The organism is Roseibium sp., assembly GCF_050301095.1.
Lineage (GTDB): Bacteria > Pseudomonadota > Alphaproteobacteria > Rhizobiales > Stappiaceae > Roseibium.
In genome coordinates this window covers 1-53453 of sequence record NZ_JBNKYW010000130.1, presented here as the reverse complement: position 1 = coordinate 53453, position 53453 = coordinate 1, and the positions used below count along the sequence as shown (strand labels likewise).

Annotated in this window: 38 protein-coding genes; 13 read left to right on the top strand and 25 right to left on the bottom strand. The window is 62.1% G+C overall.

The window, feature by feature from the left end; genetic code table 11:
• The 3 genes from ACQY7U_RS12095 to ACQY7U_RS12085 form a co-directional block, all read right to left on the bottom strand.
• Nucleotides 1-9741, bottom strand: a 9741-nt coding sequence (locus tag ACQY7U_RS12095) for an amino acid adenylation domain-containing protein (protein WP_428644760.1), incomplete at its 3' end; no start/stop codon positions are given.
• Between the two features lie 218 nt (nt 9742-9959).
• Complete coding sequence (locus ACQY7U_RS12090) at nt 9960-11300, bottom strand: NtaA/DmoA family FMN-dependent monooxygenase (RefSeq protein ID WP_428644762.1); 1341 nt, start codon at nt 11298-11300, stop codon at nt 9960-9962.
• 198 nt (nt 11301-11498) lie between these two features.
• Nucleotides 11499-12170, bottom strand: a complete 672-nt coding sequence (locus ACQY7U_RS12085) for a class I SAM-dependent methyltransferase (RefSeq protein WP_428644758.1) — start codon at nt 12168-12170, stop codon at nt 11499-11501.
• A 282-nt stretch (nt 12171-12452) separates the two neighbouring features.
• On the opposite strand from ACQY7U_RS12085, the gene ACQY7U_RS12080 reads away from it, so the two are divergent.
• From ACQY7U_RS12080 to ACQY7U_RS12070, 3 genes are all read left to right on the top strand, one after another.
• Nucleotides 12453-13574, top strand: coding sequence for a prohibitin family protein (locus tag ACQY7U_RS12080; protein ID WP_428644756.1), 1122 nt, complete (start codon nt 12453-12455; stop codon nt 13572-13574).
• A gap of 99 nt (nt 13575-13673) precedes the next feature.
• The gene (locus tag ACQY7U_RS12075) at nt 13674-14249 is read left to right on the top strand and encodes a YcjF family protein (RefSeq protein WP_428644754.1); all 576 of its coding nucleotides are present in this window, start codon (nt 13674-13676) and stop codon (nt 14247-14249) included.
• Complete coding sequence (locus ACQY7U_RS12070) at nt 14249-14425, top strand: hypothetical protein (RefSeq protein ID WP_428644752.1); 177 nt, start codon at nt 14249-14251, stop codon at nt 14423-14425. Before ACQY7U_RS12075 ends, ACQY7U_RS12070 begins: the two co-directional genes overlap by 1 nt.
• Nucleotides 14426-14618: 193 nt before the next feature.
• Here ACQY7U_RS12070 and ACQY7U_RS12065 read toward each other — a convergent pair whose 3' ends face one another.
• Nucleotides 14619-17000 (bottom strand): cytochrome P450/oxidoreductase, encoded by a 2382-nt coding sequence (locus ACQY7U_RS12065; RefSeq protein WP_428644751.1) that lies wholly within the window; start codon nt 16998-17000, stop codon nt 14619-14621.
• Between the two features lie 217 nt (nt 17001-17217).
• Between ACQY7U_RS12065 and ACQY7U_RS12060 the strand changes: the two genes are divergently transcribed.
• On the top strand, nt 17218-17919 hold the full coding sequence (locus ACQY7U_RS12060) for an IclR family transcriptional regulator (RefSeq protein ID WP_428644749.1): 702 nt from the start codon (nt 17218-17220) through the stop codon (nt 17917-17919).
• Between the two features lie 5 nt (nt 17920-17924).
• Here ACQY7U_RS12060 and ACQY7U_RS12055 read toward each other — a convergent pair whose 3' ends face one another.
• From ACQY7U_RS12055 to ACQY7U_RS12045, 3 genes are read right to left on the bottom strand one after another with little or no spacing between them, the layout of a single operon-like run.
• Nucleotides 17925-19238 (bottom strand): TRAP transporter large permease, encoded by a 1314-nt coding sequence (locus ACQY7U_RS12055; RefSeq protein ID WP_428644748.1) that lies wholly within the window; start codon nt 19236-19238, stop codon nt 17925-17927.
• Complete coding sequence (locus tag ACQY7U_RS12050; protein ID WP_428644746.1) at nt 19231-19728, bottom strand: TRAP transporter small permease; 498 nt, start codon at nt 19726-19728, stop codon at nt 19231-19233. Before ACQY7U_RS12050 ends, ACQY7U_RS12055 begins: the two co-directional genes overlap by 8 nt.
• Nucleotides 19729-19782: 54 nt before the next feature.
• Nucleotides 19783-20799: a TRAP transporter substrate-binding protein gene (locus tag ACQY7U_RS12045; protein ID WP_428644744.1), complete on the bottom strand. Its 1017-nt coding sequence runs from the start codon at nt 20797-20799 to the stop codon at nt 19783-19785.
• 395 nt (nt 20800-21194) lie between these two features.
• On the opposite strand from ACQY7U_RS12045, the gene ACQY7U_RS12040 reads away from it, so the two are divergent.
• Nucleotides 21195-21623: an acyl-CoA thioesterase gene (locus tag ACQY7U_RS12040; RefSeq protein WP_428644742.1), complete on the top strand. Its 429-nt coding sequence runs from the start codon at nt 21195-21197 to the stop codon at nt 21621-21623.
• Between the two features lie 12 nt (nt 21624-21635).
• Here the strand turns inward: ACQY7U_RS12040 and ACQY7U_RS12035 are convergent, their stop codons facing one another.
• The 8 genes from ACQY7U_RS12035 to ACQY7U_RS12000 are packed head-to-tail and all read right to left on the bottom strand — an operon-like array spanning nt 21636 to nt 29922.
• A complete protein-coding gene (locus ACQY7U_RS12035) occupies nt 21636-22361 on the bottom strand; it encodes an SDR family NAD(P)-dependent oxidoreductase (RefSeq protein ID WP_428644740.1) in 726 nt (241 codons plus the stop codon).
• On the bottom strand, nt 22358-23131 hold the full coding sequence (locus ACQY7U_RS12030; protein WP_428644738.1) for a cyclase family protein: 774 nt from the start codon (nt 23129-23131) through the stop codon (nt 22358-22360). The genes ACQY7U_RS12035 and ACQY7U_RS12030 overlap by 4 nt, the downstream gene beginning before the upstream one ends.
• Nucleotides 23128-24384 carry an SDR family NAD(P)-dependent oxidoreductase gene (locus ACQY7U_RS12025; RefSeq protein ID WP_428644736.1) on the bottom strand — a complete coding sequence of 419 codons (1257 nt, stop codon included), beginning with the start codon at nt 24382-24384 and terminating at the stop codon, nt 23128-23130. The genes ACQY7U_RS12030 and ACQY7U_RS12025 overlap by 4 nt, the downstream gene beginning before the upstream one ends.
• Nucleotides 24381-25556, bottom strand: a complete 1176-nt coding sequence (locus ACQY7U_RS12020) for a thiolase family protein (protein ID WP_428644735.1) — start codon at nt 25554-25556, stop codon at nt 24381-24383. The genes ACQY7U_RS12025 and ACQY7U_RS12020 overlap by 4 nt, the downstream gene beginning before the upstream one ends.
• Complete coding sequence (locus tag ACQY7U_RS12015) at nt 25556-27169, bottom strand: AMP-binding protein (protein ID WP_428644733.1); 1614 nt, start codon at nt 27167-27169, stop codon at nt 25556-25558. The genes ACQY7U_RS12020 and ACQY7U_RS12015 overlap by 1 nt, the downstream gene beginning before the upstream one ends.
• The gene (locus ACQY7U_RS12010) at nt 27166-27639 is read right to left on the bottom strand and encodes an aromatic-ring-hydroxylating dioxygenase subunit beta (protein ID WP_428644732.1); all 474 of its coding nucleotides are present in this window, start codon (nt 27637-27639) and stop codon (nt 27166-27168) included. Before ACQY7U_RS12010 ends, ACQY7U_RS12015 begins: the two co-directional genes overlap by 4 nt.
• The gene (locus ACQY7U_RS12005; RefSeq protein WP_428644730.1) at nt 27639-28949 is read right to left on the bottom strand and encodes an aromatic ring-hydroxylating dioxygenase subunit alpha; all 1311 of its coding nucleotides are present in this window, start codon (nt 28947-28949) and stop codon (nt 27639-27641) included. Before ACQY7U_RS12005 ends, ACQY7U_RS12010 begins: the two co-directional genes overlap by 1 nt.
• A 40-nt stretch (nt 28950-28989) precedes the next feature.
• Nucleotides 28990-29922, bottom strand: coding sequence for a PDR/VanB family oxidoreductase (locus ACQY7U_RS12000; RefSeq protein WP_428644729.1), 933 nt, complete (start codon nt 29920-29922; stop codon nt 28990-28992).
• Nucleotides 29923-30040: 118 nt separating this feature from the next.
• Here ACQY7U_RS12000 and ACQY7U_RS11995 point away from each other — a divergent pair, with 118 nt between their 5' ends.
• Nucleotides 30041-30502, top strand: a complete 462-nt coding sequence (locus ACQY7U_RS11995; RefSeq protein WP_428644727.1) for a MarR family winged helix-turn-helix transcriptional regulator — start codon at nt 30041-30043, stop codon at nt 30500-30502.
• A 29-nt stretch (nt 30503-30531) separates the two neighbouring features.
• Here ACQY7U_RS11995 and ACQY7U_RS11990 read toward each other — a convergent pair whose 3' ends face one another.
• Nucleotides 30532-31422, bottom strand: coding sequence for a hypothetical protein (locus ACQY7U_RS11990; RefSeq protein WP_428644725.1), 891 nt, complete (start codon nt 31420-31422; stop codon nt 30532-30534).
• A gap of 189 nt (nt 31423-31611) precedes the next feature.
• On the opposite strand from ACQY7U_RS11990, the gene ACQY7U_RS11985 reads away from it, so the two are divergent.
• Nucleotides 31612-32994 (top strand): adenylate/guanylate cyclase domain-containing protein, encoded by a 1383-nt coding sequence (locus tag ACQY7U_RS11985; RefSeq protein ID WP_428644723.1) that lies wholly within the window; start codon nt 31612-31614, stop codon nt 32992-32994.
• An 83-nt stretch (nt 32995-33077) separates the two neighbouring features.
• Here ACQY7U_RS11985 and ACQY7U_RS11980 read toward each other — a convergent pair whose 3' ends face one another.
• The 6 genes from ACQY7U_RS11980 to ACQY7U_RS11955 all read right to left on the bottom strand — a co-directional run bounded on the left by ACQY7U_RS11980 (nt 33078) and on the right by ACQY7U_RS11955 (nt 40735).
• Nucleotides 33078-34331 carry a M20 family metallo-hydrolase gene (locus ACQY7U_RS11980; RefSeq protein WP_428644722.1) on the bottom strand — a complete coding sequence of 418 codons (1254 nt, stop codon included), beginning with the start codon at nt 34329-34331 and terminating at the stop codon, nt 33078-33080.
• Nucleotide 34332: 1 nt separating this feature from the next.
• A complete protein-coding gene (locus tag ACQY7U_RS11975; RefSeq protein WP_428644720.1) occupies nt 34333-35715 on the bottom strand; it encodes a glutamine synthetase family protein in 1383 nt (460 codons plus the stop codon).
• A 68-nt stretch (nt 35716-35783) separates the two neighbouring features.
• Entirely contained in the window at nt 35784-36659 is an 876-nt protein-coding gene (locus ACQY7U_RS11970; protein ID WP_428644719.1) for a choline/ethanolamine kinase family protein, read from the bottom strand.
• Entirely contained in the window at nt 36656-38701 is a 2046-nt protein-coding gene (locus tag ACQY7U_RS11965; protein ID WP_428644717.1) for an ABC transporter permease, read from the bottom strand. The genes ACQY7U_RS11970 and ACQY7U_RS11965 overlap by 4 nt, the downstream gene beginning before the upstream one ends.
• Entirely contained in the window at nt 38698-39726 is a 1029-nt protein-coding gene (locus ACQY7U_RS11960; RefSeq protein ID WP_428644715.1) for a quaternary amine ABC transporter ATP-binding protein, read from the bottom strand. Before ACQY7U_RS11960 ends, ACQY7U_RS11965 begins: the two co-directional genes overlap by 4 nt.
• A gap of 67 nt (nt 39727-39793) precedes the next feature.
• Nucleotides 39794-40735 carry an ABC transporter substrate-binding protein gene (locus ACQY7U_RS11955; protein WP_428644713.1) on the bottom strand — a complete coding sequence of 314 codons (942 nt, stop codon included), beginning with the start codon at nt 40733-40735 and terminating at the stop codon, nt 39794-39796.
• A gap of 230 nt (nt 40736-40965) precedes the next feature.
• Here ACQY7U_RS11955 and ACQY7U_RS11950 point away from each other — a divergent pair, with 230 nt between their 5' ends.
• On the top strand, nt 40966-41742 hold the full coding sequence (locus tag ACQY7U_RS11950; protein ID WP_428644711.1) for an inositol monophosphatase family protein: 777 nt from the start codon (nt 40966-40968) through the stop codon (nt 41740-41742).
• Between the two features lie 76 nt (nt 41743-41818).
• Here the strand turns inward: ACQY7U_RS11950 and ACQY7U_RS11945 are convergent, their stop codons facing one another.
• The 3 genes from ACQY7U_RS11945 to ACQY7U_RS11935 form a co-directional block, all read right to left on the bottom strand.
• Nucleotides 41819-42748, bottom strand: a complete 930-nt coding sequence (locus ACQY7U_RS11945) for a phosphotransferase (protein ID WP_428644709.1) — start codon at nt 42746-42748, stop codon at nt 41819-41821.
• Nucleotides 42749-42759: 11 nt separating this feature from the next.
• Nucleotides 42760-45183 (bottom strand): GcvT family protein, encoded by a 2424-nt coding sequence (locus ACQY7U_RS11940; RefSeq protein ID WP_428644707.1) that lies wholly within the window; start codon nt 45181-45183, stop codon nt 42760-42762.
• Between the two features lie 417 nt (nt 45184-45600).
• On the bottom strand, nt 45601-46377 hold the full coding sequence (locus tag ACQY7U_RS11935; RefSeq protein ID WP_428644705.1) for a DeoR/GlpR family DNA-binding transcription regulator: 777 nt from the start codon (nt 46375-46377) through the stop codon (nt 45601-45603).
• Nucleotides 46378-46683: 306 nt separating this feature from the next.
• Between ACQY7U_RS11935 and ACQY7U_RS11930 the strand changes: the two genes are divergently transcribed.
• From ACQY7U_RS11930 to ACQY7U_RS11910, 5 genes are all read left to right on the top strand, one after another.
• Entirely contained in the window at nt 46684-49128 is a 2445-nt protein-coding gene (locus tag ACQY7U_RS11930) for a GcvT family protein (RefSeq protein WP_428644703.1), read from the top strand.
• Nucleotides 49125-49895, top strand: a complete 771-nt coding sequence (locus tag ACQY7U_RS11925) for an N-formylglutamate amidohydrolase (protein ID WP_428644702.1) — start codon at nt 49125-49127, stop codon at nt 49893-49895. The genes ACQY7U_RS11930 and ACQY7U_RS11925 overlap by 4 nt, the downstream gene beginning before the upstream one ends.
• Nucleotides 49896-49949: 54 nt before the next feature.
• A complete protein-coding gene (locus tag ACQY7U_RS11920; protein WP_428644700.1) occupies nt 49950-51335 on the top strand; it encodes an aldehyde dehydrogenase family protein in 1386 nt (461 codons plus the stop codon).
• On the top strand, nt 51332-52477 hold the full coding sequence (locus tag ACQY7U_RS11915; protein ID WP_428644698.1) for an iron-containing alcohol dehydrogenase: 1146 nt from the start codon (nt 51332-51334) through the stop codon (nt 52475-52477). Before ACQY7U_RS11920 ends, ACQY7U_RS11915 begins: the two co-directional genes overlap by 4 nt.
• Before the next feature lie 121 nt (nt 52478-52598).
• Nucleotides 52599-53354 carry an electron transfer flavoprotein subunit beta/FixA family protein gene (locus tag ACQY7U_RS11910; protein ID WP_428644696.1) on the top strand — a complete coding sequence of 252 codons (756 nt, stop codon included), beginning with the start codon at nt 52599-52601 and terminating at the stop codon, nt 53352-53354.
• The last annotated feature ends 99 nt before the right edge of the window (nt 53355-53453 follow it).

Below are 53453 nucleotides of genomic sequence, written 5' to 3'. Positions count from 1 at the left end.
CACCGTCTGCACCTTGTAGGCGTCCTCACCCGTCTCCGCATCCATCAGCGCATGAAACAGAAGCCCTGACTGAAGACCCGTCAAAGGCCAAACCGCCGAAAGAGAAGCGCCATAGCGACCGGTGAGAACATCCACATCCGCCTGGGAAACGGCGGCCAATGCGAAGTCCGATGGCGAACGGCCGCCTGCGCCTTGCCAGTCCGCATGTCCGGCCAGTCTTTGAAGGGCCTCTTCCCAGTGCCGCCTGAGAGCAGCCATGTCGCGTTCAGAAAAATGGCGCCCGGCAAATCCGAACTCGGTGTTCAGGCAATATCCGCCGGTGCCTTCGACGGCCTGGCAATCGATGGACAGCAGATGATCCAGCGGTGTCGCCGGGTCGAACCCTCCGCGCAAGCCGCCAAACTCCCCGGCCGCCCCCCAGGCTCCACCGGATCCGGCCTGAAAACGGCCGAGATAGTTGAAGGAGACTTGCGTTTTCTGCGCTTCCTTGAGCATGACGGCGGTTTCGTCATTCAGGTACCGCAGCACTCCATAGCCGATGCCGCGGTCCGGCACCTTGCGGGACTGGTCCTTGATCCTGGCAATCAGGCTCCTGAGGGCACGCTCCGGAATGTCTGAGATCCCGCCCGTGAAGCCGGCGGGTTCGAGCCGCATCGGATAGACACTCGTGAACCATCCTACGGTCCGGCTGAGATCGGCATTGTCAAGCGGCTCTCGGCCGTGCCCTTCCACATCGCAGATGATCCCGCGGAAAGGTCCGCCGGTCTTTGAAGACAGGAAAGCGTCCAGCGCCAGGGTCAGTGCCGACAGCAGAACATCCTGCGGCCCGCAATTGTAAAGTCCCGGCAGTCTGGTCAGGATCCGCGCCGTATCAACGGGACCAAGGACCGACTGGATCGATTTCCGGGTCCGGCAGGTATCGCGTTTTCGATCCGGACCGTCCGGAACGATGCAGGTGGTGCCGAACGACAGAACCTCCCGCCAGTAGTTGCATTCCGCCAGGCGAACCGGTGCCGTCGCGTTCTGCCGCAACAGCCCGCTCCAGACGGGAAAGCTCGTTGTTGCAGGCTCAAGTTCGATCGGCCGTCCTGCCGACCAATCGTCCCAGGCCGCGCGGAGATCGTCCGTCAGGATCCGCCAGGAGACACCGTCGACGACAAGGTGGTGGGCAACGAGCATGAGCAAGCCGGTCCCGGCCGCGCCCGCATCGAACCAGATGGCATTGAAGACCCGGCCATCGGCAATCGACAGGGACCTGACGGCTTGGGCATGCTCTGCTTCCAGCAGTTCTTCCAGGCTTTCCTCCTGCCCGGACGCCAGGAGGTCGACATGCTTGAAGCCGGGTGTTTCGGCCATTTCGGAGACAGGGGCAATCGACAGCTCCGAGAGCCCCCGGGAAGCGCGAGCCCGAAGCATTCCATGCCGGGCGACTGTTTTTGAAAGGGCGGCCTTCAGGAAATCGGCATCGGCACCGGCCGGAAGCGTCATGCAGACCGATTGGTAGAACCCGTCGACAGGCCCGCCGAGTTCTGCAAACCAGCGCAGGATGGGCGTCGGCAGAACCGTATCGGTCCCGGTACCTACCGGGCTGACGCCTTTCGTTCCCTCGATCGGCCGGATTGCGCGGGCAAGGTTCGTTACGCTCTTGTGATCGAAGATATCCTTCGGCGACGCCGAGAACCCCTTCCGCCGCAAAAGGCTGACCAGGCGGATCGCCGAAATACTGTCGCCTCCAAGGGCAAAGAAACTGTCGTTGCCAGCGGGCGGGGCAATCCCGAGCGTTTCGGCAAAAGCGGCCGACACAGCCTCTTCGACGGGCGTCAGCTCTGTAGACACAATCTCTCTGTGCGGGCGGCTTGGGGCCGGCAGGGCTTTCCTGTCGATCTTGCCGTTGGGAAGGCGCGGAAGATACGGCAGCAGGTCGATCTGCGCCGGAACCATGTAGTCCGGCAGCCGGCTGGCGCAATGTTGCCTCAGGCTGTCTGCAGACAAATCTTCGTTTTCGTGACCGATGACATAGGCAACAAGCCGCGATGCGCCCTGCCGGTCGCGATAGACGCTGACCAGGCATTGGGCAACCTCGTCCCGCTCCAGAAGCACGCGCTCGATTTCACCCGGCTCGATGCGGCGTCCGCGGACCTTGACCTGCGTGTCACTGCGGCCGAGAAAATGAAGGTTGCCATCTTCAGCCCGATAGACGCGATCTCCCGTCCGGTACATTCGCTGTCCAGCGCCTGCAAACGGATCGGCAACAAATCTGGACGCCGTCAGATCCGCGAGGTTCCGGTAACCGCGAGCAAGACCGATGCCGCCGATATAAAGCTCTCCGGCAACGCCGTTCACGACAGGCTGAAGCGCCTGGTCGAGAACATACAGACTGGAATTCCAGATAGGCAGGCCAACCGGCGCGATGTCGCCAATCAGATCACTCCGCAGAACATTGCTCATCGACCCGCAAACGGTTACCTCCGTCGGGCCATATGCATTGACAAGGCGGCAGCGCCCGGCCCATCTCCGCACTTCCGGTACACTGATGGCCTCACCCGCAGTCACCAGCACACAGCCCTCCGGCAGATCGCTTGTCGCCATGACACTCAGAAGGCTCGGCGACAATGTAATATGCGAGATGCTCTCGGTGTGCATGAAAGACTTCAAGGCAGCGGGATCGGTGAAGGCCTGCCTTGGCCAGATCACCAGGGCGGCACCGGAGACGAGTGCCGTGGCAATTTCCGAAAAAGCCGCGTCGAAACTGAAGGATGCAAATTGCGCGATGCGGGAATTCGCGGAAATCGCGAACCGCTCGATCTGGGCACAGGCCAGATTGGCAAGCCCCTGCCGTGTGACGACGACGCCCTTGGGTTTCCCTGTGGAGCCGGAGGTGTAGATGACATAGGCCGGATGGCGGGGGTCGATGGGCTGCCGCCGGTCCCTGTCCCGCGGTGCATCGGCGGGGGCTGCCGCCAGCTCCGCCGCGCTTTCCTTCGCGTCGAGCGGCAGAAGGTCCAGGCCCTGTAGCCCCTCTCTCAGTTCCGGCGCCATGCCGGTCACGGTCAGGACCAGTTTCGGCGCCGCATCCTCCAGCATCATCGCAATCCGGGCCGCCGGATAATCCGGGTCGAGCGGCAGATAGGCACCGCCGGTCTTCAGCACCGCCAGCAACGCCACCACCATCTGCGCAGATCTGGGCAAGGCAATCGCGACACGGTCCTCGGCGCCGATGCCCCGCTTGATCAGAACATGCGCCAGACGGTTCGCCCGCTCCTCAAGCTGCGCGTAGGTCAACCGCTCCGCGCCACCGGCCACGGCCTCCCGCTCGGCATGCTGCCCGGCAACGGCCGAGATCAGCTCCGTCAGATCGCCCTCCGGCAGATCGTGTCGCGTGGCATTCCAACGGTCCTGCACAGCCTCCCTTTGAGACGGTGCAAGTGTCTTCAGGGACCCCAGCGCCGCGTCCGGCCGGCACGCCATCTGGTCCAGCAGATGACAGAGCTGGCCAAGGAGGCTGCGGCCGAGCTCCGCACCAAGCCGATCCTCCCGGCAGTCCAGCCGCAGCAGAAGACGGTCGCCCGGCACCACCATCAGGCTGGCCGGATAATGGGTCCGGTCATGCACCTCCAGACCGCTGATCCCGAGGCCTTGTCCCGAGGCCCGGAAGGTCTCCTCGCTGAAGGGATAGTTCTCGAACACGACCAGCGTGTCGAAAAGGTCTCCCAGTCCCGCGGCGGCCTGGATCTCGGGAAGGCCGAGATGCTGATGGGGCAGAAGCGCAGCCTGCCGCGCCTGCAGCTCCCTGAGGAATTCGCCGACCGACGTTGCCGCAACCGGTCTGGCCCGCACCGGGACCGTGTTGATGAATAGGCCGGCCATGGTCTCGATGCCGGCAATCTCCGCAGGGCGGCCGGAGACGGTGGCGCCGAAGACGAGATCGTCCGTTCCGCAGACCCGGCCGAGCAATATCGCCCAGGCCCCCTGCAACACCGTGTTCAGCGTGATGTCGAGCTTGCGGGCAAGGCCCTCCAGCGACCGCGAGGCTTCCTCGCTCAGGAGTTCGTCGAAACGCAGGACCTCCCCGACCGCCTCCGCGCCCTCCGCAGACCGGCCGTAGACCGAGGCCGCCAGGCGTGTCGGCTCCTCCAGCCCGCCGAGCGCTTCCTGCCAGGCCGTGAGCGCGGCCGCCCGGTCCTGCTGCTGCAGCCAGCCGAGATAGCGGTCGAAAGGAACCACCGGCGGCAAGGTTCCCGCTCCGCCCGCTTCGTAGATCGCCTTCAGCTCCCGCATCAGCACCGGCAGCGACCAGCCGTCGAGCAGGATGTGATGATTGGTCAGAACCAGCCAGGACCGCTGGTTCGCCTGCCTCACAAGGCAGGCCCGCAGCAGCGGTCCGCGTGCGAGGTCAAACCGCTCCTCACGGTCTCCGGCCAGGAACCGCTTCAAGGCCGTCCCCGGGTCCACTGCAGTCTCCAGCTCCACCGTCCTGAACGGCAGCCCGATGTCCGACAGGATCACCTGGACCGGGTCCGTCACGCCGTCATGACAGAACACGGCCCTCAGCGGCGCGTGGCGGGCGGCAAGCGCCTCCAGGCTCACCTTCAGCCGCTCCGCATCCACCGGGCCGTCAAGCGCGACCACCGTCTGCACCTTGTAGGCGTCCTCACCCGTCTCCGCATCCATCAGCGCATGAAACAGAAGCCCTGACTGAAGACCCGTCAAAGGCCAAACCGCCGAAAGAGAAGCGCCATAGCGACGGCGAACATGCTCGAGATCCTGCTCGCTGATCCAGTCGGCCTTGAGAGCGGCCATGGCATCCGGCGCCTGCCGTTTCGCCGCGACAGTCGCGAGTTCTGCCGGCGTCTTGTTGTTGAAGACATCCGAGGCCGAGAAGACCAGGCCCGCCCGCCGCGCCCGGCTGACAAGCTGGATCGAGAGAATACTGTCGCCACCGAGGGCGAAAAAATTGTCGTCAGGACCGACGGCGGCAAGTCCGAGGACTTCGGCGAAAAGGCGGCTGATCTCGGTTTCGGTCCGGCCAACCGGTCCTCTGGCGCGCTCGCCGCGGATGTCGGGGGCCGCCAGGCGACCGAGATCCAGCTTGCCGTTTGTCGTGAATGGCAATGCGTCCAGGACCACAAAATGGGCCGGAACCATGAAGGCCGGAAGCGTGGAAGCCAGATCCGCGCGCAATCTTGTCAGATCCGGTGCGCCTGTACCTGTTCCGACAACATAGGCGACGAGCCTTTTGTCACCCGGCCGGTCTTCCCGGACGATGACCGCGCATTGACCGATATCCGCCTGCCGCCCGATCGCATTCTCGATTTCCTGGGGCTCTATGCGGAACCCGTTGATCTTGACCTGATGGTCGGCCCGGCCAACGAAGGTCAGCAGGCCATCGCTGCTCCAGCGCACCAGATCGCCGGTGCGGTACATCCTGCCGCCTGGAGGGCCAGCGGGATCGGCGACATACCGTTCGGCTGTGAGACCGGTGCGGCCGAGATAACCGGACGTGAGGCAATCGCCGCTCAGATAGAGTTCCCCCACCATACCGGTGCCCACCGGTTGCAAGCGTTCGTCCAGAATACGCACGCCGCAATTGTCTCGCGGCAACCCTATCGGGACCTTGTGTGCGCCTTCATCGAGCGAATGCATGGCATGCCAGGTCACGAACGTCGTGCCCTCCGCCGGGCCATACCCGTTGACGAACCTCGTTCCGGGCGACGCCGCGGTTGCCCGACGCAAGGCTTCCGCGGAAGCCGCTTCCCCACCGATCAGAACCGACTTAAGTGGCCTGAAAGCTTCCGGTTTTTCACCGGCGATTATGTTGAAGAGACGGGTCGTGATGCAGGCTGCAGTCACCCGGTGATCGTCGATGACACGTCCTATCTCCTCCGCATCCAGAAGGCCGGGCGGTGCCACGACAAGCTCCTGCCCCCGCATCAGGGGGGTCCAGATTTCATAGGTCGAGGCGTCGAAAGCATAGGGCGAATGCAGCAGCACACGTTCGTGCGAACCCTCCGGCCAGCAACCGTCGAGCGCCAGCGCCTGAATATTGCGGTGCGTGATCGCAATGCCCTTTGGCCGGCCGGTGGACCCGGAAGTGAACAGAACACAAGCAAACCAGCCGGCTTCGACGGTGGGCAGGGACCCGTTTTCGCCTGCCGAGCGGAGCGCGCCAAAGGCAACGCAGGAAACGCCACCCAATTCAATCGGATCCGTTGCGGCCCCGTCCGTCAGCACCAGGCAGGCCTGTGCGTCATCAATCAGTTGGCCGAGCCGCCTCGGCGGATCGCTCCTGTTGAGAGGAACATAGGCGCCACCCGCCTTCACAATTGAAAGCGTTGCGACCACAAGGTCGAATGAGCGTTCCATCAGAACGGCAACCCTGGAACCGGGCCGCACGCCACGGGCCAAAAGATTTCGTGCAACAAGATCCGATTGCGCATCCAGTTCGGCATAGGAAAGCGCAGAGGATCCGCTTGTGAGCGCCGTCCTTTCACCCTTCTCCTCGACCAACAGTTTGAACCGCTCCGGCAAGGACATATCAATCTCGGGCTTCGGGATCCGCGTTCCCTCGCTAAGACGGGCAAGACGTGCCAGTTCACCGCCGGAGACAACAGGCAGCTCGTCGATCCGGGTGTCCGGATTTGCCACCGCGGCCTGGAGCAGATCGACAAATCTCCGGGCGATGGTCTGCACAACCGGCCGGTCGAAGAGATCCGTCCGGTATTCGATCCGGCCCCGGACGCCACCAGCAGATCCATCCTCTGCCCGATGGACGGTCAGATCGAAGGAAAGATCGAATTTGGAGGCTGTGACGGGCACCTCCTCCGAGGCGCATTCCAGTCCCGACAGGTTCAGATCCGGATCACCCGCCATATCGAGCGCCAGTACGAGCTGGAAAAGCGGGTGAAAGGACAGGTCCCGGCGCGGCGAAAGCTCATCGACCACACGCTCGAAGGGCACGTCGCGCCGGCCATAGGCAGCAAGGTTCCGGGACCGCGTTGCAGTCAGCAATTCGCGGAACGTCGGCCGGCCGGCAATGTCATTCCGCAACGCCAGCATATTGACGAAAAGGCCGACGGTTTCTTCGAAAGACCTGTCGGGCCGCACGTCGACCGGCGTGCCGATGACAATGTCTTCCCCTGCCCCGATCCGGGTCATGGTCGCAGCCATTGCCGCCTGAAGCAGCATGAAGAGGCTGGATTGCGTCTCGGCGGCCAGGCGTTCGAGCTTGAGGTGAAGCGTACCCGGTATGTCGACGGCGACTCCCTCGCCTTTCCAGAAATTGTTTCTCCGCCGCCCCTCCGCACAGGGAAGATCGAGACAGTCCGGCGCACCGGCGAGTTCCGACCTGACGCCGGCAAGAAGGCTCGATATTTCCGTGTCCGCGGCCTGCTCAAGCCACCCGGCTTGCCAACAGGCGAAGTCGGCATATTGCCTGGCGGGTCTGCTCCAGACGGGTTTCCTGCCCTTGGATCGCGCCGCGAATGCGATTTCGAAATCGGCAAGCAGCGGACGCAAGGCGTTGCCGTCGATGGCAATGTGATGAACGGAGATTTGCATCAGATGATGCGTGGCCGGAGTATTCCCGGCTTCGGAAACGAAACAGATCCTGACAGGAAGATCGCAGGAAAGGTTGAACGGGATAGAAGACTGTCGATCCAGTTCATCCCGGACACGCGACGCGGGGGCAGTAATGGCCCGGAAGACATTATCCGCCGAAACCTTTGCCCGGATATCCTGAAAGGGGACACCGTCCTGCCCTTCCGGATAGGCGGTCCGCAGAATTTCATGTCTTTCGATGACATCGACCCAGGCTTGCCCGAGCACTGCAGGATCGACTTGACCTTTAAGCCGATAGCGATAGGCCAGCGTGTAGGACGTGTCGCCCGGATGAAGTCTGTTCAGGAACCAGAGGCGCTTTTGCGCCGAGGACAGCGGCAGTCTTTCCGGCCTCGGCAAGCCGGCGTTTTTCCTGTCCCGAGGCTTGGCTGTCGCGACCAGTCTCGCAAGCTCTGACGGTGTCGGCGCTTCAAAAACGTGGCGCGGCTCGACGTGAACGCCAAACTGGTCGCTCAATGTGTATGCGAGACGGGCGGCGAGCAGCGAATGTCCACCCAGATAAAAGAAATTGTCCCGCGCTGAAATCCCGCCGACGCTCAGAACCTCGGCATAGGCTTTGCAGATCATGCTTTCAAGAGCGGTTGCCGCTTCGCCCCGGGCGTCCTTCGCCGGAACCTCCGGGTCAGGCAGCGAGGACCGGTCCAGCTTGCCGTTCGGCGTCAGCGGCAGAGCGTCGAGCGAGACGATTGCGGAGGGCAGAAAGGCCGGGGGGAGTGATGCCGAGAGGGCATCATGCAGCTTTTGCGCATCCCTTGCGGCACCGGCCTGCCAGACGACATAGGCCACGAGGAAGATGTCGCCGTTTTTCCGGTGCTTCGATACCACGGCCGACTGTGCGACCTGCGGCATGCCGTCCAAGGCCGCTGCCACCTCGCCCGGCTCGACGCGGACACCGCGGATCTTCACCTGCTGGTCGGCGCGGCCCAGAAACTCAAAGCTACCGTCCGGCAACTTGCGTGCGACATCGCCCGTTCTGTAAAGAACCGAACCTGACGGCCCGAAAGGTGAAGCCACAAACCGTTCGGCGGTCTTGTCCGGCTGGCGATGATAGCCGAGCGCAAGACCCGTCCCGGCTAAATAGAGTTCACCAGCCTCTCCTTCTGCGACAGGCTGAAGCCGATCGTCCAGCAGGTAAACACAGGTTTCCCGGATGGGCTTGCCGATGGCGATCTTCCGGCCCAATTCGCACAGGGTCCATAAACTGTCGCCGGCAGCCTCCGAAGCACCGTAGAAATTGTAGAGACGGGCACCGGGAAGTCTTTCGCAGAATGTCTGCTGAAGGCTCGATGGCAGAGGTTCGCCGCTTGTCACCCAGGTCCGGCAACACTCCAGATCATCCAGACATCCGTCTTCGAGCAGACGCGCCAGGAGGCTCGGCACGACCGTCAGACGGCTAACCTGGAAATCTCCCACCGTTTGAGCCAACCGCCTCGGGTCGCCCGAAACATCTCCTTCCGCGATGACGACGGCACAACCATTTGTCAGCGCACCGAGAAGTTCCGTCGACCCGTCGATAAAGTTGAGCGAGGTCTTGAAAAGCGTGCGTTCGCCCGGCGCAAAGGGCAGGGCCTCTCCGATCCACAGCAGCCTGTTGGCGAGTGCGGCCTGGCGGCCGAGCACGCCCTTCGGGCGGCCGGTGGAACCGGATGTGTAAACCAGGTAAGCCGGATCGTCGACGCAAGGCGGACGCGTCAGGTCGCGCCCGGCAGGCAGGTCAACGGGCTGTCCGTCGATCTCACGGCAAAAGGTTCCCGTTTCCAGGTATACAGCGCGTTGCTCGAGTCCGGCTGCCGCCACGACGGCAGCAACCTTCCTCTCCCCCAGGATCAGGTCCGGTGAAGCGTCTTGCAGCATATTGATCAGGCGTTGCCGCGGATAGGCCGGATCGAGGGGCATGTAGCAGGCGCCCGCCTTGATAACGCCGAGCAGGCAGACAACGAGATCCGCTCCCGCCGAGCAGCCCAGTGCAACAATATGACCGGGACCGATACCACGGCGGATCAGATACCAGGCCACGCGGTTGGCCTTGCGGTCCAGCTCCTCGAACGTCAGGGTCGAAGCCGGCAGGACAAGTGCAGCCTGTTCTTTCCGCAGCTGAACCTGACGCGTGAACAGGTCCGTCACGAACCTGGTCCCGCCGGCATGCGATGCGCCCGACTGCAAATGGCCCGCCTCATTGGATAGGGGGCTGGAAGAGGCAGTCCGTGCCATCGCAGGCTGAGAAAGACACTCGCGGGATGCCATTCAGATCAACTCCGTCGAAGACTGGTCAACTCATCAGGTTACGGACCCAAGTCATTTCAGATGCCTCCGGCCGGCGCCGGAGGAAATTCACTTAAGCTTCACAGCCCAAGCCTTTGCCTGAGCGTCAACGGTTCCTGCGTCGCTCCTCTCACATGCCCTCGTTTACGGAGTATCGGCACGACGGAACGGGAAAACTCGTCAAAGCTTCCGGGGAAATGAGTCGGAGTAATCACGAACCCGTCGCACGCACCGGCAAGGAAATAGGCTTCCAGCTGGTCAGCCACCTGTTCCGGGGTTCCGACAAGACGCGGCGTTGACGTGCTTCTCGCCATCCGGACGGCAATTTCCTTCAGGCTCCAGCTCCGGTTCCGGTCTTCTTCCCGGATCCTGTCGAGCCAGGGAAATGCCGCGCCTCCGTCCACCGCCGCCTTGCCCGAAGATTTTCCCGCGGCCAGTTCCAGGACTTCCTCGATGGGAGTGTCCGGATCGCAACCGGTCGCATCGATCCCGAGCATTCCGGAGAGAAAGGCAATCGCGACGTCCGGATGAATGAGTTCGTCCAGATATTCGGCACGCGCCTTCGCGATAGCCTCGGTTTCGCCGATAATGGGTTGAACGGCTGTCAGCAGAAAGAGCTTTTCCGGATCCCGTCCCAGTTCGGCAGCACGCCGGCGAACATCGGAGCGCAGTTCGCTCATTCCCTCCGCGTCGGCCTGGATCGCGAACACGACGTCGACCCATTTCGCAGAGAAATCGCGGCCGCGTTGAGAGACACCGACACTCATGAGGATCGGTTCCCCGTCCGGGCCGGCGGGCAGAGACAGCGGCCCGCGAAGCGTGAATCGCGTTCCCCTGTGATCGATCGGCCTGATCTTGCCGGTGTCGGCGTAAAGACCGGCCGCCTTGTCGGCAATCAATGCATCGGGTTCCCAGGACCGCCAGAGCTGCCGGCAGACCTCGAGGGTTTCCTCGGCCCTGTCGTAGGCTTCCGGCGACACCAGTTTGGGAAAGTGACCAAAATTGTGCCCGTTGCTCGGACCGGCCGATGTCACGACGTTCCAGGAAATCCGCCCCCGGCTGAAGTGATCCAGCGTACTCAGCGTACGCGCCAGGTGGTACGGCTCCATGTAGGTCGTCGACAGCGTAACAGTGAATCCGAGTGTCCGCGTCACTGAAGCCATCAGCGAAACCAGCAAGTTGGGATCGTGCCGAATCGCGCCGACCGCGCCGTGTTTCAGGAAGGTTTCATAGTCGTCGTTGAGGCCTGTCGTCACACTCAGGGATTCGGGAATGAAGGCGAGGTCGAAGCCTCCCCGCTCCAGGGTTACGGCGGTATCCTTGAAGAGATCGGGGTCGCAAAAATCGGTTTCGCTATATGGATGACGCCACATGCCGGCATAATGGCTGCCGGGAACCAATATATATCCCGCAAGGAACATCTGGCGATTTGCAACGCTTGAACTCAAAACGCCCCCCTGAAAGGATATCGAATGCAGTATTCTATTGTTTTAAGTCGCAATTCATTCAGTTTACACATTCAAACCCCAACGGCAACACATAACAAATAGAGATTTTTCACCTAAAAAAACTTAATTTTTCTCCACAATTCCATAAAATTGCATCTTCTTCACCGCGCATCAAAGTCTTCGAAAGATTCGAAGCGTATTTCCGTAAAATATTCTTGGAATACACAGGCTTTCAATGAGTTCGAAGCCGGCATTCCCAACTTGTGCCTCGACATCGGCGGTCTTCACCTGCTTCACCCACTCACCGGAAAAGATCAGGTCGTCGATATTGTGGGCCAGACGACGCCAATAGGGTTTCTCCACCATGTCCTTGAACAAAAAGATCCCGTCCGGCCCGACTCGCTTCACCGCCTCAGCAATGGCCTGCGCCCGGTCCGTTTCGGGGATGTGGTGCAGCACGTCGACCATGGTCACGACATCGAACCGGTCGTCAGGCAACTCCTCAAATCCGTGGATCTGACGGAACGACACTTTCTGCCCCGGCCCCGTTCTCGCGGCGGCCTTGCGCGCGGAAGCCAGTGCCCCCTCATGCACGTCGCAACCGATCCCCTCGCGGATGCGCCCCGACGCCAACAGGATGGCGATAAGCGCGCCGTTGCCGCAGCCGACGTCCAGAACCCTCGCATTCCGCGGGATATGCCGCACGATATCTTCGAATGGGCAGACATAGGGACGTGCTGAAATCAGCTTTCGCAGAAACCTGGGTTCGTAATCGTAAAGGTCGAAGAGAAACCGGCTCAGATCCTTCCGATCAAAACTGAACGACCCTGCGTTTGACGACACATACCGCTCCTTTTCGCCTGAACCGATCGCGGTTTCGTGGCCCGCGCGATTAACCATCCGGGATGGCTGCGCCAGCTGGCACACCTGGACTAAAGCAAATTCTGCACGCGTTGCCTAGCTCAAGAAACACGCTTGCCACACCGGGATTTTCTTGCAACTCTGCTGCCATTGTGGATGACAGGGGCACTCGGAAAGCATTGAGAGTTCTTGTATTTATGTTTGAGCCAACCGCGAGGCCGGTTGAATGAATTGCGGAGCTGTTTCAGTTCCTGGGAGCACCGGATGAGCGTTGCGGAAGACGAAGTCGAAGCAAAGGTGCCGAAAGGAAAGCCGCGCAAGATTCACAGGATGAGCCGGACGGACAAGGCGATCGCCTATCTCCTGCTGCTTGGATTCCTGGCGATTGTCCTATGGCCGCTGACGTTCTTTGTGATCGGCCCCGGAGAAGTCGGCGTTCTCTTCAGAACGCTCACAACAGGCACCGAAACCCGGTTCGTCTATACCGAAGGCATCAACATCAAGTGGCCGTGGAACCGGATATACCGTTACGAGGTCCGCGTTCAGAAACAGGACGATATCGTCCATGGCCTTGCCTCCGACGGCCTGCGCATCACGACCGACATTTCCATTCTTTATCACCCCAATGCCAACAACGCCGGCAAGCTCCACCGGACCATCGGTCCGGAATACGCGGACAGGTATGTCCGTCCGAAGGCCATAGAGGCCGTGCGTTCGGTCATCGGCAAATACGACCCGCATGAACTTTATCAGGTAGACCTGAGCCGGCTTGAAACCGAGGTCATGCAAACGATCGGCTCCAACCGGCAGGATCTGGTCAATTTCAACCGGATCATCCTGCGGCGGATCCAGCTGCCGAAGGCGCTTAACCAGGCGATTTCCCGAAAGCTGACCGAAGAGCAGAATGCGCTTGCCTATGAGTATGTGCTCGAACAGGCACGCAAGGAAGCTGAACGCAAACGCATTGACGCGATCGGCTACCAGACCTTCTATTCCATTGTCGCTGATGCCCTGACACCACAGCTTCTGACCTGGCGCGGGATCGAGGCAACGGTCGAACTGGCCCAATCCAACAACAGCAAGATCGTCATTGTGGGAAGCGGCAAGGACCAGCTCCCGCTTATCCTGGGCAGTGACATTGCCAATCAACCGGATTTGCCGGCCCCGGCCCCGGTCAATCCGCAGCGGTACCGATTGCCCGATTTCAACAGTCTGCCGAAACTTTTCCCGACCGCCCGCGCGTCCGAGACCGAGACTGGGACCGGGACCGGGACGGAAGACGATCAGGAAACCCGGGAAACGACCTCGGAAGAAGAAACCGCCTCGACAAATTCAGCTTCTCCTTCAGCCGAGGAAGACACGGAAAAGCCGCAGACAGGAAATTGATAGCGCCCTGATTGCAAGATTGAAATCAGGGCAATCTCAAGCTACCCTCACGCAAAGTAAGCAGCCGGTTGCTGCCAAGCTGGAAAAGGAAACTGTGAAATGACCTCGAAGTCCACTCGCACAAGTTCCGCCAAATCAGGTCCTGAAGACAATATCGATGCGGCTGAAAAGCTGGCTGACGACACCCGGACCGAGACGAGCCCCATGTCCCCGGAAGAACGCAGGCAGGCAGCTGAAAAAACCATTCGGGATCATGTCATCGTCGGCACGGGGACCGGGCTCATACCTGTCCCGATCTTCGATCTCGTGGCAGCCATCGGCACCCAGCTGAACCTTATTCGAAAACTGGCGGCCATCTATGACGTACCCTTTTCGGAAAACCGTGCGAAAACCGCTGTAACGACACTGCTCGGAAGTCTCGGCGGCGTGGGCGCAGGCACCTTCATCGCCTCGAGTTTGATGAAAACGATCCCGGTCCTGGGGACCGCGATTGGCATTGTCGGATCCGGCGCAACACTTGGAGCCTTCACGTTTGCCGTCGGAAAGGTGTTCCAGCAACATTTCGAATCCGGCGGAGATTTCCTCAACTTTGAAGTTGCGGCCTACAAGGAGCATTTCAGGAAGATGGTGAAAAAGGGCGAGGAAATGTCGGAAAGCAAGCCGGAAGCCGCCTGATGTATGTTGCTCCACTCATCATCTATCTTTTTTTATGCGTGCTTGTCGGATACCGGGGACGGGACACCCGCCTCGGTTCCTTCGGATGCTTCCTGGCAAGCGTGATTTTTACGCCGGTCCTCGTGTTTGTCGTTCTGTTGCTGACGGAACCTGCGGGTTATCAATCCCAGAAGTGATCCTGCTTGAGCGGATTGCGCTCATGCCGGACCACTTGATGCCGGAAAACCGTCGCTGTCGAGGCGTGTCCCGATGCACGAATGGAGCATCGGACGAGGGGCGCAAAGAAGACGGCATGCAGGTTTTTGGCTCCGAACGGGGCAAATTTCCTGCACACCAACACGTTACGGGCCGGGCACCAGACCGCAGGATTTACAGCGCCAGCTTGACCTTGCCGCCGGCCTGCGACCGCGAACAGCATGACATCATGCGCCGGTTCTCCGCCCGCTCGGCGCGCGTCAGCACCATGTCGCGGTGATCGATCTCCCCCTCCAGAACCTCGACCTCGCAGCTGCCGCAAAGGCCCTCCCGGCAATCGCAGGCAATGTCGATCCCGGCGGCGAGAATGGCATCCAGCAGCGTCTCGTTCGCGGCAACATCGAGCGTCAGGCCGGAATCCTTGAGCTCGACCTGGAAGGCGGTTTCCTTGTCCGGATCGAGACCGGTGTCATGGGCCGAGAAATGCTCAAAGTGCAGTGTGCCCTCGGGCAGGCCGGCAGTCAGATCCTCAAGGGCTGAAATCATGCGCTCCGGCCCGCAGGTATAGATCTGTCCGCCTTCAGGCAGACCGGCAACGAGAGCTGCCAGATCGGCCCTGCGGCCCTCGTCCTTGCCGTAGACCGTGACCCGTCCGGCATGATCCTTTTCCAGGCGTTCCAGAAGCGCCATCGTCCGGCGCGAGCGGCCGCTGTAATGAACGGCGTAGTCCTTGCCCAAAGCCTTGAGGCGGTCCGCCATGGCAAGGATCGGGGTAATGCCTATGCCGCCGGCGATCAGAAGGTAAGTCGAGGCCTCCTCGTCGAGCCGGAACAGGTTGCTGGGACCGCGCAGGCGCAGTTCCCTTCCCTCGGCAACGACCTCGTGGATATGCCGCGAGCCGCCCCTGCCCTCGTCTTCCCTGAGAACCGCAATCTCGTAGCCGGTCGCATCCGGTTTGCCGCAAAGCGAATACTTGCGGTCATAATCGCCGACGCACAGCTCGATATGGGCTCCGGCACTCCAGCGCGGCAAGGGCCGTCCCTTGGCGTCCTCAAGCGACAAGCCGATGATCCCGTCGGCTTCCTTGCGCACGCCCGTCACGCGCACCTTGCGGGCGATGTTGCGGCGCGAGGGAGCCCCGACCGGGAAATGAAGATTTTCACGCGCGCGCCCGGCCTGCTGCCGTTCGGGGTTCTCTGCCGGGTCCCATTCCACCCAGACCTGATCCGGCCCCCTGAAGGAGGTGTTGGCAAGATAGCTGAACTCCTGGTCGGCGAGCCGCAGGTGCGGAAGACGGCGGGTCATCTCCTCCAGGAAGATCCGCATTTCCATGCGGCCGATGTTCTTGCCCATGCACTGGTGGCTGCCGTAGCCGAAGGTCAGGTGATCGACGGCATTGTCGCGGTAGATATCGAACTTGTCGCCATCCTCGAAGTGGCGTTCGTCCTGGTTGCCGGAGGCCTGCACGATGAGCAGCTTGGCCCCTTCGGGCAGGTCGACATCGCCGACCCGTGCCGGGGCCGTGGTCTGCCGCCGCCAGGCCACGATGGAGCCCGAATAACGCAGGCATTCCTCGACCGCGTTCGGGATCAGGCTCGGATCCTCGCAGATGTCTTCCCAGGCTTGCCGGTGGGTGAGCAGCGTCTTGAACATGTTGGCGGACGCCAGCGACGTCGTTTCATGGGCCGCGACGATGATCGCCATCATCATGGAATGCACGTAACTGTCCGGCACCACATCCGGCATTTCCGCGTTCTTGCGGATCGTCTCGTGCATCCAGCCGGTGCCCTCGGGCTCCTTCTTCATTTTCTCGATGATCTTGCCCGCATAGTTCCAGAACTGGCCGACATCGTGGGCGATGGCAACCTGCTGCTCGTCGGTGGGCTTGCCCCAGGTATTGACCGAATGCGCGACGGAAAAATTCTTCAGGACGGCGATGTCGTCTTCCGGAACACCGAGGAAATGCAACGCCACATTCAGCGGCACCTCGTAGAGCATGGCATCGACCAGATCGACCCGGCCGCTGTCGATGAAGGCATCCATCTTCTCGCGGGTCAGCCTGCGGACCATCTCCTGCTTGGCTTCAAGGTTCTCGGGCAGGAAGTGGTCCAGCAGCACCCGGCGCCGCTCCATGTGGGCCGGCTCGTCCTCGTTCACCATGGTGCGGTTCATGGCATAGCCGTAGCTCTTCAGGACTTCCATCGCCTCCGGGGTCGCGGGGGTGATCTTTTCAAGAGCATTGCGGGGCGAGAACGTGATGTTGTCGCGAAAAACGGACTTGATGTCGTCGTAGCGGCTGACGACCCAATAGCCGAGCCTGGGGCTGAAGAAAACGGGCAGCTGGTCCCGCGACCAGCGCAGCGCCTCGGCAGGGTCGACCTGATAGGGGCCGGTGAACGCGTCGAAATCGGCGGCCATCTGCGAGACGGGGCACTGGTCACTGGCAAGGGCTGCGCCACTCTCAGCGTGCGGGCACGCTGCTCCCGGTCCGGTTCGTTGGGCCTCCGTTGTCTTGCCGTCAACCGAAGTGTCCGCGGAACTTGCAGGGCGGTTCATTTCTTGCTCCCAATGAAATTTTTACTTATAACGCACAAATTAGTGCGATATAGTAATAATGCAGTCTTTGGCGGTGCCGTCAAGCCTGCGCCCCGGCATCCGCACGGCACAGGGGCCATGGCAAGAAAACCATTGAGTGGACGGCACAGGTTCCCTTGTGGCAAACCCGCGGAACCGAGAGCCAGCCGGAAGTCTTTTCCCGAAGCGGAGACCCTTTGTGGACAAACGAAAAGAGTCAAAAACCAACCTTCTGCAGACCCTGCGCAGAGGCATGGAGACGATCACGCTCGTCGCCGATCATCCGGACGGGCTCTCCATTGCCCAACTGGCGGAAAAACTGCAGGTCGACCGCGCGATCGCCTACCGGCTGGTTGCGACACTCGAGGCGGATTCCTTCGTCGCGCGCGCGGCGAACGGAAATGTCTTTCTGGGAGGCGCTATCCTGGCGCTGGCCGCCAATCTGGAGCCGCAATTGCGGTCTTTCGCGGAGCCTTTGCTGCATGAGTTGGCCGAGGAAACCCGGGCAACAGCCTTCCTGTCGGTGGCGCGCGGCAGGGACGCCGTCGCCGTTCTGGTTGCCGAATCGTCTTCGGGCCTGATCCGTGTCGGTTACCGGGTTGGCAGCCGTCACCCGCTCGACCTCGGGGCGGCCGGGATTGCGATCCTTGCCGGACGACCGGAAAGGCCGGACGACGCGGACGCGGTGCGCCAGGCAAGGCGGGATGGGTTCAGCATCACGAGGGGACAGCTTCAGCGCGGCGCCGTCGGCATTGCCTCACCGGTGCTTTTTTCCAGGCAAAAGCATGCTGCCCTCGAGGCCTCTATCGGTGTGGTCGCCCTCGACGATCTGGACACGGAGACGGTTGCGCCGCGCGTCATCGCCTGCGCGGCGCAAATCTCCAGGCATCTGGGCGGCTAAAGCGCCTACATCTGGTTTGGCAGCAACAGGACAAGCCCCGGCAGCGTCAACAGGATGATCAGCCTCAGGATGTCCACCATCCAGAACGGGGTCACCCCCCTGAAGATGGTGCCCGTGGAGACATCGCCGACCATGGCCCTGAGCACGAACACATTGAGGCCCACCGGCGGGGTGATCAGGCTGATTTCCGTTACGACAACAACGATGATGCCGAACCAGATCGGGTTGTAACCAAGTCCCGTGACGAGCGGAAAGAAGATAGGCACCGTCAGGAGCAGCATTGAGAGGCTTTCGAACACGCAGCCGAGAGCGATGTAGATCAGCAGGATCAGCCCCATGACCATCCAGGGCGCCAGATTGTAGGCAGTCACCAGATTGCTGAGGGCAGCGGGCAGGCCGGCGATATTGACGAAATTGGAAAAGATCCACGCGCCGATCAGAACCGCGAACAGGCTTGCCGCCGTCATCGCGGTCTCCCGCAGGGCTTCGAGCGTATCGGCCAGCGACAGGCGCCGGCGCGCCAGGGCAATCAGAAACGCCCCCATGGCCCCCATGCCGGCGGCTTCGGTCGGCGAGAAACTCAGGTTGAGCGGTTCCACGTCGAACACGCCGTAAAGCCCGCCGATGACCAGGAAGAACAGCAGCAGCACAGCCCAGACATCCTTCAGGGAGGCCAGTTTTTCCCTCATGGTCGCCCGCGTTCCGGCTGGACCCGCCTCCGGGTCACGCCAGACGGTGAAGCGCACGGCGGCCAGGTAAAGCAGCACGCCCAGAAGCCCGGGAATGACACCTGCCACGAACAGCTTGCCGATCGAGGTTTCGGTCAAAAGGCCGTAGATCACCAGGATGACCGAGGGCGGGATCAGAATGCCGAGCGTGCCGCCAGCGGCAATCGAGGCGGTCGACAGCTTGTCGCTGTAGCCGAACCGGCGCATTTCGGGCATGGCGACCTTGGACATGGTCGCGGCGGTTGCCAGCGAGGATCCGGAGATGGCGGCAAAGCCACCGCAGGCGACGATGGTCGCCATCGCCAGCCCGCCGCGGAAATGTCCGAGAAAGGCATTGGAGGCGGCGTAGAGCTCCCGGCTGATGCCGGCCTTGTTTACAAACAGTCCCATGAGAATGAACAGCGGCACGACCGACAGGCCGTAGTCCTGGCTGGTATCGATGATCAGCCTTGCCGTCATGGAGATCGAGGCCCGGTATCCGGATTCGAACATGAAGCCGATCATGCCGACGAAGCCCATGGCAAAGGCGATGGGAATGCGCAGCATCACGAGGGCCAGAACCGCTGCGAATCCGAGAAGACCTTCAAGCATGCGATGAGCTCATCAATTTCGGTGCGAAGACATGGCCGAGTCCGCGGACAATCAGGACTACGGCGGTAATTGCGGTCACGGCGGCGATGAACCAGCCGACATAGTGCAACGGCAGGCGCAGATACTCCATGACGTCGCCGTAGGAGCGGCTGCGCTCGGCAAGATCAAAGATGCGCTTTGCCGGCAGGATCAGGATCAGGCCGCAAAAGAGGTCGGTAAAGGCATTGCGCCAGCGCGTCAGCCCGACCCGCTTGAAGAAACCGTCCGTGAGGTCGACACAGATATGGCCGCCGTGAGCGGACACGACCGGCAGGACGGAGAAGACCATGATCGCCATCAGGAGGCGCGTCATGTCGGCGGCGACTTCGATCGGTGCGTTGAAGACGGATCGCAGAACCACGTCGCAGAACGTCATCACCATCAGGACGAACAGGGCGAGCGAAGCAAGCAGGGCCGGCAGGCGAACCGCAAACTTGAGAAGACGGGACACGTCCAGTTCCTTCAGCTGCCGGCGGTCCGGTGAAAACCGGACCGCCGGATCCGGTTAGTTGGCGGCCATTTCCTTCTTGACCATTTCATAGGCGGCCTGTGCGTCCACCCCGGCGTCCTGCAACTCGGCCAGAACCTTGTCCGTGACCTCCTTGGCAATCGCCTTGAAGGCGGTGATGTCAGCGTCGCTTGCCGGAGTGATCTTGGTTCCCTCGGCGTTCCGGGTCGCCTCATAGGCGATCTTGTCGGACTTGTCCCAGGCTGCGCCTGCCTTGCGGCTGGCCGGTTCGCCGAAGACCTGCCCGTCCAGCGCCTTCTGGACATCCTCCGGCAGGCTGTCGAACTTTTCCTGGCTCATGATGATGGCGAAGGAGCCGCGATAGAGCCCGCCCGGCATGTCATAGAGATACTTGGCGACTTCGTTCAGCTTGAAGCCGACACGCTCGCCGACGTTCATGGCCACCGCATCGGCGGCACCCGATTCCAGCGTTTCATAAACCTTGGGAGCCGGAACGTTGATGCCGATCAGGCCGAGGGACGCACCCACGTCACCGGCAACACCACCGCCGATACGGGTCTTCAGGTCCTTCATGTCGGCAAGGCCGGCGACTTCCTTGCTGGAATGGATCTGTCCCGGTCCGTGGGTATTCAGGGAAATGACCTTGACGCCACGATGTTCGTTCAACTGTGCAAGGTATTTTTCATGGACGCGCCAGTAGGCAACGGAGGCGGCCTCCGCATTGCCCTCGTAGCCCGGCAGCTCGATCAGCTTGGTCGCCACGAAACGGCCCGGCTGGTAACCGTGGAAAATGATCGCGATATCGGCGGCGCCATCCAGGATCAGATCCATCTGCGCCGGGGGCGGTGCGAGGCCGAAGACCAGCTCGCCGGTGACTTCGCCGCCGGTAGCCTCTTCCATGTCCTTGATCAGGCCGGCAAAGATCTCGGTGTTGATGCCATGGGTAGGCGGCAGCCAGCTAGAGATTTTCAGGACGGTTTCGGCCGAAAGCGCGGACGCGCTCAGGCACAGTGACACGGCGGTCGCGCCGACAAGCTTTAAAATCGAATTCATTTTCCTCTCCCTCGGAATGTGTCTCTCATTTCCAGGCGTTCCTCCTCGCCCGAGACCCAAAATCAATTCTTCCCTTCTACCAGGCTGCCTGTCAAGAAATATGAAACTGCATGTATTTTTCACAGCCTGCGAAGAGTCCACAAACGAGAGACCTCAACCGGAAGCGCTGGACACGATTTGCCGCCAGGCAATGAAAACGCAGTCTTTCCGTTACTTTAAGCGGTTAATCAGCAGCCAGGCTACCATCTCTCGTTCGAATTTCCTCCTACGTTCCGTAGCCCGTATTATTGACCGACCGGACGATTAATGCAAACACAAATGTCATCGCTTTTCAATTCTTGCGCACCCGGCAAACATGCCGTTGTATGTCCGGACAATCATTTTGGAGGAAAAAATTGGAAATCCCTTTTAAAACCAAGCGCATGCTCAATTTTGGCGATTGCGATATCTCCGGAACCGCCTATTTCCCTTCCTATCTCAACATCCTGAACGGTGTGAACGAGGAGTTCTGGCTGCATCTGGGCTTTCCCTGGCACAAGATCATCTGGGAGGAGCGCTGGGGCACGCCGACCGTTCACCTTTCCAGCGACTTCTCGAGCCCGTCCTTCTTCGGTGAAGAACTGGAGTTCGAGGTCACCGTCAAGCGCGTCGGCCGGTCCTCGGTCACCCTGCATCACGAGATCAGCTGCAAGGGGCAGAAGCGCTGGTCTAGCACGCAGGTGCTTGCCGCCAGCAATCTGGACGAACATACGTCGATCCCCTGGCCGGAAGACGTGAAGGCGGCCCTGCTCGCCTGCATACAGCCGGTCAACCCGGACAGTTGAACGGAATATGCTCTATATCGTCAGCGTCCCGACGCTGGCGCCGCCACAGACGTAGAGCGTCTGGCCGGTGACAAAGCTGTTTTCCGGATTGCAGAAGAACAGGAAGGCGTTGGTGACGTCGCGGACGGTGCCGATCCGTCCGACGGGAATGCGTTTGGCAAGCGCCTCCTGCTGCGGACTGTCCTTTTCGACTATGCCCCAGAAGTTGTCGGTCAGGATCGGCCCGGGGGCGACCACGTTGACGGTGATGCCATGGGGGGCAAGCTCCAGGGCCCAGGTGCGCGCCATTCCGATCATGCCGGCCTTGCTCGCGCTGTAGGCGGTGCGTGTCGGTGCTCCCAGCGCCGCCCGGGAGGCGTTGAACATGACGCGGCCGAACCTGCGTGCCTTCATGCCCGGCAAGGCCGCCTGCAGGAGCGTCAGCACCGATCCCAGATGCAGTTGCGCCAGACCGGTGATGTCCTCCGGCTTGGCATCCTCGACCAGGTTGGGCCAGATCAGGCCGGCATTGTGAACGAGATGCGTGACATCGAACTCCGCCGCGATCGTTTCAGCAGCTTTCGAGACGGCTTCCGGTTCGAGCAGATCCGCTTCCACCGAATGCAGCTTCGGATGGGCTTTTTCCGGAGCGGAGCGCGCCACGGAGACGACCGAATAGCCTTGCTCCAGAAGCCTGTCGGCGAGATCCGCGCCGATCCCCTTGTTGCCTCCGGTGATGACCGCAGTAAAGTCACTCATTCCGTCACCATTGCCAGAACCCGAAGCGGGCTGCCGGTTCCATTCTTGATTTTCAGGGGAGCCGCGATCAGGACGGCGCCGGTTGCCGGAAGCTGGTCCAGATTGGCAAGACATTGCAGCCCGTATTTGCCAGCACCGTGCAGGTAATAATGCGCCGGATAGGGTGGTACGTAATGCGCGCCCTGGCCGGCGTCCGTGCCGACCGTCTCGGTACCGAAGCCGCGAATGTTGCGTTCCTCGATCAGAAAGCGGACGGCCTCCGGCGTCGGCCCCGGCGAATGCGGTCCGTCCTCGCGCATGTTCAGATAACCCGCACCGCTGCGCTTCGACCAGTCGGTCCGCATCAGCACCCAGGCATCTTCCGGAACGCGGCCATGGTCCTGTTCCCAGGCCTGAATGATCTCCGGCGTCAGCTCGAAATCGTCCTTCTCCGTGGCCCCTTCGGAGCAATCGATCACCACAACGGGACCGACGAAGGCGTCTGCCGGGATCTCGTCGACGGAACCGTTGGGCACGTCCTTGCCCGAAATCCAGTGGCAGGGTGCATCGAAATGCGTGCCCGTGTGTTCGCTCATGGAGATGTTGTGCCACTTCCAGGCAGGGCCCCGGTGATCGTAGGCACTGATTTCCTCCATCCGGAAGCGCGCGCATTGGCCGAATTCGGGCGGCAGGACGATCACCGGAAAATCGGGATCGAGCGTGTGGGTCAGGTCGACGATCCTCACCGCTCCGGAAGCGAGACCGGAGACCAGCGTTTCCAGGCCGTTCATGCGCCCTCTCCCCCTTGCGTGAGTTCCCGTTCCAGAACCTTCGGATCCCGCCGCCAGCGCTCGCGGATTTCCTTGGCGACGTCGCCGCACCAGACATCCTCAAGGCCCTGCTGCAGTCCGCCGACCACGGCTTTCGCCAAGGCATTCGCCGTGACCTTTGGCGGTGGCAACGGCTGGTGCCAGTCGTCATCGTCCGGTCCGGCGAAGACGGTCATCACCCTGAGACCTGACGCGCGGAATTCGCCGCGCAGGGACTGGCTGAGCGAGAAAGCCGCGGCATTGGAGGCGGAAAAGCAGCCGAAATCCGGCGTGTTCGACAGGGCAAAGACGGACAGGATGTTCACCCAGGCGACCGCCGAATTGACGCCGTCGTTGGTGCGAGCACACATGCCCGGACCAAAGGCCTGAGCGAGGCGCATCAGGCCGAGATAATTTGTCTCCATTTCCTCGCGCGCGAAGCCGGTATCACCCCGCTCCAGAACGCCGCCGGGGCGCAGGAAACGCGCATTGTTGATGAGGATATCGGTCTTGCCGCCGATTTCGCCGGCCAGCCTTTCGACCGAGGACGTGTCGGTGACGTCGAGCGGCACCAGGCTCACCTTTTCAAGGCTTGAGAGTGCATCGCGATTGGGGTGCGGACGCCAGCTTTCAGATTCGCCGACAAAGACGGCGGCGGCACCGGCGCCAAGCAAGGCCGTCACGAGCGCTGGCGTATTCGGGTTTCTGAGATCGGTGATCAGGATGCGGCGATGCTTGGGATCGGCGGAAAGGGCGCGCATCTGCGGATCGTCTTCCATATGGTTCTTCCTGTCCCTTGGCACCGCCAGCAGGACGCCCTGACCGGAGGCGTCCAAACGGTTCAAAATCGTAACATCACCGCCCTGCTCGCAGTCGCCATGGACATGGCAAAGGACGACAGGACCGGCCTCGAGCTGGACCGAGCCCATGCGCCAGGGCATCCGCTCGCGGAAATAGAGCTTCGTGGAGGTGCGCACAGTCGTCTCCGCCAGCAGTCTGCCGGCGGGAGAGACATCCTGCCAGTTGAGGCCGGTCGACAGGCACGCCCGGCAGGCATCGCGCGGCGGATATTGCACCGTGTTGCATTCCTCGCAGACCTGAAGGGCAAAGCGGCCTTCCGCGGCGGCTGCCGTCAGGCCGAGCGCGGCGCGGGAGCGGGCTTCGGGCGGCCGCATCGGAGATGGCGTCCGCTTTTGCGGGTTTTTCTTTGACGGCGGTTGAAGCGGTTCGGTCATGCCTTGACCCCCGTCTTCAGGATCGCCGCGCTTGTGCAGACGCCGCGGTCATAATTGATCATGCCGAAACCGGACACCATGGCGGTTGCCGCATTCTTCACCTGCGTGCCTCCGGCGCTTCCCAGAACCTGGCGAAGCGCCTCCACCAGTCCAATGAAACCTCCGGCGGCCCCCGCCTGCCCTCCGGACAACTGTCCGCCGGAGGTGTTGTGCGGAAAGTCTCCGCTTATCGTCAGGTCATGGCTGCGCACGAAGGCGGGCCCCTCCCCCTTGGCGCAAAACCCCAGGTCTTCCATCTGCATCATCGAAATGACGGGATAGTCGTCGTAGGTCTGCAGCAGGTCGATGTCGTCCGGCGTACAACCGGCCATTTCATAAAGCTCGTCGATGTCGAGCGTCCAGCCGCCACGCAGCTGGACGGGATCGTCGGCATGGGCGTTGTGTCGCTCGATGGTTCCACCGATCACCGCATAGGGCAGATTCCGGCGCTCTGCTTCCTCGACGGACATGACGAGAAAACACTCCGACCCCGCGCAAGGCATGACGCAGTCGAAGAGCGCAATCGGATCGGCGATCGGACGGGCCTCCAGATACTGCTCGAGCGTCAGCGGTTTCTTCATGACCGCGTTCGGACTGCTCAGCGCGTTCGTGCGCTGCGCCACGCAGATCCGGCCGAAATCTTCCCGCGTCGCACCGTATTCCTGCATGTAGCGGTCGGTCAGAAGCGCGAAATTGGCATTCGGGCCGCCGTAGCCATAAGGATACGAGGCGTCCTGGGCGAAACGGGAAAAGCTCGACAACATGTTCCGGAAACTGTCGATGTGGTTGGTGTCGCCCGCAATACAGGCGACGATGTCCGCATCTCCCGCCTGAACCGCGCGGGCCGCCCGGCGCAGGGCGACGACACCGCTGGCCCCGCCCATGGGAATGTGATCCAGCCATCTCGGACAAAGCCCGAGGTGCTGGCTCAAGCCGACCGCGGTATCGGGAAACAGCGTGAAGCTCGCCACGGAAAACCCGTCCAGATCGGCGGGCTTCAGACCGGCGACCTCAAGCGATCCGCGCAACGCCTTTGCGATCCACCAGTGAGCTGTCTCTATGGAGTAGCGCTGGTAGGGGATCGAGACCGGTGCGGTGATCGCGACACCCTCGTAGCTCTGGCGTTTTCCCATCAACTGGCCTGCCGCTTCTTCAAATGACCGGTGACGATTGTATCCGGATTGTCCAGAAGACGAACCGCCATTTCCTTCAGGGCCGCCCGCTGGATCTTCTGGGTCGGGGTCAGGGGCAGCTTGTCGACAAAGGCGATGTAGCCGGGCGCCTTGTAATAGGCCATCTGTTCCAGGCTCCAGAGCGTGATCGCTTCCGCCTTCTGCCTGCTCGGGTCTTTCACCTTCAGGCAGGCAAAAACCTCGTCCCCGCGCACGGGGTCGGGCACCGGGGCGACACCGGCGGCCTCGATGTCGGGATGGCGCATCAGGATCGATTCCACTTCCACAGCGGCAATGTTTTCACCCGACCGCCGGATGACGTTCTTCTTGCGGTCGACAAAGAACAGGTTGCCGTCCGCGCCCCGGCGCACGATGTCACCGGTGTGGAACCAGCCCCCCTCCCAGGCTTCCTCGGTTGCGGCCGCGTCCTTGTAGTATTCGGAGAAGAAGCCGTAACGCGGGTCAGAGCCCGCGCGGCGCACCTGCAATTCGCCTTGAGCGGCTTGCCTACCGTTGTCGTCGATGATCCGGAATTCGACGCTTGGCTCCGGCTTGCCGATGCTTGCCTGAGCGACGAGCCGGTCTTCACCGGAAGCGGCGATGACGGCCCCGGCGCCGGTTTCCGTCATGGCCCAGGCTTCGACCAGCGGAAAGCCGAAGCGCTCCTCGAAGGCCACCTGCAGTTTCGGGTCGACCCCGGCCCCGAAGCCGAACCGCACTTCATGTGCGCGGTCTTCCGGCGACGGCTCGAAGCCCATCAGCATGGAGGGCATGACGCCCAGATAGTGCAGGCACGTTGCCTTTGACGCCGCCACATCGGACCACCACCGGCGCGGGTGAAACCGGTCCAGGACAGTCAGGCAGCCGCCGACGGTGACCATCGCCATGAAGGAATAGGCCATGGCATTCATGTGAAAGACCGGCAGCGGCGTGATCATGCGCTCACCACTTTCCGTCAGCTTCGCCAGTCCTCCCACATTGGCATACCAGTCACCGGCGAGCAGGAAGTAGGCATTTGGCAGCACGCAGCCCTTCGGCTTGCCGGTCGTGCCTGAGGTGTAGAGGATCGCCGCCTCGCGGGCCTCGCCTTCCAGGGGACGCGCGGTCACTGCATCGGCTCGCGGTCCGGGGATCGCGTCTCCGGGGGCAATTACCCTGGCCGAGATACCGGCGGCAACAATTGCCGCTTCAAGCTCTTCATGACGGCCAGCGATTGCCACGATCAGCGCGGGCTCCGAGTGGCCGATGAGATATTCCAGCTCCGCGGCCCTCAGATCCGGGTTGATCGGCACCACGGACCCGCCGAGGCGGTTAACCGCCAGCCAATAGAGGAAAAAGGAAGGCCGGTTTTCCAGAAGCAGGGCAACGCGCATGCCGGAGCCATACCCGGCTGCCGTCAGCCTTTCCGCGATGCGGTCCACGTCTTCCATGGCCTCGCGGTAACTCACTTCACCGGCCGAAATGCCGTAAAGCTCCGCCGTCCCGGGCAGGACATTGAGCAACGGGCGGTCCGGGTATTTCCCGACCGTCGCGGCAAAGGCTTCATAAACCGTCGCAGGTTTTGATGCAGTCATGGCAGCAGCTGGATATTGCCGAAGGCGGCGTCGCAATTGAGGATATCGACCCGCTTGTTGGCAATCCTGATGGCTCCGTCGACGACCGCAAGTTCATGTCGTGCGGTCAGGGCCAGAAGGAACTGCTCGTCGAGACGCGTTTCGACATAATGCATCGACGTGTTGGTTACGATGCGATCGCCTTCCATTTCGTCGATGAAGGGACGCTGGATCACGTGATGGCAGCGGCTTTTCGGCTTCTGGCTGAAGGTTCTGGCGCCGTTCAGCCGTTCCACGCGCAGGCGCAGCATGAACATGTCCTCATAGAGCAGCGAGGTCACCAGATGCGGATCGGTCTGCTTGTAGTCGAGCGGCATCCAGTAGTGACCGTCCTCGAGCCAGAGCGCCAGCCATTCGTCATAGCGCCCCTCGTCCAGCATCCTTGCCTCGTCGTAGATGAAGTCGATGACCTCTTCCCTGGATACCGTCATCACGCATCCTCCATCGTGGCTGTCATGAACTTCACCCAGGCGTCGAACTGGTTGCGCATCTGGCGTTCCGTGGTGCCGTTTTCCACCGCCTCCTGGCTGAAATCCTCTTCGCCGGTCATCAGGCGCTGAACGTTGACCCATTCCATGCCATTCGACATGAGGCCTTCCTGGGCCCGCTCGTACATTTCCAGGTCGTCGTGACCGACCATGGAGGTCGGCGCATTGATCATGCGGTTGTACATGGCGGTTCGCGCCAGAAGCTCGTCCGGAGCGCCGACCAGCCGGTAGATGTAGCTTTCCACCAGCGTCTTGTCGGGACCGAGGGGAATAAAATTCCTGAGCTGCTGGATCGGTCCCTTGATCATGATGTTCGGGAAATAGACCGTGTTGTGCCGGTTCTCGCCGAGGATCTCCTTGGCCCGCTCCTCGCCATGGGCCTCGCTCAGGGCCTCGAAATATCCGGGTATGGCGGAATAGTCCGAGTGGATCGAATGATGGACACCGGTATGTCCGTGACCGTTCGGCCAGGTCCGGATCCCCATCTTCTCGAAAAACTCGTAAGGCGACATGAAAGGTGCGATGATTTCCATCGCGGGCGGGCGCGGTTCCGGGTTGCCCATCTCCTTCCAGATGTTCACCGCCGTACCGGCCGAACTTTCGTGGGCGACCATCGGGTGGCAGGTGTCGGTCTGGTTTTCGACCAGCATTTTCCAGTTGCACTTGTGCATGTAGCGCAGCGGCGGCCCCGCAACCTCCAGCCGCCCTTCCGGCGAGCGGTCGACCATGTTGTCGATCGAGCTGAGGCTGTCGCCGAAATAGTCTTCAAACGCGATGCCCTCCGCAGCGAGGCGGGCAAAGACAAAGCCCCGGTAATTGCGAACGGCGCCGACCGATGCCATGCCCTTGGCATTCTCGGTCTCGGAAAATCCGGTGTCCTCGTAGCCTTTCTTCAAAGGGATAGCGAGCAGGCAGCCATCCGTCTTGAACGACCAGGCGTGATAGGGGCAGCGGAAGAACTTGCCCGTATTGCCTTCCCGGTCGATCGCGATCTTGGTGCCCTTGTGCGGGCAACGATTGTGCAGGACGTAGATCTCGCCGTCGGAGTGACGCACCTGGATGACCGGTTGGTCGCCGATCTGGGTTGTGAAATAGTCCCCCTTGTTCGGCGTCTGGCTTTCATGGCCAACGAACACCCAGGTGTTCGCAAACAGGTGCTGCATTTCCAGCCGGTAGATTTCCGGGCTTGTATAAACGTCCCGGTGGACCTGCGGCCCGGTAAACAGGGCGGCGATTTCACTGGCCGTTCGCATGTTGCTCCTCCCAGGAATGCGAAAACTTAGGGTTCGAGCCCTAAAGATCGAGAACCAGACGCGCGGATTTTGCGCGGCTGACACAAATCTGCATGATTTTGCCGGAAGCCTTTTCAGCGTCCGACAGAACGACATCCCGATGATCGGGCGTGCCGCTGATGACATCCGTCTGGCAGATGCCGCAGTCGCCGCGTTGACAGTCGTACATGACATCAAGGCCGGCATCCTCCAGCGCCTCGATGATGGTCTGGCCGGCGGCGACGGTCACAACTTGTCCGGTGCTGTGAACCTCGACCTCAAAGGCCGCGTCGTCCGCCTGTGCCTGCGAGGTGGTGAAGAGTTCCACATGGATTTCCTCTTCGGCAAATGCGGCATCGGTGGCGGCTGCGCGCGCGGCCCCGATCATTCCCTTCGGCCCGCAAACGTAGAGATGCGTTCCCTTGGGTTGAGAGGCCATCAGGGCCTTGAGATCGAGCGGCGCCGTGTCGTCGAAGTGGAAATGCGCCTTTTCGCCAAAGGCAGCTTTCAGCCTGTCGGCAAAGCCCATCCGCGAGGCCGTGCGCGCCGAATAATGAATCTCGAAGGACCGGTCCTTTGCCTGCAAGCGCGTTGCCATCGAAATCAGCGGGGTGATGCCGATCCCGCCTGCCAGCAGCAGAACGTGCGGCGCGTCCTCGCGAAGCGGAAAGTCGTTTTTCGGGTCAGTCACGGAGATGGCCTGACCGGCGGCCAGCGCATGCATCGCCTTCGATCCGCCCTCTCCGTCTTCCTCCCGCTGGACGGCAACGGTGTAAAGGTCCGACGGTTCCGGCCAGTCGATCAGGGAATAGGCGCGGTTGCCCAGGGAACCGAGATCAAACCTGACATGGGCGCCGGGCTCATAGCCGGGCAACTGCTGCCCCGTCTCGGCCCGAAACCTGAATACCCGGATCAGATCCGTTTCCGGCTCCACACTTTCAAGAACAAGTTTCAACAATAATGCCTCCTCCTGGATAAAATATGAAATTTCATATAAATTGAGTCAAGCCTCTTTTTTTACCAATCCCACCGGGCTAAATGACAATCGGGAAGTTCGCACACAGTTGGAGGGGGTGTTGACCCAGGCACCGGATAAATTCGTTTCGTCTTACCTGCTCTATCTGTTGGCGGCCTCCAGCGAGGCGGCCAGCCACCAGTTTCACCTGCGCGTTCGCGCCCTCGGCCTGCGTGTTCCCGAGTGGCGGGTCCTGGCCTGTCTCTATGACCAGGACGGGCTCATGATCACGCAGCTGGCGCGGTTCGCACTGATGGAACAGTCCAGAATGACGCGCATCATCGATCAGATGGAAAAGCGCGGACTGGTCGCACGCAGAAGCGACAAGGGCGACGGCCGCCGCGTCCGCGTCTACCTGACCGAAGCAGGCCAGAAACTGAGCGCGGAAGTCGTCGAAGAGGCCAAGGAACACGAAAGAACCCTGCTGTCCGCGCTGAACCCGTCGGATGCGGAGCGGATCAAACCGTCCCTGGAGAGGCTTCTGGATTCCCTCAACAGCTGGAACAGTGCCAACGAATAGGCTGGCGGGGACGACGGCTCACGCGCACGCTAAAGCAAGTGATTGATCGCCGCGTCGCCCAGCAGGATCACCAGGGTGATACCCACCAGCACCCAGCCGGCGGTCTCGAACCATTGCCCGGCTCCACCGACGCCTGCCGACAGGTTCCTCAGGTTGCCGGTGTAGGCGGGCAAGCCACTTGGCCGCGACCTGGCCGGGACAAGGACATCTCCCTTGCGCCGGCCCAGCACGCAGATTTCGTCGCCCTCGCGAATGACCCAGCCCTCCGTCTTGCCCTCCGAGGCGCCGCGGACTTCGCCGTAGCGCACCGTCCAGTCGATCCCCTTGCTCGCTTCAGCGGCGGCGATGGCGCGACACACGGCCCTGGGGAGGAAGCGTGGCAACACCGACGCATTGTCCCTGGCCTTTTGCACAAGCTCATCCGGAAGGGCCCGCTGCTTCATTCCAGAGACGTTCGGAAACCCGAGAAGCCGGACCGTACCGGTTGCCATCCGCACCCCCATCGGCCGCATGAAGAAACCGTCGAAACGGCACTCCTCGACCTGTTCCAGCCGGTTGCCCTTGCCCTTGCGGTTTTTCAGGTCGAAGGAACAAAAACGGAAAGCGAGCGGGGCCTCGGTGTCTTCGGCCGGCTCAAGAGAAACGGCAACACCCCGCGCGGCACACCAGACACCGTCCCCGGGCACCTTTCCGGCGGCAAGATCTTCCATCGCCCTGGCGTCCTCCTTCTCGTTCCGGCCCATGACGATCAAAAGGCGGCCGGAACTTGCCATCAGAGCGCAGATGAGGGCTATGATCGTGGGACCGGCGATCAGTAGACAGACGATCCAGATCGCAATGAAAAAAGCGGCCTGAACCGCCCACCGCTTCGCGACAATCATAACGCCGTTGATCAGCGCGCCCTGGCTTTCCGCTGACATGCCGTGCCCGTGCGTTCTCTATGGTCCTCACTTCGCTTGCCACGTTATCACATTTAGGCGTGTATCATGCTCAAGCGCCCGGGGAAGTTCGAGCACCATAAAGAAGCCCCGGCGGCAAGAACCTCCCGATTTACAAAAACCACCTTTTTCCGATAATCTTTGCGTTTCAGCAGGTTGGAGGACCCGCCCGTGCCGCGCCTGAAAGCTTTCCCGGATGACATTGCCTTCGACTGCGAAAACGGCCAGACGGTGCTGGAAGCCGCGCTGAAAGCCGATGTGCCGCTGACCCATGTGTGCGGCGGCAAGGCAAAATGCTCGACCTGCCGTATCTGGGTGCTGGAGGGTCTCGCCGCCTGCGGCGCGCGCGAGGGCAGCGAGGAGGAACTCGCGGAAAAGCTCGGCCTCGACCCGCATATCCGGCTCGCCTGCCAGCTGCGCCCGACCGCCGACATCTCCTTCCGCCGGCTGGTGCTGGACGAGACCGACATGGCGATCGCCAGCCAGATCAACCGCGACCACCACACCAACGCGGGTCAGCTCAAGAACGTGGCCGTGCTGTTCTCCGACATCCGGGGCTTCACCGAATTCTCCGAACACCTGACGCCCTATGACGTCATGTATCTCCTGAACCGGTATTTCGCCCAGGTCGGCGCGGTGATCGAAGACAACTTCGGCTTCATCGACAAATTCGTCGGCGACGGCATGATGGCGGTCTTCGGCATCGAGGACCAGGACGACGCGCCGCTCAGGGCCGTCAATGCCGGGCTGCAGAGCCTTGCCGTCGTCGACCGCATGAAGCCCTTTTTCGAGACCATGTACGGCATCGATTTCGACGTGCGCATCGGCGTGCACTGGGGCGAGGCCGTCATCGGGTCGGTCGGCTCGCCGGGACACGAAAGGCTGACCGCGCTCGGCGATGTGGTCAATCTGGCGAGCCGCGTGGAGGCGGCGAACAAGGAGGCCGGAACCCGGTTCCTGATCACCGAAGCGCTCTACAACAAGGTCAAGGACGATGTCGAGGTCGCCGATTTCCTGCGCGTGCGCCTGCGCGGCATGGCGGACCGCGTGACCCTCTACGACATCGAGACCCTCAAACCCGAAGCCGCGGAACGGCTGAACGCGCGCGAGGAACACGATACGCGGCGCATCGAAGGGCGGGACTGGTCCCGGCTGATCCCCGCCGATGAAATGCATGACGGCGAGCGGCGTATCTTCGAATTCCCGGACATGGATCTCGTCGTCGTGCGCCGCGAGGGAAAATTCTACGCGTTCAACAATGCCTGCCCGCATGTGAAGCTGCCGCTGTTCAACCGCACGGAACATATCGACGACCCCGAGAAACTGCGGCAGGACGAGAGCCAGGCCTTGGGAAGCGAAATCCTGTGCCGCTGGCATCACAGCCGGTTCGACATGGTGACCGGCGAAGTCATCAGCTGGTGCGAGGCCCTGCATGACGATGGCACCTCGCCCGGCATGGAAATGCTCGGTGACATATCCAAGAACCGGTCACCGCTGCGCATCTACCGCACCCGCGTCGACAACGGCCAGCTCTGGGTTTCGTTCGATTTGTGAGTTTGGCGGGGTTGAGGGACGCAAGGTGCGGCACCCTGCTGGTTTCTGCTACTCAAGTGTCCCATCGGGGACATCTATGTTTTTCAAGCAGGTTGCAATTTCTTCCGAATAAACGACGTCAGGAACTCCGCGCCCGCGATCAGATCCGCTTCGGCGGTGAATTCGCGCGGACTGTGACTGATGCCGTCCCTGGAGGGCACGAAGAAGAGAGACGAGGGCATCGCGGCGGCAAGCGCCAGGGCATCGTGGCCCGCCACCGTGTCGAGGCGGAGCGCGGCGATGCCTGCCTGCGCGCAGACGTCTTCCGCCAGATCGCGCCCCTCGGACGAAAGAGATGGAGACACCCGGATCGCATCGGAAAGGACGCGGTATCCGGTCCGGTCCGGCAGCAGCAACTCTTCAAGCCGCAGCAGAAAGACGTCTGCGAAAACGCGGCAGATGTCGGCGGACGGGTGCCGGATTTCCATCCAGACCGTGCAGGTTTGCGAAACAACATTCGCCGAGTTCGGGTCGTTTTCCAGCCGGGCGCAGGAGGTGTGAACGCCCTGTCCGAAGATCCGGCCCCAATCATGCAACAGGCAGATCGCCCGGGACGCCGCCAGAAGGGCATCGCGCCGCTCTTCCATCGGCGTCGGTCCGGTATGGGCGGGCGCGCCGTCAAAGGCGAGGCACAGCTTGCGCGCGGCCCAGGCGCTTTCAACGATGCCGATCTGCACGTCCGCTGCCTCCAGCCGGGGGCCCTGCTCGATATGGATTTCCACCGCATGAACCGGCTCATAAGGCAGTCTGTCCGTCCCGGCATAGCCGATTGCCAGCAGTGCCTCGCCGAGTGTCATGCCGGAAGCGTCGGCAAGGTTGAGTGCGGCATCGGACGTCAGCGCCCCTGCGAAGACCGAGGAACCGGTCAGGCTCGGAGTGAAGCGCGCGCCCTCCTCGTTGGTCCAGTTGCAGACGACAAGATCATGGCGGAAGGTTTCCCCGCTTTCCTTCAGCCGCCGCGCCGCAGTCAGTGCGGCCAACACGCCGTAGGTTCCGTCAAAACGCCCGCCGGTCGGCTGGCTGTCGAGATGGGAGCCTGCCAGAACCGCCGTTTTGCCGGTCTCGCTCAGGCGGAAGACGCCGAACATGTTGCCGACGGCATCCACCAGCACCTCCGCGCCTGCCTCTTCAAACAGCTGCCTAAGGTGATCGCGGGCTTTGCCGTCTGCTTCATCACCGGCCAGCCGGCACACACCGCCCTTGCCGCTCTCACCAATGCGGGCGAAGGCGTCCAGTTCGGACAGAAGCCAGTCGGCCCAGTCGGGCACGGAAACCGGTCTTTCCGGCAGCCCTGCCATGTCAGATGATCTCGAAGTAGCGCGCCATTTCCCAGTCGGTGACCTGGCGGCGGGCTTCCCGTTCCTCCCACATGCGGGAGGCGGCGAAATGATCGACGAAGGCGTCGCCGAAAATCTCCCGCGCAGCTGCGGAATTCTCAAGGGCTACCGAAGCCTCGCCGAGCGTGCGCGGCAGCTGGAAGCGATCCTCGCATGCCTGCGTATAGGCGTTGCCGGTCATGGCGCCGGAGGGCTCAACTTCGTTCTCGATGCCCCAGAAGCCGGCTCCCAGCGCTGCCGCCAGCACGAGATAGGGATTGGTGTCGGCACCCGGTATGCGGTACTCGACGCGCTGCGACTTGTCGCTGCCGGTGATCGCGCGGATCGCGACGGTGCGGTTGTCCACGCCCCAGGTGGCCGCAGTCGGCGCCCAGTAGCCGGGCACGAGCCGCTTGTAGGAATTGACGGTCGGCGCGGACAGGGCCGTGATTTCCGGCGACAGGCGCTGCAGGCCGCCGATGAAGTGGCGCATGGTCCGGCTCAAGCCTTCGGAACAGCTTTCGTCGCGGAAGACGCCCCGACCCTCCCGGTCCTGCAGGGACACATGCACGTGGCCGCCCTGCCCCGGCATGTCGCTGTTCCATTTGGCCATGAAGCTGGCGAAGAGGTCCATGCGCTGCGCCACGACCTTGGCGAAGGTCTTGAAGAGCACGCCGCGCGTGCCCGCTTCCATCGCCTCGTCCACACGGATCGCCGCTTCCAGCGCACCGGGCCCCGTCTCCTCGTGCAATCCTTCGATCGGCACGCCGAAGGCGTCGAAGAAGTCGAGCAGCCCCTGATAGAAGGACGTGTTGACCGAATTGCGGATCACCGAATAACCGAAGTTGCCCGCCCCGTGCGGTGTCAGGCCGGAAAACCGCTTTTCGGAGAGTGTTCGGGCGGTCTCCTCCACCACCAGAAACTCAAATTCGCAAGCCGCCTTGGCCCTGAAACCGAGCGCTTCGCCCCGCTCAAGCACCCGCCGCAGCACGCCGCGCGGACAGATCGGCTCCATCTCACCGGTGAACTCGCCCATGAAGAACATGACGCCCGGCTCGCTCGGCAGCGACCGCATGGTCTCCGGCAGGATACGCACCGGCGCATCGCCATATCCGGTGTGCCAGCCCGTCATTTTCGCATTGTCGTAAAGCTGGTCGTTCGAGTCCCAGCCAAGGACCACGTCGCAGAAGCCGAACCCGCCGTCGAGCGAGGACAGAAACTTGTCGCGGGCCATGTATTTGCCGCGCAGGATGCCGTCGACGTCACAGACCCCGACCTTCACATGGTTCGCCGGGGCCGCTTCGACCGCCGTTCTGATGTCCTCGACCGTCTTCACAGCGGCGGTATCAACCGTTGCAACATTCATGGAAGTCTCCCACGCGCAGGCCTTCAGGCGCACGGCACCAAACTGGCGCCGCCCCTTCCGCCTTCCGGTCACAGACCTTCGAAGGCCCGCCGGTATTTTTCAAGATTGGATTCAGTGTAGGCACCGTAGTCGAAATCGAGTTTCGACGTGATTTCCGACACCATGCTCCACATGGTCTCGCGCAGCAGCGAAGCGCATTTCATGGCCCCGTAACTGCGTAGCAAGGCGGCATCCGGCTCGATACCGAAATAGCTTTGCAGCATCAACCGCTCCGCCTCCTCCGGCAGACCGCAGTTGGTCGCGAGACCTCCCAGGTCGAACAGGGGCGAATTGAAGCCGCCGTATTCCCAGTCGAGCAGCCAGAAGCGGTCGCTGGCGCGCAGGATGTTGGCGGGCAGAAGGTCGTTGTGACCAAGCACGATGTCGACCTTGCCGACGGCCTTTTCAAGGCGCCCCGCCTCTTCCATCAGTTGCGCCAGCTTCGGCATGTGGGCCGACTTGCTTTCCGACAGGAAGGCCGCGTAGTTCCTGAGGACATGAAATACCCAGAACGTCAGAACCGGTCCGCGGGCATGCGCGGTGACATCCCGGTGGGCCTTGCGCACCAGCGCGGTGACGGCGAGCAGGGTTTCCCGGTCATGCAGGTCGGTCTCGGTCAGCGCGACGGCGTCGACGAAATCCAGCACCAGGATACCGGGTTCCGCGTGGTGGATCGGCGGCGAAATTCCGGCGGCCGCGGCGGCCCGGCTGATCGCCAGCTCGTTGAACCGCATGACCCCGTGTTCGGGAATGTCGTCGCCGAAGCGGACCACATATTTGCGGCCCCCGTCCGTCACCGTCAGGTTGACGTTGGTGATCCCGCCTTCCAGCGGGGCAATGTCCGCCGGATTGCTCCAGCAGGGCAGCTCTCTTGCCCGGGCGATGGCGTTCTCGATGGCACTCATTTCAGACCCAGCCTCTCCTGCGATGACCGTGCCAGCGCCGTAACGACCCGGTCGGCAATGATCGCAATGAAAGCGACCGAAAGCCCCGCGACGATGCCCTGGCCGGTGTTGGCCTTGGTAAGCGCGATATAGACCTCCTGGCCGAGATCCCGGGTGCCGACCAGCGCGGTGATGACCAGCATGGAGATCGCCAGCATGATGGTCTGGTTGAGACCCAGCAGCAGCGAGGGTGCGGCCAGCGGCAATTTGATACGCCACAGGATCTGACGCTCCGTGCAACCCGAGACCTTACCGGCCTCGATCACCTCGTTGTCGACGGAACGGATGCCGTGGGCGGCGTAGCGGACGGCGGGCACAATCGCGTAGAGCACGATGGCGATCATTGCGGAGAAGTCACCGACCCGGAACAGCATGACCACCGGGATCAGGTAGACGAAGCTCGGCAGGGTCTGCAGCGTGTCGATCACCACGCTGATGACGGAATTGGCCCTGGCGCTCTGGCCGGCCCAGATGCCGAAGGGAATGCCGATCAGGCTCGCCAGCAGTACGGAGACCGAGCAGAGATAGACGGTCGTCATCGCTTCGCGCCACAGGCCCGAGGCCGCGATGAAGGCCGTCATGGCAGCCGCCATCAGGCCGAGCCGCAGGCCACCGACCCGGGCGGTCGCCAGGCCGACGGCCAGGATGCCCCAGGGCCACGGAATGCCGGCGAAGAACCGTTTGACCGGCAGCAGCAGCACGTTCAGCAGCAGCGTCTTGACCGCTTCGATGGCGTCAAAGAAATTGACGTTGATCCATTCCATCACGGTGTTCCAGAAGGTCCCCGTCGTCAGGGTGAGGCTTTCCGGATATTCCCGGAACGCCGGAATGTAGGCACCGGCCAGGGTCGTCACGGCCGCGATGGCAGCCACGAGGGTCAGGCGCGGATGGCGCTTGTAAAAGGGCAGGCCCGGCTCGGGCCGCGGGCGCACGCGGCGGATGGCGAAGGCCTGGCTGAGACGGTCGAGCGCGATCGCCATGACGACGATGGCGAGGCCCGCTTCCACGCCGCCGCCGATATCGAGGCGGCGCAGGGCGGTCAGGACGTCGTAACCAAGGCCGCCGGCTCCGATCATCGACGCGATGATCACCATGTTCAGGGACAGCATGATGACCTGGTTGACGCCGACCATCAGCGAGGGCATCGCCGTGGGAATGAGAACCTTCCACATGAGCTGGTGGGGACGGCAGCCGACCATTCGGCCCGCTTCGATCACTTCTTCCGGCACCGATTGCAGGGCAACCGTGGAAATGCGGACCATCGGCGGCATCGCATAGATCACCGTGGCGATCAGCGCCGCCACCGGGCCGAAGCCGAACAGCACCAGGATCGGCACCAGATAGGCGAAGACGGGCACCGTCTGCATGAGGTCGAGAACGGGCCGGAGCATTCGGTCGAACACGGGGTGACGGTAGGCGAGAATGCCGAGCATCAGTCCGCCGGCGATACCGAGCGGCACGGCGATGAGCACCGAGGCCAGCGTCACCATGGCGCTGTCCCACTGGCCGAAGACCGCAAGGTAGGTGAAGCAGCCTCCGACGAGCACCGCCAGCATCCGGTCCTTCGCGTAAAGCGCAAGTCCAACAAAAATCGCGATGATCGCGATCCAGCTGAGTGGCGGCGCCAGTTCCACGGCCTGCTGCCCCTGCCCCAGCAGGAAACCACTTACCAGAAAGTCCCTGACGATGTCGTAGGGCGCCTCGATCAGCGCGGATAGGAACCGTGTGACATCCCGGAACGTGAAGATCCCGAAGTCAAGATCGTCCACCAGCCAGTTCATCGCCGAGGAAATCCAGCTGTCGAGGTTCAACTCGTATTTTGCGGGGTACCGGATGATCCAGCGCGCGTCGAGCGCCTTGTAGAGGGACATCGACCAGGTCGAAAGCGCCCAGGTCGCGAGGAAGAGCCCGGCCCAGAACAGCCGCGGCGCGGTGACAAGTCCGGCCAGGGGTGTCCCTGCCGTTTGCGTGGAATTGGCCTCTTCGTGCACCTGATCGGTCATCCGTTGGTCCGCCCGATCATAACATCGATTGCGGTGCGGGCGTTGATGGTACCTACGGGCATGCCGTTCTCGTCGGTCACCTTGAACGGATGCTCGGCGGCATCGATCTCGCCGATCGTCGCGTCCACGGTCAGGCTGCCTGCCAGTTCGCCGGCATAGATGCCCTCGGGCACGCCTGGCGACATGACCGAGCGCAGACGCATCACCTTGGCCCGCGGAATGTGGCGGGTGAATTCCTCAACGTAGGGCGTTGCCGGGTTCATCACCAGTTCTTCCGGCGTTGCCGTCTGCTCGATGCGGCCGTCCTTCATCACGGCGATGCGGTCGGCAAGGCGGATGGCTTCGTCGAAATCGTGGGTGATGAACACGATGGTCTTGTGCAGCATGGATTGCAGACGCAGGAATTCGTCCTGCATCTCCCGGCGGATCAGCGGGTCGAGCGCCGAAAACGGCTCGTCCAGAAACCACAGGTCGGGATCGGCGACCAGCGAGCGGGCAATGCCGACGCGCTGCTGCTGCCCGCCCGACAACTGGCGGGGATAATAGTCCTCGCGGCCCGACAGGCCGACGATATTGATCATCTGCCGCGCCTTTTCCTCGCGGGTGCGGCGGTCGACGCCCTGCACTTCCAGCGGAAAGGCGGCATTCTGCAGGACAGTCAGATGCGGCAGAAGGGCAAAATGCTGAAACACCATGCCCATTTTCTTGCGCCGTACCTGGATCAGGTTCGCCTCGCTCATGGACAGAAGGTCGCTGCCCTCGAAGTGCACCTCGCCGGCGGTCGGCTCGACCAGGCGCGACAGGCACCGCACGAGTGTGGATTTGCCCGAGCCGGACAGACCCATGATGATGAAGATTTCGCCCTTGCGGATTTGCACGCTGGCATCGCGTACGGCACCGATAATTCCGTTATCGGCCAGATCCTGGTCGCTTGGCGAGCCATTGTGCCGGGCCAGAAATTCCTTGCTCTGATACCCGTAAAGTTTCCAGACTCCACGGCAATCCAGGATGACAGGGCGGTCCATCATCTACTCCGGTCTATAGATCTTGAAGAATGCGGCGGGCCATTATTGGCGCCGCCGCAGCTTTTCGTTACTGGATCCAGGAGCGCCAGGTGTCTTCGTTCGCGGCCATCCATTCCGCGACCACCTTCTCTACCGGCACGCCGTCCAGATCGACCTTGGCGATCATCGCGCCCATATCGTCATTGTTGACCGTGAAGGCCTTGATGGCCGCGGCGGCTCCAGGCCACTTTTCATCGACGCCTTTCCAGGCGACTTTCCAGATCGGGCCGCGCGGCTTGCCGCAGTCATAGGCTGCGTCCGGATTGATCCCGACGGAGGGATCATTGTAGCACTCGGCGGAATATTCCGGGAACTGCACGAAGCTGCCCTTGTACTTCTGCGGTGCCCAATGGGGCGAATAGAGCCAGAGCACGATCGGCGCCTTGCGCTGGTAGGCCGATTCCAGTTCCGCGAAGAGCGCGGCATCGGTGCCAGCGTGCACGACCTCGAAATCCATGCCGAGGGCTTCGACACGCTCGTCGTCGAAACCGCCCCAGGTCACCGGACCGCCAAGATAGCGACCGAAGGGTGCGGTTTCAGGGGTGGAGAATTCCTGGGCACAATCGTTGAGCGCCTTCCAGTCCGGCAGGCCCGGACAGACCTCTTCCATATAGGCGGGATACCACCACTCCTCGATGGCCTGCATGCCGGTCTCGCCCAGATTGACGACCTTGCCGGTTGCCGTGGCTTCATCCATGGCTTCCCGGCCCGTGGTTTCCCAGATTTCCATGGCCACATGAAGATCGCCGGTCTTCAGGCCCGCGAACTGGGCAATGTAGTCGGCCTGGACGTAATCGACATTGTAACCTGCGTTCTTCAGCACCTCGCCCATGATGGTCGTGGTGACGATCTGGCCGGTCCAGTCATGAGTTGTCAGCTTGATCGGATCGGTCGATTCCGGCTCCGCCATCGCGGGTTGCCATGTCAGTGTTGATAGGGCGGCCACCGCCGCCAGAAGCTTACGCGCCATTTTGCTATTCCCCACTCTTTGATCTTTGCCCGATCCGTTTGCCGGCCGGTTTGGAAAGCGTATCAAGAATTCCACAGAATGCAACATCAAATCAACACAGATTGTGGAATTGAGCGTTTTTAGATGTGGCTGTTCCGGAGTTTTTTGTATAACTTCCACGATAGAACACACGCAGGCGCGTATTTTCGACCGTCCGCAAACGGCCGAAACCACAAAATCTGGGAGCTGTCATGGAAGTCGAAGTCGATAAAGTTGTCCGCCAAGCCGTTGAAATCGTTGGCAAGGCCAGCAACATACCGATGAGTTTTTTCCGTGCGCCGCTGGATCTGGAGGCAAAAGACGACGACAGCCCGGTAACCGTTGCCGACCGGAAAACGGAAGCCTTCATCCGGGCGGAACTCGCCGCCGCCTTTCCGGGAGACGGCATCTTCGGCGAGGAGTACGGCACCGAGAACCTCGATGCCGAGGCGATCTGGGTCCTGGACCCCATTGATGGCACCCGTTCCTTCATCACGGGAAACCCGCTGTTCGGCATGTTGCTCGGTCGCTACGTAAACAGGAAGCCGCAGCTTGGCATCGTCAGGATGCCGGCACTGGACGAGACCTATGTCGGTGCGGCCGGACACGGCGCCACCTGCAACGGCACCTCGATCCGCTGCCGGGGCACCCAGCGCCTGTCCGAGGCCATGGTCTATATCAACGAGACCGAAAGGCTGCTGGCGGACGACCCCGCGCGCTTTGCGAGGTTGTGCAAGGCCGGACACACGCGCCGCATGGCCTACGACTGCTATCCCCATGCCCTTGCCGCTTCCGGACAGATCGACGCGGTGATCGACTTCGGGCTGGAGCCCTATGACTTTTTGCCCCTCGTCGCCCTGGTGGAAGCCGCCGGCGGCATCATGTGCGACTGGAACGGAAATCCGCTCGATCTCAATTCCGACGGCCGCGTCATTACCGCCGCGACGCCGGAACTGCGGGACGAATTGCTGGACCTTCTGGGGGCCTGACAAAAAAGTGGCGGACCCGGGAGGATCCGCCATAGGGGCTGCACCAAGAGACGGTGAGCAAGTCAGTTGAAACCTTCTAACCGGCGCGCACGGCTGCGACATGTCCGCTGAACGCCGGGCTTTGCATGAGGGCTTTGCACCGCTCGAAACGGTTGGTCGCATAGGCCCAGAAATCTTCCGCCGGATTGCCGTCCGCGTGCTGGATCAGGCCCCAGAGCGTCCAGAGCAAATCGCACATGGCCTTGTAGATAACGACGCGTCCCAATTGGGCGGCTGTCGGCTCCCGGCCGAAATAGCCGATGAGAAGTTCACGCTCCTGCGCCTCGTCCATGCCCGCCTCGACGGAGAGATCACCGACATCCCAAAGCGGATCGTTCATGCCGGAATATTCCCAGTCGACGATCCACATCACCTCGCCGTCGTCGAGAAAGTTCTCGCACAGCGGATCGCAATGGCAAGGCGCGAGCGGCACGGGATTGGCGGCCAGCGCCTCCTTGACCGGTTCTGAAGCCCTGACGATGTCGTGGTAGCCGTCCGGCAGCTCTGCCGCCTTCTTCGACAGCACGGCGAGGTAATCGTCGATCATCGAGAACAATTCAAAACGGAAGTCGAAGCTTTCGCCCGAATTGTGCAGACGGGCCAGCGCCTCACCGGCCCGGCCCGGAGATCCGGCACGGCTCTTGAAGAGTTCCGGCGTCATCGTGGTGATGCCGCCGATGGTCCGCGTGACCATGGTGCCGGAGTTTGCATCCGCCCACAGCACCTCGGGCGAAACACCGGCCCGGTGCGCCGCATTGGCATTGGTGATTTCCACCGAGCGGTCGATATATTCCTCGGTTCCCTCGCCCGGGATCCGCACGATCACGTCGCCCACGGGCGAGACCACCCGATGCACGAGATTGGTCAGTCCGCCGAGGCGTGAAATGGTGCAGTCCTTCGCTTTGACCCCGGCAAACCCGGGTGCATTGCGCAAGGCCCTGACGATCCTTTCCTGATGCTCCGTCATCGGTTCCTCCCTCATGATTTCAGTCGTTCGTTCTGCGGATCATAGAGCGGCCCGTCGACGCGCCGGATGGCGTGGCGGTCACCGAACACCTCGACTTCAAACGCATCCCGGTCCCACAGCGAGGCGTCGAGATAGCCGAAGAGGATCGTCTTGCCGATGGTATGGCCAAAGCCCGCGGAGGTTGCCAGAGACACTGTCCGGCCGTCGCTCAGGATCGTCTCGCCGCCATAAAGGGGCAACCTTGCCTCGGTAACAAAGGTGCAAAGTTTGCGGGTGGGACCTTCGGATTTCTGTTTCGCCAGCACGTCGCGGCCCAGGAAATCGCCGCCGGACTTCAGGTGAACGCGGAAACCGAGCCCCGCCTCGACCGGCGTGTAGTCGGGAGAGATGTCGCCGGACCAGTAGAGATAGCCCTTTTCCAGCCGGAGACTGTCGATGGCGCGATAGCCGGCATCGCGGATGCCGGACGCTTCACCGGCCGCCCGCAAGGTTTTGTAGACATGCGCGCCGAATTCGGTCGGCACATGCAGCTCCCAGCCGAGCTCGCCGACGAAGCCGATGCGCACGGCACGGACCGGTGCCGCACCGATGGTGATGTCTTGTGCCGTTCCGAACGGAAACGCCTCGTTGGAGACATCCTCCTCGCAGACGGCCTGCAGCACATCGCGGGCTTTCGGCCCACAAATGTTGATGACGGCCCGCGCCGAGGTCATCTCGACCAGCTGCACCGAACCGTCCTTCGGCATATGTCGCCGGATCCAGTCCGCGTCATGAGTGCCGAAACCGGAGCCCGTGACGATGTAGAAATGATCCGGGCCGAGGCGCGTGATCGTCAGATCCGCCTCGATGCCGCCATGTTCATTGCACAGTTGCGCATAGATAACCGACCCTGCCGGGCGGTCCATGTTGCAGGCGGCCAGCTTCTGCAGGCAGTCGAGCGCGCCGGGTCCGATCATTTCAAACTTGGCAAAACTGGACTGGTCGATCAGTGCCACGCCTTCACGCACGGCCCGATGCTCCTCGGCGGCGAACCTGTGCCAGCCCGGTTCCAGGAAATCGAGCTGGTCCACCGGCGCCACCCCTTCCGGGGCGAACCAAAGCGGACGTTCCCAACCGTTCCTGGAACCGTAAACCGCGCCGTTATCCTTCAGGATGCCATGGAGCGGCGACAGCCGCAGGTCGCGGGCACTTTCATGTTCCTGACCGGGATACCGCATCTTGTAGTGATGGGCGTAATGCTCCACGGCACGCGGATACATGAAGGTTTTGGTGCCGTGATGCGGACCAAACCGGCGGATGTCGAGCGGCCACAGATCCAGGCTCGGCCTGCCTTCTGTGATCCATTCGGCGATCATCTCGCCGGCGCCTCCACCGGCGGCAATGCCATAGAGAAAGCCCGTGGCAACCATCAGGTTCTCCACTTCCGGCGCCCAGCCCATCACGAAGTCGCCGTCGGCGGAATAGGGGATCGGACCATTGATCACGGTCCTGACGCCGACTTCGTTGAGGATGGGCGTCACTTCTGCGGCAAGTTCGGCCAGCGGACCGAAGCGATCCAGATTGTCCGGCAGAAGCTGGCGGACGAACTCGCCCGGAATGCCCTTGTCGCCGAAGGGCAGCGTGCCCTCCTCGTAACCGCCGATGACCAGACGGCCGCCGGCATCGGGTTTGTAATAGACGAGCCTTTCGGGATCACGCAGGGTCGGCAGACGCTTGACCAGATCGACGTCCGGAAGCGGCTCGGTAACGATGTACTGATGTTCGACGGCACAGGCTGGCACTCGCACGCCCAGTTTGGCGCCGAGTTCCCGGCTCCACATGCCTGCCGCCAGCACGACGACATCGGCTGTATAATCCCCCTCCGGCGTCATAACCCTGGTGATACGGCCGTCGGTCACCTCGAAGTCCTCGACCTTGACGCCCTGCCTGATCGTCACGCCGTGCTTGCGGGCGGCCGAGGCGATCGCCTGGGTCAGGCTGGCGGGATCCACATGGCCGTCGGAGGGAATGAAGGCCGCGCCGTGCAGTCCGCTCGCGTCGATATAGGGAAAGAGTTCCTTCGCCTCCTCGGCGGAGATCATGTGCATCTCCAGATCGAAGCTGCGCGCCATGGTGGTCAAGCGCTTGGCTTCCAGCAAACGTTCCTTCGTTGCCGCAAGCCGCAGGCTGCCGACTTTCTTCCAGTCGAACGCCATCCCGGTTTCTTCTTCCAGCCGGTCATACATGGCCACCGAGCGTTTCAGCATCCGTGTGGTGTTGCGCGAGGACCGAAGCTGACCGACGAGCCCGGCCGCATGCCAGGTCGCACCTTCCGTCAGCGACGCCTTTTCAAGGAGAACCACATCCTTCTCGCCGTTCCTTGCGAGATGATAGGCAATCGAGCAGCCGATGACGCCGCCGCCAATGATGAGGTACTTCGTTTCCCGTCGGCTCATTCCCACTCCCTCGCTTTCACACTGCGCTTCACGCGATTAGGAGGCGATTTTGAGCGAAAAGCAACACAAAACCACATAATTCAACGAAAAACGTTGCTTTTTGTGAAATTGTTCTTTCAATTTGACCTGTTGATTTCCGTTCTGGCGCGCGATGGCGACCCGTTCACACAAATAGCGAAAGTGAACTGCCAGCGAAGCCGGCCCGGACTGTTGGCAAACTCCGCAATCCAAGCCCCTCCTCATCCTGAGGCGATGAGCGTAGCGAAGCCTCGAAAGGTGGATGGCATTTCAAGGCGTTTGCAGCCTACGCTTCGTAACGGGCCTTCGGGACAGGTCTCCGCCCCCCCTCGGGAGAAGGGCGTTCGTCGGGTCTGTCTGCAAGCTGCGCAAGCAGATCTGGCCGCAGGCAGTACGCAGTCAGCCCGCCAGATGAACCTCGATCCCCCATTCGAGAATGGCTTCCCGCAGGCCGTCCACGGGTCTCATGTCCGTCACGAGATGGTCGACGCGCTTCGGGTCTCCAATGGTCACCGGGGCTTCCCGGCCGAACTTGCTGGAATCGCACGCCATGATGCGCACGCTGGAATTGCCCATGATGTTGCGTGAGAATTTCGCCTCTTCCAGGTCGAAAAGGGTGAAGCCCTTGCGCTGGTCGAGACCGGCGGCGGACAGAATCGCGAAATCGGTGTGGAAGTTCAACACGAATTCCATGGCATCCGCGCCGAAAACCCCGCCATCCTGGCTTCTGAGTTCTCCGCCGGCCATGAAAACCCGGTTCTCGTTGCGCATGGACAGACGGTAGGCGACGTAAACCGAGTTGGTCACAATCATCAGCTTGCGGTGGCTGCGCAGAGCGTCGGCGATATAGGCCGTGGTGCTGCCGATATCGAGGAACAGGGAGCTTTCGTTCGGAATCATGCGCGCGACGGTGGCGGCAATCCGTTTCTTGGCATCCAGATTGACGTTCAAACGTTCCTGGAGGTTGCCGTCCTCCTCTTCCTCCTGATCGACCAGTTGCACGCTGCCGTGGGATTTTTCCACCGCGCCCATATCCACGAGGCGCTTGACGTTGCGGCGTACGGTTTCGCCCGACACGTCGAGCAATTCGGCCAGCGAACTGATCTTCTGCAACCCACCCGCCTTACGCAATTCGTTGAGAATCTGCCGTTGTGTGTGATTGGGGTACGGGTCCATCCGCGTGACGCTCCTCCGGGTGAATATGTCACAAAACTAGGTGAACCCTCCACGAAAGACCACAACCATTGTGGAATTCATCAAAATTTCACACGAACCAACATTCGAGTGTTGAATTAGTGTGGACTTTTGAGGAAAGATGTGCATATTAGCATTGAAAATGTGGATTTCAGATGAGGCAGGGTGAATCACGTGAATCCGAACCCGGGAACACGTGGCCTCCTTTCACCAGACCAAGCCCCACCGGCAATCGACACAACAACATCAGGGCCAGGACCAAAGCAGGCCAAACGAAGTGAGGACCACATGACCGACATCCCCTCTTCCTCTCAGGTCGTTGTCATCGGCGGAGGTATCGTCGGATGCTCGACGGCTTACCACCTTGCCAAGGCAGGGGTCGAAGTGGTCCTGCTTGAAAGAAAGAAGCTGACGTCGGGCACCACATTCCATGCCGCCGGCCTCGTCGGCCAGCTGCGCTCCAACGCCAATGTGACCCAGCTGCTCGGCTACTCCATCGACCTCTACCGCAAGCTCGAAGAAGAAACCGGGCTGGCCACCGGCTGGAAGATGAACGGCGGCCTCAGGCTCGCCTGCACCGAGGAACGCTGGACGGAAGTTCGCCGCCAGGCGACAACGGCGCACAGCTTCGGCCTCGACATGCAATTGCTGACGCCGAAGGAGGCGCTGGAATTGTGGCCGCTGATGAACATCGACGACCTCGTCGGCGCAGCGTTTCTGCCGACGGACGGCCAGGCCAACCCGTCCGACATCACACAGGCGCTCGCCAGAGGCGCGCGCATGGCCGGTGCCAGGATCTTCGAGGACACCAAGGTGCTTTCGGTCGACATCCAGGACGGCGTCATCAAGGGTGTCGAGACCGAACACGGCCGCGTCGACTGCGAAAAGGTCGTGGTCTGCTGCGGCCAGTGGACCCGCACCTTCGCCAAGACCTATGGTGTCAACGTGCCGCTCGTGCCGGTCGAGCACCAGTACATGGTGACCGAACGCATCGAAGGCGTGCCCTCCAACCTGCCGACCCTGCGCGACCCCGACCGCCTCACCTATTACAAGGAGGAAGTCGGCGGCCTGGTGATGGGCGGCTATGAACCGAACCCGATCCTGTGGGCGAAGGAAGGCATTCCGAAAGGCTTTCACTACACGCTGCTCGACAGCAACTTCGATCATTTCGAACAGCTGATGGAATTGTCGCTCGGCCGTGTTCCGGCGCTGGAAACCGCCGGCATCAAGGAACTCATCAACGGTCCGGAGAGCTTCACGCCCGACGGCATGTTCATTCTCGGAGAAGCACCCGAACAGCCCAACTTCTTCGTCGGTGCGGGCTTCAATGCCTTCGGCATCGCCGCCGGTGGCGGCGCGGGCATGGCACTTGCGGAATGGGTGCGCAACGGCGAGCCTCCTTTCGACCTGTGGCCCGCAGACATCCGCCGCTTCGGCCGACCGCATTTCGACGACGACTGGATCCGCCAGCGCACCTACGAAGCTTATGGCAAGCATTACACGATGGCCTGGCCGTCCGAGGAACATCACTCGGCGCGCCCCTGCCGCAAGTCGCCCCTATACGACACGCTGCTTGCCGACGGTGCCGTCTTCGGCGAGAAACTCGGCTGGGAACGGCCCAACTGGTTCGCCGATGTCTCGGCCGGCGAGGAGCAGAAGGACATCTACACCTTCCAGCGCCCGAACTGGCATAAAGCGGTCGGACGCGAGCACAAGGCCTGCCGCGAGAGCGCCGCGCTGTTCGACCAGACGTCCTTCGCCAAATTCCTTCTCAAGGGACCCGATGCCTGCGACGCCCTGAGCTGGATCGCCTCCAACGATGTCGACAAGCCCGTCGGCAGCCTGGTCTACACCCAGATGCTCAACGACCGGGGCGGGATCGAGTGCGACCTGACCGTCGCCCGGATCAAACGGGACGAGTATTATATCGTCACCGGAACCGGCTATGCGACGCACGACTTCGACTGGATCTCGCGCAACATTCCTGCGGGCATGAACGCTCAGCTGGTCGACATCACTTCCTCCAATTCCGTGCTCTCGCTGATGGGCCCGAAGGCGCGCGACATTCTGGAAAAGGTCACATCGTCCGATGTCTCCAACGAGGCCTTCCCGTTCGGCACGGTCAAGGTCATCGGCATCGCCGGCTGCCCCGTGACGGCCCTGCGCGTCACCTATGTCGGTGAGCTTGGCTGGGAGCTGCACGTGCCCGTCGAATATGCAAGTGCCGTCTATGCGGCGCTCCATGAGGCCGGCAAGTCCCTCGGCCTGGTCAACGCCGGTTACCGCGCCATCGAAACCCTGCGGCTTGAAAAGGGATACCGCGCCTGGTCCTCCGACATCGGGCCGGACCACACGCCGGACGAAGCCGGTCTCGGATGGGCCGTCAAGATGAAGAAGAACATCGACTTCAAGGGCCGCTCCGCCGTGGAAGCCCAGCGCCTCGGGGGCGTAAAGAAGAAGATGGCCACCTTCGTCACCGATCCGGACATCATCCTGCTCGGCCGTGAAACCATCTACCGCAACGGCGAGCGCGTCGGCTGGCTGACGTCGGCGGGCTTCGGCCACACGATCGGCAAGTCCATCGGCATGGGCTACATCCGTAATGCGGACGGCGTCACCGCCGACTACATCAGGGATGGCGACTACGAACTGGAAGTCGCGACCGAACGTGTCCCCTGCAGCGTGACGCTGGCCCCGCTCTACGATCCCAGGATGGAAAAGGTGAAGGCATGATGCTTGCCGACGCTTCCGTCAGCATCGTCAACTCCCAAAGCCGGTCCCCCATCGTCCTCGTTTGCGAACATGCTTCGCACCACATCCCCGAGGCCTATTCCGGCCTCGGGCTGGAGGCCGATGCCGCCCGCTCCCACGCCGCGTGGGATCCGGGCGCGGACGGGGTGGCCAGGGAGATGAGCCGCCTGCTGAACGCTCCGCTGGTCCGCTCGAACGTTTCCCGTCTCGTCTACGACTGCAACCGGCCACCGCATTCGCCGACGGCCATTTGCGAGACCTCGGAAATCTACGACGTTCCCGGCAACCGCAATCTCACGCCGGAAGCGCGTGCCCATCGTGTCGAGACCGTCTACCGTCCTTTCCGGGCCGCGCTCCGGGAGACGCTGGCCTCGCGCAAGCAGGGTGTGCTGGTCACTGTCCACAGCTTCACGCCCGTCTATCACGGCCGGAAGCGCGAAGTGGAACTGGGCATTCTGCACGACAGGGATACGCGGCTTGCGGACGCCATGCTGGCAGGCGCGACCCGGCATACGGACCTTGTCGCACGCCGCAACGAGCCCTATGCCCCGCGCGACGGCGTGACCCATACGCTGGCCGAACACGCCCTGCCACGGGGTTGGCCGAACGTGATGCTGGAGATCCGCAACGACCTGATCGACACGGAAGCCCGACAGACAAAGATCGCCAGACAGCTGCGGGCACTTCTGATCGATGCGCTCGACCGCATGGCCTTCGACCCGCTGCCCGTGAGCATTGCCGCCTCCTGAACGCAACCGGCCGGCTCCGGCCTCATGACGCTTGCAGAGTGAGAGCCTCTCTCGATGAACAAGACAACTGTGTGCATCTCCCCCATCGACGGGACCGTTCTCGCCGAACGTCCCCTCCTCGACCGGAGCGAGGCAGCGGCCATAGCCGAACGTGCCCGGTCAGCTCAAAAGGCATGGGCCGCCCGCCCGCTTTCCGAGCGCATCGACCTTGTCATGAAGGGCGTCGCGTTGGTCGGAGAAGACAATGCCGGCATCGTGCCGGAACTCGCCCGCATGATGGGTCGCCCGGTTCGCTACGGCGGCGAGTTCGGCGGCTTCCAGGAACGGGCCGCCTACATGGCCTCCATCGCCGAAGAGGCCCTGGCTCCGGTCACTGTTGAAGAAGATGCCGGTTTCAGCCGGCAGATCCGGCGCGAACCTCATGGCGTGGTCCTCGTCATCGCACCCTGGAACTATCCTTACATGACGGCGATCAACACCCTGGCCCCTGCGCTCATTGCCGGAAACGCCGTCATCCTGAAACACTCCGACCAGACGCTTCTGGTCGGCGAAAGGCTGGAGAAGGCCTTCCACGAGGCCGGTATTCCCGATGACGTCTTCCGCAATGTGATCCTCGATCACGCGACGACCGAGGGCCTGATCGCGGACAAGGCATTCGATTTCGTCAACTTCACCGGGTCGGTGCGCGGGGGCCGGGAGATCGAGACCGCCGCGGCAGGCACCTTTACGCCCGTCGGCCTGGAACTCGGCGGCAAGGACCCCGGCTATGTGATGGAGGATGCCGACCTCGACTGGGCGGTCGAGACGCTGATGGATGCCGCCTTCTTCAATTCCGGCCAGTGCTGCTGCGGCATTGAACGCATCTACGTCGCGGAAACCCTTTTCGACGCGTTCATCGAAAAGGCCTCCGCCTGGGTCTCCGCGCTGAAGCTCGGCAATCCGCTCGATCCGGAGACCACCCTCGGGCCGATGGCCCACCGGCGCTTTGCCGAAACCGTGCGTGCCCAGATCGCAGATGCGCTGGCCAGGGGCGCGCGCGGACTGATCGACCCGACCCTGTTTCCGGCGGACGATGGCGGGGCCTTTCTCGCACCGCAGATCCTTGTCGGCGTCAACCACGACATGGAGGTCATGCGCGAGGAAAGCTTCGGTCCGGTCGTCGGCATCATGCCGGTCCGGGACGACGACGAAGCCGTCGCGCTGATGAACGACAGCAAATACGGCCTGACCGTGTCTCTCTGGACGGCCGATCCGGACCGCGCGGCACGGATCGGTGCCCGCATGGAAACCGGCACGGTGTTCCTGAACCGGGCCGACTATCTCGATCCGGCCCTGTGCTGGACAGGCTGCAAGGAAACGGGCCGGGGCGGCGCCCTGTCCGTCATCGGCTACCACAATCTGACCCGACCGAAATCCTATCACTTCAGGAAGAAGAAATGAGCCTCAAAGCCAACTGGTCCTACCCCACCGCCATCCGCTTCGGCGCCGGACGGATCGCGGAAATCGGCGAGGTCTGCGCTGCCGCCGGCATCAAGCGGCCGCTGCTTGTCACCGACCGGGGTCTGGCCGCCATGGAAATCACGAAGCGCACGCTGGCGCTGATGTCGCAAGCAGGACTCGGCGATGCGATGTTCTTTGAAGTCGATCCCAATCCGAACGAGAAGAACCTGGAGGCCGGGCTCAAAATGTTCCGCGAAGGTGGGCATGACGGCGTCATCGCCTTCGGCGGCGGCTCCGGACTGGATCTCGGCAAGATGGTCGCCGTCATGTCCGGCCAGACCCGCCCGGTGTGGGATTTCGAGGATGTCGGCGACTGGTGGACCCGTGCCGATCCGGACGGCATTGCCCCCATCATTGCCGTGCCGACCACCGCAGGCACCGGATCGGAAGTCGGACGCGCCAGCGTCATCACCAACTCCGAGACCCACATCAAGAAGATCATCTTTCACCCGAAGGTTCTGCCGGCAATAGTCATCGCCGATCCGGAACTGACCGTCGGGATGCCGCCGAAGATCACGGCCGGAACCGGCATGGATGCTTTCGCCCATTGCCTGGAGGCCTATTGTTCGCCGCATTTTCACCCGATGAGCCAGGGCATAGCCCTGGAGGGCATGCGGATCGTCAAGGACTACCTGCCCAGGGCTTACAGGGACGGCACGGATCTGGAAGCACGCGGTCAGATGCTGGTGGCGGCGTCCATGGGCGCGGTGGCCTTCCAGAAGGGCCTTGGCGCAATCCATGCGATCTCGCATCCGATCGGTGCCGTCTACAACACCCATCACGGCACGACCAATGCGGTGGTGATGGCCGCAGTGCTCGACCTCAACAGGCCGGAAATAGAAGAACGCGTCGAAAAAGCCGCCGCCTATCTCGGTATCGAGGGCGGCTTCGACGGGTTCCGCGCCTATGTCACCAATCTCAATGCCGTTCTGGGCATTCCGGAAAGGCTCTCCGAGATGGGGGTCGGCACGGACCGGCTCGACGAACTGGTGGCGATGGCCCTCGACGATCCATCCTGCGGCGGCAATCCGGTCGGGTTAACCGCCGGCAATGTCCGCGCCCTGCTCATCGCGACGATCTGAACGCAGGGTTCCCCCAATTCAGCGGAAGGCGCCGGATTGAACTGCCCCCTGAAAACCTGCCGGGGCTAAGGACACGCCCCACCACCGAACTCACGGCCGGCTGCGGCGGAAAGGACCGGAAATGAAGATACTTGTACCTGTCAAACGGGTGATCGACTACAACGTGAAGGTCAGGGTCAAGGCCGACCAGAGCGGTGTCGAGCTGAGCAACGTGAAGATGTCGATGAACCCTTTCGACGAGATCGCCGTCGAGGAGGCCATCCGTCTGAAGGAAGCCGGTCAGGCGAGCGAAGTGATCGTCGTCTCCATCGGCCCGCAGCAGGCACAGGAAACCCTGCGCACGGCGCTTGCCATGGGCGCGGACCGCGCCATCCTGATCACCCTTGAAGACACGGACGCCGACATGGAACCGCTTGGCGTTGCCAAGCTTCTCAAGGCGATCACCGAGCGGGAGGGTCCTGCGTTGATCATCGCCGGCAAGCAGGCGATCGACAATGACATGAACGCCACCGGGCAGATGCTCGCCGCCCTTCTTGGCTGGAGCCAGGCGACCTTTGCCTCGGACCTCGTACTCGAGGCGGAAAGTGCTGTGGTGACGCGTGAAATCGACGGCGGCCTTCAGACCATCCGGGTCAAGCTGCCGGCAGTCGTCACCGTCGACCTCCGGCTCAACGAGCCGCGCTATGCCAGCTTGCCCAACATCATGAAAGCCAAGAAGAAACCGCTGGAGCAGATCGCGGCAAGCGATCTTGGCGTCGATGCCGCCCCGCGCCTGCAGGTCACGAAGACGGCCGAACCCAATGAACGCCAGGCCGGAGTGATTGTCGCGGACACCGGCGCGCTTGTCGGCAAACTACAGGAAATGGGAGTGTTGTGATGTCCGTTCTGCTTCTTGCCGAAATCCAGGGATCCGAGCTGGTTCTGGACGCAAACGCAAAGGCTGTGAAGGCCCTGTCCGGGCTTGGTGAGGTAACGG

Coding starts and splice junctions, on each gene's coding strand:
- ACQY7U_RS12090 (WP_428644762.1), bottom strand. CDS start 11,300: ATGTTCCTTGCGGGATATATATTGGTTCCCGGCAGCCATTATGCCGGC.
- ACQY7U_RS12080 (WP_428644756.1), top strand. CDS start 12,453: ATGAGCGTTGCGGAAGACGAAGTCGAAGCAAAGGTGCCGAAAGGAAAG.
- ACQY7U_RS12075 (WP_428644754.1), top strand. CDS start 13,674: ATGACCTCGAAGTCCACTCGCACAAGTTCCGCCAAATCAGGTCCTGAA.
- ACQY7U_RS12070 (WP_428644752.1), top strand. CDS start 14,249: ATGTATGTTGCTCCACTCATCATCTATCTTTTTTTATGCGTGCTTGTC.
- ACQY7U_RS12065 (WP_428644751.1), bottom strand. CDS start 17,000: ATGAACCGCCCTGCAAGTTCCGCGGACACTTCGGTTGACGGCAAGACA.
- ACQY7U_RS12055 (WP_428644748.1), bottom strand. CDS start 19,238: ATGCTTGAAGGTCTTCTCGGATTCGCAGCGGTTCTGGCCCTCGTGATG.
- ACQY7U_RS12045 (WP_428644744.1), bottom strand. CDS start 20,799: ATGAATTCGATTTTAAAGCTTGTCGGCGCGACCGCCGTGTCACTGTGC.
- ACQY7U_RS12035 (WP_428644740.1), bottom strand. CDS start 22,361: ATGAGTGACTTTACTGCGGTCATCACCGGAGGCAACAAGGGGATCGGC.
- ACQY7U_RS12030 (WP_428644738.1), bottom strand. CDS start 23,131: ATGAACGGCCTGGAAACGCTGGTCTCCGGTCTCGCTTCCGGAGCGGTG.
- ACQY7U_RS12025 (WP_428644736.1), bottom strand. CDS start 24,384: ATGACCGAACCGCTTCAACCGCCGTCAAAGAAAAACCCGCAAAAGCGG.
- ACQY7U_RS12020 (WP_428644735.1), bottom strand. CDS start 25,556: ATGGGAAAACGCCAGAGCTACGAGGGTGTCGCGATCACCGCACCGGTC.
- ACQY7U_RS12015 (WP_428644733.1), bottom strand. CDS start 27,169: ATGACTGCATCAAAACCTGCGACGGTTTATGAAGCCTTTGCCGCGACG.
- ACQY7U_RS12010 (WP_428644732.1), bottom strand. CDS start 27,639: ATGACGGTATCCAGGGAAGAGGTCATCGACTTCATCTACGACGAGGCA.
- ACQY7U_RS12005 (WP_428644730.1), bottom strand. CDS start 28,949: ATGCGAACGGCCAGTGAAATCGCCGCCCTGTTTACCGGGCCGCAGGTC.
- ACQY7U_RS11990 (WP_428644725.1), bottom strand. CDS start 31,422: ATGTCAGCGGAAAGCCAGGGCGCGCTGATCAACGGCGTTATGATTGTC.
- ACQY7U_RS11980 (WP_428644722.1), bottom strand. CDS start 34,331: ATGGCAGGGCTGCCGGAAAGACCGGTTTCCGTGCCCGACTGGGCCGAC.
- ACQY7U_RS11975 (WP_428644720.1), bottom strand. CDS start 35,715: ATGAATGTTGCAACGGTTGATACCGCCGCTGTGAAGACGGTCGAGGAC.
- ACQY7U_RS11970 (WP_428644719.1), bottom strand. CDS start 36,659: ATGAGTGCCATCGAGAACGCCATCGCCCGGGCAAGAGAGCTGCCCTGC.
- ACQY7U_RS11965 (WP_428644717.1), bottom strand. CDS start 38,701: ATGACCGATCAGGTGCACGAAGAGGCCAATTCCACGCAAACGGCAGGG.
- ACQY7U_RS11960 (WP_428644715.1), bottom strand. CDS start 39,726: ATGGACCGCCCTGTCATCCTGGATTGCCGTGGAGTCTGGAAACTTTAC.
- ACQY7U_RS11955 (WP_428644713.1), bottom strand. CDS start 40,735: ATGGCGCGTAAGCTTCTGGCGGCGGTGGCCGCCCTATCAACACTGACA.
- ACQY7U_RS11950 (WP_428644711.1), top strand. CDS start 40,966: ATGGAAGTCGAAGTCGATAAAGTTGTCCGCCAAGCCGTTGAAATCGTT.
- ACQY7U_RS11945 (WP_428644709.1), bottom strand. CDS start 42,748: ATGACGGAGCATCAGGAAAGGATCGTCAGGGCCTTGCGCAATGCACCC.
- ACQY7U_RS11940 (WP_428644707.1), bottom strand. CDS start 45,183: ATGAGCCGACGGGAAACGAAGTACCTCATCATTGGCGGCGGCGTCATC.
- ACQY7U_RS11935 (WP_428644705.1), bottom strand. CDS start 46,377: ATGGACCCGTACCCCAATCACACACAACGGCAGATTCTCAACGAATTG.
- ACQY7U_RS11930 (WP_428644703.1), top strand. CDS start 46,684: ATGACCGACATCCCCTCTTCCTCTCAGGTCGTTGTCATCGGCGGAGGT.
- ACQY7U_RS11925 (WP_428644702.1), top strand. CDS start 49,125: ATGATGCTTGCCGACGCTTCCGTCAGCATCGTCAACTCCCAAAGCCGG.
- ACQY7U_RS11920 (WP_428644700.1), top strand. CDS start 49,950: ATGAACAAGACAACTGTGTGCATCTCCCCCATCGACGGGACCGTTCTC.
- ACQY7U_RS11915 (WP_428644698.1), top strand. CDS start 51,332: ATGAGCCTCAAAGCCAACTGGTCCTACCCCACCGCCATCCGCTTCGGC.
- ACQY7U_RS11910 (WP_428644696.1), top strand. CDS start 52,599: ATGAAGATACTTGTACCTGTCAAACGGGTGATCGACTACAACGTGAAG.